Origin of the sequence: Rathayibacter sp. AY1A5 (genome assembly GCF_002930875.1) — a bacterium.
Lineage (GTDB): Bacteria > Actinomycetota > Actinomycetes > Actinomycetales > Microbacteriaceae > Rathayibacter.
The window spans coordinates 135,688-179,691 of the sequence record NZ_PSTM01000007.1 but is presented as its reverse complement, the minus strand read 5'-3'; the positions used below and the strand labels follow the sequence as shown (position 1 = coordinate 179,691).

Below are 44,004 nucleotides of genomic sequence, written 5' to 3'. Positions count from 1 at the left end.
CAGCTCGCGCTGGTCCTCGGCGGCCGGCAGATGCAGGGGCTCAACCTCTCCTCCTCGGTCTCGACCGACGAGCAGTACACGGTGCCTGCCCGCGGCGAGGCGCTGCAGCTCGGCGACCAGGTGCGCCCGGAGGGCGGGCTCGGCCACGCGGAGGTAGCTGTCGACGGTCTCGTCGCCGCGGGGCGACCAGGAGATCACGAGCAGGCCGCCCTCCTCGACGACGCGGTCGATCACGTAGCTGCCCTGGCCCGCTCCGCGCAGGAGGGAGGCCGGGATCACCGTCTCGCGCTCGCCGACGGGGGCGATCACGACGCCGCGCTCGTGGAGGCGCAGCACCGCGTTGCCGCGGAAGCCGAGCCCCGGCAGCACGACGCGCTCGAGCGGCTGCTCGAAGCGGGTCGTGGCCACGTACGGGAGGTCGACGCGCTCGACCTCGGCGCCCAGCGAGGACGCGGGCACGGGCTCCGGCGCGAGGGCGGCCGAGCGGCGGCGCCGCGCGCGCCAGGAGAGCAGCATGCCGACGAAGACGAGGACGACGACCGCGGCGATGACGATCGTGATCGCGGCCCTATCCACGGGAGGCCTTCGCGGAGGCGGCGACGACCGCCGCGTCGACGAGCTCGCCGTCCAGCACGGTCGGGAAGCCCCGGTGGAGGGTGGCGACGACGCGGCCCGGCAGCTCGCGACCGAGGTACGGGGAGTTGCCGCTGCGGCCGCGCAGGTCCTCGACGGAGAAGCGGCGTCGCGCCTCCGGGTCGTAGAGCACGACGTTCGCGGCGGCCCCGACGGCGAGGCCGCGGTCGTAGCCGTCGAGCCGGCCGATGCGGGCGGGGGCGGAGGAGAGCACGCGCGCGACGTCGGACCAGCTCATCCGCCCGTCCTCGACGACGGCGGCGTGCACCACGCTCAGCGCGCTCTCGAGGCCGACCATGCCGAACGCCGCGGCGTCCCACTCGCAGTCCTTCGCCTCGACCGGGTGCGGCGCGTGGTCGGTGGCGACGATGTCGATGGTGCCGTCGGCGAGGGCCTCGCGGAGGGCGAGCACGTCCTCGTCGCGGCGCAGCGGCGGGTTCACCTTGAAGCGGGCGTCGTAGCTCGGCCCGTCCTGGCCGGCGACGGCCTGCTCGGTGAGGAGCAGGTGGTGGGGGGTGACTTCGGCGGTCACGTCGATCCCCCGGGCCTTCGCCCAGCGGATGACGTCGACCGAGCCCGCGGTCGAGACGTGGCAGACGTGCAGGCGGGAGCCCACGTGCTCGGCGAGGAGCACGTCGCGGGCGATGATCGCCTCCTCGGCCACGGCGGGCCAGCCCTGCAGGCCGAGGGCGCTGGAGACGGCGCCCTCGTTCATCTGCGCGCCCACGGTGAGCCGCGGCTCCTGCGCGTGCTGGGCGACGACTCCGTCGAACGCCTTGACGTACTCGAGAGCGCGGCGCATCAGCAGCGCGTCCGAGACGCACTTCCCGTCGTCCGAGAAGACCCGCACGGCCGCGCGGCTGCGGGCCATCGCGCCGAGCTCGGCGAGCGACTCCCCCGCCAGACCCACGGTCACCGCGCCGATCGGGCGGACCGTCGCGTAGCCGGCGTCCTCGCCCAGGCTCTGCACCTGCTCGACCACGCCCGCGGTGTCCTGCACCGGCGAGGTGTTCGCCATCGCGAAGACGGCGGTGAAGCCTCCGGCGGCCGCAGCTCGCGTGCCGGTGAGGATCGTCTCGCTCTGCTCGAACCCCGGCTCGCGCAGGTGCGTGTGCAGGTCGACCAGGCCGGGCAGCGCCAGCAGGCCGTCGGCGTCGATCACGCGGGCCCCGCGCGAGTCGAGGTCGGCGCCGATCTCGACGATCACGCCCCCATCGATCAGCAGATCGGCGGTCGACTCGTCGGCGAGCGTCGCTCCCGAGATCAGGATCCGCTCCGGCGCCGTGCTCTGAAGCGGCTGGGCAGTGCTCATCAGTGGACCTCCCGTTCGCCGGACAGCAGCAGGTAGAGCGCGGCCATCCGGACGGACACTCCGTTCGTGACCTGTTCGAGCACCGTGGAGCGGCTCGAATCGGCGGCCGCCGAGGAGATCTCGACGCCCCTGTTCATGGGTCCGGGGTGCATGACGATGGTATCGGGACCCAGCCGGGCGAGCCGCTCGTCGTCGAGGCCCCAGATCCGCGCGTACTCCCGGCCGTTGGGGAAGAACCCGCTCGACATCCGCTCGAGCTGGATGCGCAGGAGCATCACGACGTCGGGGAGCCCGGTGTCGATCGCCTCGTCCAGATCGAAGCGGATGGTCGCGGGCCAGTCGCGCGTGTCGACCGGCACGAGGGTCGGCGGTGCGACCAGGGTCACCTCGGCGCCCAGCGCCGTCAGCAGCCAGACGTTCGAGCGCGCCACCCGCGAGTGCAGGACGTCGCCCACGATCGTGACCGCGACGCCGTCGAGGCTCTTGCCGCGGGACGCGGAGGCGCCGTGCAGGCGCCGGCGGATGGTGAACGCGTCCAGGAGCGCCTGGGTCGGGTGCTCGTGGGTCCCGTCACCGGCGTTGAGGATCGACGCATCGATCCAGCCGCTCGCCGCCAGAACCGCGGGGGCTCCGGAGGCGCTGTGGCGGATGACCACGCCGTCGGCGCCCATCGCGGCGAGCGTCTGCGCGGTGTCCTTCAGGCTCTCGCCCTTGGAGACGCTGGAGCCCTTCGCGCTGAAGTTGATGACGTCGGCCGAGAGCCGCTTCGCCGCCGCCTCGAACGAGATCCGCGTGCGGGTGGAGTCCTCGAAGAAGAGGTTGACCACGGTCTTCCCGCGCAGGGTCGGCAGCTTCTTGACCTCGCGGTTCTGCACGTCCGCCATGTCCTCGGCGATGTCGAGGAGTGCGATCGCGCTCGCGCGGTCGAGGTCGCGGGTCGAGAGCAGGTGCTTCACGGAGCCGTCTCCTCGCCGGTGGCCTGCGACTCGATCGCGACCAGGTCCTCGCCGTCCGTCTCGACGAGCCGGACGTTGATCCGCTCGCTCAGGCTGCTCGGCAGGTTCTTGCCGACGAAGTCCGCCCGGATCGGGAGCTCGCGGTGTCCGCGGTCGACCAGCGCGGCCAGCCGCACGGCTCGCGGACGGCCGATGTCGCTGAGGGCGTCCAGGGCGGCGCGGATGGTGCGGCCCGAGAAGAGGACGTCGTCGACGAGGACCACGGTCCGGCCGTCGATGCTCGCGGGGACGGCGGTGCGCGCGGGGGTGCGGACCGGGTGCCGGGAGAGGTCGTCGCGGTACATCGTCACGTCGAGGGAGCCGGCGAAGACGGGGGGCCCGTCCGGCTCGATCCGCGCGATCGTCTCGGCGATGCGCCTCGCGAGGGCGACGCCGCGCGTCGGGATGCCGAGGACGACCAGCGACTCGGGGCCGCGGTTCGACTCGAGGATCTCGTGGGCGATGCGCGTGAGCGCTCGCGTGATGTCAGCGCCGTTGAGCACGATTCGTGCCGTCACACCGACCTCCTTCCCCGCCTCACAGGACGGCTGTTAAAGGAAAAGCCGTGTCGAGTATAGGGGCCGTCGCGCGGCCCGCCGGACGGGCAGCCCGGGAACGACCGCGGCCCGCCCGATCACGGGGATCCGGCAGGCCGAGCAGGTCTCCGGGGCGGGTCAGGCCGTCGTGCGGGACTCCGCGACGGAGGCGAGGAGCCCGTTGATGAAGCCCGCCGAGTCGTCGGTCGACAGCGACGTGGCGGCCTCGACGGCCTCCGAGATGGCGACGCCGTCGGGCACCGCGTCGTTGTGCAGGATCTCCCACACCCCGATCCGGAGGATCGCGCGGTCGACCAGCGGCATGCGCGAGAGTGTCCAGCCCTGGGCGAGCCGGGCGATCAGCTCGTCGATCTCGTCGGCGTGGTCGATGACCCCGTCGACGATCTCACGGGCGTAGAGCCACGAGGCCTCACGGGCCGGCTCGTTCGCCGCCCGCTCGGCCTCGGCGCGCAGCGACTGGGCGAAGCTGATCTGCCGGACGTCGGCGTTGTAGAGGATGTCGAGGGCGCGCTTGCGCGCCTTCGTGCGAGCACTCACGGGAGGCCCGGCTCAGCTGACGCGGCCGAGGTAGTCGCCCGTGCGGGTGTCGACCTTGACCTTCGTGCCCTGCTCGAGGAACAGCGGGACCTGGATCTGGTAGCCGGTCTCGACCGTCGCGGGCTTGGTGCCGCCGGTCGAGCGGTCGCCCTGGAGGCCCGGCTCCGTGTACGTGATCTCGAGGACGACCGAGGCGGGGAGGTCGATGTAGAGCGGGTCGCCGTCGTGCAGGGCGAGGGTCACGTTCTGGTTCTCGAGCATGAAGTTCGCCGCGTCGCCGACGACCGCCTCGGGGACGGTGATCTGGTCGTAGTCGCTGGTGTCCATGAACACGAAGTCCGCGCCGTCGCGGTAGAGGTACTGGAAGTCGCGGCGGTCGACGTTGGCCGTGTCGATCTTGGCGCCCGCGTTGAAGGTCTTGTCGACGACCTTGCCCGTGAGGACGTTCTTCATCTTGGTGCGGACGAAGGCGCCGCCCTTGCCCGGCTTGACGTGCTGGAAGTCGATGACGTTCCAGAGCTGGCCGTCGATGCTGAGGACGGTGCCGTTCTTGATGTCGGTGGTAGAGGCCATGCGAAGGGGGATCCGTTTCGGTGGAAGTCTGCGCCGGCGAGCCCGGTACGCGGGCGCGGCGATATCGGCCGGTCCGGCTGACCCGTCGAGTGTAGTCGACGCGGCCCCGTCGGCAGAGGAGTCTGGACGCCGCGTGCGAATCGCCCCACCGGTCCGCGGGAGCGCGAGACGGTGGAGGACCGACCCCGAGGAGGAGCACAGGGACGCCGTTCCCGCCGACACCGTCGTGCCGCCCTGGTACTCGATCGCGTTCATCGCCGTGCCGATCGTCATCGCCGTCGTGATCGTGCTCGTCGTGGTGCTGATCGTCGTGAACGTGCGCCGGGCGCGCTCGCTCGGAGTGGATCCGCTGACCCTGCGGACCGACGTCGCGGCCCGCTTCGCGCGCGAGGGTCCCGGCTCCGCCCGCCCGCTGGCGGACCGGCTCGCCGAGCTGGAGGCGCTGCGAGCGGCGGGCACGATCACCGAGGCCGAGTACGCCCAGGCGCGGAGGGCCGCCCTGGGTGGAGGCTGACGGCGCCGCCCGGGCTCAGCCGAGCCGGACCTACGATCCGATCTCCTGATACGCCGCGAACAGCAGCGACGTCTCCGGCCCCTGCAGGATGCTCGGGCGGGCGATGTCGTCGAGGACCACGAAGCGGAGCATCCCCGCGCGGGTCTTCTTGTCGCGCTGCATCGCGGCGAGGAGCGTCTCCCATCGTCCGAGCGGGTAGCTCGTCGGCAGGGTCAGCGATTCGAGGACCCGGCGCTGGCGGTCCACGACCGCGTCGCTGAGCGATCCGGTCAGGCGCGAGAGCTCCGCCGCGAACATCATCCCGACGGAGACGGCCGCGCCGTGGCGCCACTGGTAGCGCTCGGCGTGCTCGACCGCGTGCCCGAGGGTGTGCCCGTAGTTCAGGATCTCGCGCAGGCCCTTCTCGGTGAAGTCCTCGCCGACGACCCGCGCCTTGATCCCGATCGACAGCTCGACCAGGCTGCGGAACTCCTCCGACGTCGGGTCGGTGGCCAGGTCGATGTCGGACTCGATGATGTCGAGGATGCGCGGCTCGGCGATCATCCCGTACTTCACGATCTCGCCGAAGCCGGCCAGGATCTCGTTGCGCGGGAGGCTGGTCAGCACGTCGAGGTCGGCGACGACCGCCCGCGGCGCGTGGAAGGCGCCGACGAGGTTCTTGCCCTCGGCCGTGTTGATGCCGGTCTTCCCCCCGACGGCCGCGTCGACCATCCCGAGCACGGTGGTCGGCACCTGCACCAGGTCGACCCCGCGGAGCCAGGTGGCGGCGACGAAGCCGGCCAGGTCGGTGATCGCGCCGCCGCCGAAGCCGACGACCGCGTCCGTGCGGGTGAAGTCCGACTGCCCCATCACCTGCCAGCAGAAGGCCGCCACCTCCACGCGCTTCGCGGCCTCGGCGTCCGGGACCTCGGCGAGCAGCACCTCGTAGCGCTCGAGCAGGCTCTCGCGGATCTCGGCGGCGAGGACCGCGAGGGTCGGCGGGTGCACGATGAGCACCTTCGCGGCCCGGGGGCCGATCGCGTCGGCGAGGCCGTCGAGGAGTCCGCGCCCGACGTGGATGTCGTAGCCGTTCTCTCCGGCGACGGGGATGGCGGTGGTGCCGTCGTTCATGACTGTCTTCCGCTCGGGCGGCTCGCGGCCGCCGGGTCCGATGGTGCAGGGGTGGCGGAGGGGCGCTGCGCGCGCACCCACTCCGCGATCTCGGCGGCGATCAGGGTGATCGGCCGCCGGGAGGTGTCGACCACGGTGTCCGCGAGGGACTCGTAGACCGGGCGCCGCTCGTCGAAGATGCGGACCCAGTCGCCGACCCCGCCGCGCACCAGCGGGCGGGAGCCGGAGCCGAGCCGGTCGCGGACGGCCTCGGCCGTGGTGGTGAGGAGCACGACGGGGACGTCCGCGAGGTCGGCGCGCGTCGCGGGATCGAGCACCGCTCCCCCGCCGAGGCTCAGCACCACGTCGCGGCGGACGGCGCGCTCGACGACGCGGCGCTCCTCCCGGCGGAAGGCCGGCTCGCCGTGGGCGTCGAAGTAGGGGGCGATCGGGCCGTGGGTGCGCACGAACTCCGCGTCGGAGTCGACGAACCCGGCGCTCAGCGCCTTCGCGACCCGCTTGCCGATCGTCGTCTTGCCGGCCCCCATCGGGCCGATCAGGACGAGGCGGGCGCGGGCCGCGCCGGTATCGTGACCCGCCATCAGCGGGCCGCCGAGGACGCGGCCATCAGGCGAGCCCGAGACCCGGGTCGCTCGCGGCGGCCGTGCGGAGCTCGTCGGGGATGGCGGCGAGGTAGCCCTGCAGGTTGCGGCGGGTCTCGGTGACGCTGTCGCCGCCGAACTTCTCGAGCACGGCGTTCGCGAGCACCAGGGCGACCATCGCCTCCGCGACGACACCGGACGCCGGCACCGCGCAGACGTCGGAGCGCTGGTGGTGAGCGCCGGCTGCCTCGCCGGTGGCGACGTCGACGGTGCGCAGCGCGTGCGGCACGGTCGCGATCGGCTTCATGCCGGCGCGGACCCGCAGCACGGTCCCCGTGCTCATCCCGCCCTCGGTGCCGCCGGCCCGGTCGCTGGACCGGGAGATTCCGGCGGCGGACTGGAAGAGCTCGTCGTGCGCCTCCGAGCCGCGGCGGGTGGTGGTGAGGAAGCCGTCGCCGACCTCGACGCCCTTGATCGCCTGGATCCCCATCAGGGCCGCCGCGAGCTGGGAGTCGAGACGACGGTCCCAGTGCACGTAGGACCCGAGTCCGGGCGGGAGACCGTACGCGAGGACCTCGACCACGCCGCCGAGGGTGTCGCCGTCGTCGTGGGCGCGGTCCACCTCGGCGACCATGAGGGCGCTGGTCGCGGCATCGTGGCAGCGCAGCGGATCCGCGTCCAGGGCGGCGACGTCGGCCGGGCCGGGCAGCGGCGAGCCCTCGGGCACGCGGACCGGCCCGATGGCGAGGGTGTGGCTGACGAGCGAGACGCCGAGCTCGCCGAGGAAGCGGCGGGCGACGGCGCCGAGGGCGACGCGGGCCGCGGTCTCGCGGGCGGAGGCGCGCTCGAGCACGTTGCGGGACTCGGGGAAGCCGTACTTCTGCATCCCGACGAGGTCGGCGTGGCCCGGGCGGGGCCGTGTGAGCGCGGCGCCGCGGCCCTTGGGCAGGCTCTCGGGGTCACGGGGCTCCGCCGACATGACGTCGACCCAGCGCGGCCACTCCGTGTTGCCGATGCGCAGGGCGATGGGGCTGCCCATCGTCGCTCCGTGCCGGACGCCGGAGGAGATCGTCAGCTCGTCCTGCTCGAAGTTCATCCGGGCTCCGCGGCCGTAGCCGAGCTTCCGGCGCGCCAGATCGGCGCGGATGTCGTCGAGGGAGACGGGGACGCCCGCCGGCAGTCCTTCGAGGACGGCGACGAGTTCGGGACCGTGGGATTCCCCGGCCGTGAGCCAACGGAGCATCCTCCGATTCTGGCACACGAGGTCAGTGCGCCGGACCCGCCGAGACGGCTCGGCGCATCGCCGCGAGCACCTCGTCCTCGCGATCGAGAGGCAGGACCGGGTCGCCGCCGACGAAGATCCGCACCTGCACGAGTGCCTGGTGGAGCAGCATCCCGAGCCCGGAGACGACCGGGGAGCCGCCCTGCTCCCAGCGCCGGGCGAGCGCGCTCGGCCACGGGGAGTACGCCACGTCGAACAGGGTCGAGCCCGCGACCGCCGCGTCGGGCACGTCGAGGCCGTCCGCCGCCCCGCCGGGGAGCGTCGAGATCACCAGTGGCGCTCCGGTGGACCAGTCGGCGAAGGAGCGGACCGAGAGCGGGACGCCGAGCGACTCCGCGAGCGGAGCGAGCTCGACGGCCCTCGACGCCGTCCGCAGGACGAGGTCGACCCGCGCCGCGCCGAGCTCGGCGGCGGCGGCCAGGGCGGAGGCGGCGGTCGCTCCCCCGCCGAGCACCTGGACGCGCTCCGCCGAGACGATGCCCGCCTCGGCGAGGGCGCGCACGATGCCCGCGACGTCGGTGTTGAACCCGCGGAGGCGGGGTGCCGGGCCGGAGCGGTCGACCAGCACGGTGTTGACCGCGCCGGTGACCCGGGCGACCGCGTCCTCCTCCGCCAGCAGCGGTCGCACCGCGTGCTTGAGCGGCATGGTCAGCGACAGTCCGTGCCAGGGCTCACCGGACACGACCTCGGAGAGGGTCGCCTCCGTCGTCTCGACGGCGCGGTAGCTCCAGTCGAGTCCGAGCACCCGGTAGGCGGCCGCGTGCAGCGCGGGCGACTTCGAGTGCGCGATCGGCGCGCCGAGGACCGCGAGGCGGTACCCGGCGGCCGTCACTGGTACTCCGGGTGGTCCCGCATCCAGGCCTGCCACTGGTCGACGGCCGCGTTGTGCTCGGCGTCGGTGGTGGAGTAGACCGTCTCGCCCGTCTCGAGGTTCACCGTGACGAAGTACATCCAGGTGCCGTCCGCGGGGTGCATGACCGCGTCGATCGCCACGTCGCCCGGGTTCGAGATCGGCGCGGGCGGCAGGCCGTCGCGCTGGTAGGTGTTGTAGACGTTGCCGGCGTCGTTCCGCTCGGCGTCCGTGGTCGAGACGCGGTCGGTCGCGCCGGTGCCGTACGCCACGGTCGCGTCCGACTGCAGGCGCCACCCCTGGTCGAGGCGATTCTGGAACACGCGCGCGACCTTGGGGAAGTCCTCGGCGACGCGGGCCTCGCGCTGCACGAGGGACGCGAACACCACGACGCGGTAGCGGTCGTCCGCCGGCACGCCGGCCTGGTCGAGCGACTGGTACATCCGGTCGACCAGCGTCTTCAGGATGTCGTGCGCCGGCGTCGACGGGTCGATGTCGTAGGTCGCGGGGAACAGGAACCCCTCGAGGCTCGTCGCCCCGGCCGGGAGCCCGAACGAGCCCCAGTCGGCGGCGGCCGCCTCGAGGTCCGTCAGCGCGACCCCGGTGCCGTCCGCGATGAGCGGCAGCGCCTCCTTGAGCGCCGTCCCCTCGGGGATGACGAAGGTGTTCGCGAGGCGCGTCGACTCGGAGTCGAGCAGCGCCGACAGTGCGGCCTTGGCGCTCATCTCGGCCTTGAGCGAGTACGCGCCGGGCTGGAAGACGGGCTCCGGGCTCTGGGCGAGGAGCAGGTCGTAGAAGGGGTCGTACGACTTGATGACCCCGTCCGAGACGAGGTTGTTGGCGATGTCGCTGCCGCCGTCGCCCTGGTGGATCGTGAACAGCACCTCGCTCGAGCCGGTGCCGGTGAAGTCGGTCGGTTCGGGCTCGGCGAATAGGCCGCGCACGGGCTCGAGGAAGATCGTCACCGCGATGGCGACGAGCGCGGCGAAGACGCCGAAGGCCAGAAGCCCGCCGATGAGCCCGCGGCGGCTGCGGCGCTTCTTCGCGCCACCCGTCGCGCGAGCCGCGCGGCGACGCTTCGGGCGCGCGTCCGGGTCGAACGCGGCCGCGTCGTCGCGGCCGCGGGGCTCGGGCACGTCGGGCCCGGTGAAGAGGCGGCCCAGAGGATCGTGCGCCTCAGTCGGCGCGGGCTGCTGCTCCGGAGTCGGGTCGGGCGGAGTCGGCTGCGCCTGCTCGGCGGCGCGGGCGTCGCGGCGGCTCGGGGGGACGTCGGTCACGAGGAGGTCCTTCGTTCGGTTCGAGCAGGACTCCGGCCGGGGTGCCGGCCGAGCGCTCGGAATCGATGGCGTGCTGCAGGATCACCACGGCGGCGACCTGGTCGATCACGGCTCGGGAGCCGCGGGTGGTGCGTCCGGAGCGGTGCAGGGCGCTCTGAGCGGTGACCGTCGACAGCCGCTCGTCGACGAGCCGCACCGGAGCGGTGGGCACCGCCTCGGCGAGCAGTCGAGCGAATCCGCGCGCGTCCTCCGTCGAGGCCGTCTCGGCCCCCGACAGCGACAACGGCAGTCCGACGATGATCGCCTGGGCATCGTACTCGGCGGCGAGGTGCGCGATCCGGGAGACGTCCGAGGATCCGCCGTCAGTGCCCGCCCGCGCGACCGTCTCGACGGGCACCGCGAGCAGGCCGTCGGCGTCGCAGCGGGCGACCCCGATGCGGGCACGGCCCACATCGATGCCGAGCCGGACGCCGAACCGGCTCATTCAGCTGGTCGCTTCCTGCACCACGGCCTCGAGCGCCGCGCCGATGGCGGAGACGTCGGAGCCGCCGCCCTGGGCGAGGTCGTCCTTGCCGCCTCCGCCGCCTCCGAGGATCCCGGCGGCGCGCCTGGCGAGCGCACCCGCGCGGCGGCCCTGGTCGCGGGCGGCCTGGTTGGTGGCGACGATCACCGCGGGCTTGCCCGAGACGTCGGCGGCGAGCGCGACGACGGCCGGCTCCTGGCCGAGCCGCTCACGGACGGAGGTCACGAGGGAGCGCAGCTCGTCGGTCGATCCCGCGGTGCCGATGCTCTCGGCGACGACGGTCGTACCGCCCACCGTGCGACGGGTCGCGGCGAGGGCGGGCACCCGGTCGGCGAGGGCCTTGGCCTCGAACGCGGCGATCCGCTTCTCGGCGGCCTTGAGGCTCGCGACGAGCTCGCCGATCCGCTCGGGGAGCTGCTCGCGCGGGGTCCTCAGCGAGGACGAGATCGTGCTGACGAGGGCGCGCTCGGCGGCGAGCTCCTGGAAGGCCTCGCGGCCCACCAGCGACTCGACTCGGCGGTTGGTCGATCCGACCGAGGACTCGCTGACCAGGCTGATCACGCCGACCTCGGACGAGCGCCCGACATGGGTGCCCGCGCAGAGCTCGCGCGACCAGGGCCCGCCGATGTCGACCACGCGGACGACGTCGCCGTACTTCTCGCCGAAGAGGGCCATCGCGCCGAGCGCCTTCGCCTCGTCGATCGGGAGCTCGCGCGTGACGACCTCGAGGTTGTCCCGGATCGCCGTGTTGGCGATCTCCTCGATCTCGCTGCGGGTCTCGAGCGAGAGGGCCTGGTTCCACGAGAAGTCCAGGCGCAGGTAGCCCGCCTTGTTGTAGGAGCCGGACTGGTGCGCCTGCGGGCCGAGCACCTGGCGCAGCGCGGCGTGGATGAGATGGGTGCCCGAGTGCGCCTGCGTGGCGCCCCGGCGCCAGTCGCGGTCGACGACGGAGGTGGCGGCGTCGCCCACTCCGACCTCGCCGCTGGCGACCTGGACCTTGTGGCTGATGAGACCCTTGACGGGCTTCTGCACGTCGAGGACCTCGAGATCGAAGCCGGAGCCGACGATGCGGCCGGCGTCGGCCTCCTGGCCGCCCGACTCCGCATAGAGGCTGGTCGCCTCGAGGATCACCTCGGCGATGTCGCCCGCGACCGCCTTCGTGACGGAGTGCCCGCCGACGATGAGGCCGAGGATGCGCGTCTCGGTGTCGAGCACGTCGTAGCCGGTGAACAGCGTCTCGCCGTGGGCGCGGAAGTCGGCGTAGACCGAGAGATCGGCCAGCGCCGACTTCTTCGACTTCGCGTCGGCCTTCGCACGCGTGCGCTGCGCGGTCATGAGGGAGTCGAACGCCTCGCGGTCGACCGTCAGACCCGACTCCTCGGCGATCTCGAGGGTGAGGTCGATCGGGAACCCGAAGGTGTCGTGCAGGAGGAACGCGGTGTCGCCCGGCAGCGTCGGCGACTCGGCCTTCTTCGTCTTCAGGACCGCGAGGTCGAGGATCTCGGTGCCGGCCGCGAGGGTGCGCAGGAACGCCTCCTCCTCGCCGTAGGCGCTGGTCGAGAGGCGCTCGAACTCCGTGGACACCTCGGGGTAGGCCGACGCCATCGCGTCGCGCGAGGCGGCGAAGAGCTCGGGGAACGTCGCGGTGTCCACTCCGAGCAGGCGCATGGCGCGCACCGTGCGGCGCATCAGGCGGCGGAGGATGTAGCCGCGCCCCTCGTTGGACGGCGTCACGCCGTCCGACAGCAGCATCAGCGAGGAGCGCACGTGGTCGGCGATGACGCGCATGCGGACGTCGTCCTCGTGGACGGCTCCGTAGCGGCGGCCCGAGAGCTCGGCGGCGCGATCGAGGACCGGACGGACCTGGTCGATCTCGTACATGTTCTCGACGCCCTGCTTGAGGAAGGCGACGCGCTCGAGGCCCATGCCGGTGTCGATGTTCTTGCGCGGCAGCTCGCCGAGGATGTCGAAGTCGACCTTGCTCGTGCCCTCGCCGCGGAGGTACTGCATGAAGACGAGGTTCCAGATCTCGACGTAGCGGTCGTCGTCCGTCGCCGGGCCGCCGTCGATCCCGTAGGCGGGGCCGCGGTCGAAGAAGATCTCGGAGCAGGGGCCCGCGGGGCCGGGCTGGCCGGTCGACCAGTAGTTGGTGTCCTTGTCCAGGCGCTGGATGCGCTCGTCCGGCAGTCCCGCGATCGTCTTCCAGAGCGCGATCGCCTCGTCGTCGTCCTTGTAGACGGTGACCCAGAGGTCCTTCTCGTCGAAGCCCAGTCCCCCGTCGCTCTCGGCGCCGGTGAGCAGCTCCCAGGCGTAGCCGATCGCCCCCTCCTTGAAGTAGTCGCCGAAGGAGAAGTTGCCGTTCATCTGGAAGAAGGTGCCGTGACGAGGCGTCTTGCCGACCTCCTCGATGTCGTTGGTGCGGATGCACTTCTGCACGCTGGTGGCACGCGGGTAGGGCGCGGGGACCACTCCGGTGAGGTAGGGCACGAACGGCACCATGCCGGCGACGGTGAAGAGGAGGCTCGGGTCCTCGCTCACGAGGGAGGCGGAGGGGACCACGGTGTGGCCGCGGCTCCCGAAGAAGTCGAGCCAGCGGTTGCGGATGTCTGCGGTCTGCATGGGTTCCGTTACGGTTCGGTCGGTGACGACGCGGATGTCGGGCGGCGGGGCGTCAGCCCTCGCCGATGGCGGCCTTCAGTTCGGCCTCGCGCTGGTGGTAGCCCTCGGAGACGGCCTCGCCGAGCTCCTTCGCGGTGCGGTTGATGTCGGCGAAGAGCCGGGCGCCCGCCTCGGTGCGCGAGACCTGGTGGGCGACCGCGAATCCGAGGCCGATCCCGATGACGATCAGGAGGATGTTCTTCACGGGGTGTCCTTCCACAGCGGCGGGGCGGGCGCGACGGCGCGACGACCCGTTCGATTCTAGGGCGCGGGCGCGGCGCTACTTCGAGCGCGGGCGCTTCGTGCGCTTCGCGGCGGAGCGGCCGACCGCGGCTCCGGCCTTGTCGGCCGTCCGTCCGGCGACGAGCACGGCGCGGACTCCGGCGGTGAAGCCGGCGAGCTTGATGAGCGGACCGCCGACGGTCGCGGCCGTGAGGGCGACGAGCGCGTTGACGTTGCCGGTGACCTCGGCGACGTCCTTGGTGATCGTGTCCACCCGCGCGAGCTGGTGGTTGGCCTCGCGGAGGGTGGAGGCCGACTCGTCGAGGATCGGCGTCAGTCCGTCGCTGGCCTGCTTGATGGCCTCGCTCGTGCTGTCGAAGACGCGTCCGAGCTTCCAGAGCGGGACGGCGGTGATCGCCACCAGGATCGCGAACACCCCCGCGGCGATGAGCCCTGCGATGTCTCCACCGGTCACGGTGACCTCCGTTCGATGCCACCCAGCGCGGCACTCCAGCCTACCGACGGGCCGCGAAAGGGTCGGACGCGGGGACGGTGCTCGGCTCGGGCGCGACGGCCGGATCGGGCGCAGCGCGGGACTCTCGGAGCGCGGCGGGCACTCCGGATCGCGACCCCGGGAACGGGAAAGGCCCCGGTGCGGACACCGGGGCCTTTCTCTGCGGGGCTGGACTCAGCGGGCCGCGTAGTACTCGACGACGAGCTGCACTTCGCAGGTCACGGGGACCTCGGCGCGCTTCGGGCGGCGCAGGAGCGTCGCCTGCAGCTTGTCGATCTCGACCTCGAGGTAGCCCGGGGTCTTGGGGAGGACGTCGACGTGTCCACCGGCGGCGGCGACCTGGAAGGGCTCGGTGCCCTCGGAGCGGGTCTTGACGTGGATGACCTGGCCCGGCTTCACGCGGAAGGAGGGGCGGTCGACCGTCTTGCCGTCCACCATGATGTGGCGGTGGGTGACGAACTGGCGGGCCTGCGCGGTGGTACGGGCGAAGCCCGAGCGCAGGACGAGGGCGTCGAGGCGCATCTCGAGGAGCTCGACCAGGTTCTCACCGGTCAGGCCCTGGGTGCGGCGCGCCTCCTGGAAGGCGATGCGGAGCTGCTTCTCGCGGATGCCGTACTGGGCGCGCAGACGCTGCTTCTCACGCAGGCGGACCGCGTAGTCGGAGTCGGCCTTGCGCTTCGAGCGGCCGTGCTCGCCGGGCGCGTAGGGACGCTTCTCGAGGTAGCGGGCGGCCTTCGGGGTCAGGGGGATGCCGAGGGCGCGCGAGAGGCGCGTCTTCGAGCGGGTACGGGACGTGGTCGACACAGTGGTCCTTCCAAGGTCTGAGAGGTTCGGTCGCAGCTCTCGACCGCCGGCTCCGGAAGGAGGGCGGACGCCGCGGTCGTGTCCTCCGCGGGTGCGGGGGAAGGGTGACCGCAGTGGCGGGCTGCGCGATTCAGAGGGATGCGCTGCTCCGCTCGGCTACAGAGCGGTGGGCAACCTCGCAAGACTATCAGGCCACGGCCTCCCGTGCGGGTCGCGCGAGCTCGCGGTCGGCGCGGTCAGCCCCGGTCGCCGCGGATGATGCGCAGGAGCTTCGCCAGTCGTGCGGAGACGTCGCGCTCGTTGCCGTGCTCGGTGGGCCGGTAGTACCGCGCGCCCTGGAGCGGGTCCGGGAGGTACTGCTGCTCGAGGACGCCGAGGTCGGCGTCGTGCGGGTACCGGTAGCCCTTCCCGTGGCCGAGCTTCTTGGCGCCGGGGTAGTGCGCGTCGCGCAGGTGCGCCGGCACCCGGCCCGCGCGGCCAGCGCGCACGTCCGCGATGGCCGCGTCGATGGCGGAGTAGGACGCGTTCGACTTCGGGGCGGTCGCCAGGTGCACGACCGCCTGGGCGAGCGGGATGCGCCCCTCCGGCATGCCGATGAACTGCACGGCGTCGGCCGCGGCGATCGCGACGACGAGCGCCTGCGGGTCGGCCATGCCGATGTCCTCGGACGCGGAGACGATGATGCGGCGGGCGATGAACCGCGGATCCTCCCCCGCCTCGATCATCCGGGCCAGGTAGTGCAGCGCCGCGTCGACGTCCGAGCCCCGGATGGACTTGATGAAGGCGCTGATGACGTCGTAGTGCTCGTCGCCGTTGCGGTCGTAGCGCAGCAGGGCTCGGTCGACGGCGCGCGCGACGACCTCGGTCGTGATCACGGGGAGCGCGGGCTCCTCGGCGGCGGCCTCGACGGGAGCGCCCTCGTCGTCCTCGTCCTCCTCGTCCGGGTCCTCCGCGGCGGCGGCGCGGGCGGCCCGGTCGGCCTCGCGGGCCTCCGAGCGGGCGGAGGTGGCGGCGGCCTCGAGCGCGGTCAGCGCCCGCCGGGCGTCTCCGGAGGCGAGCCGCACGATGCTCGCCCGGGCCTCCTCCTCCAGCGTCACCGAGTCGCGCAGACCCCGCTCGTCGTGCAGGGCGCGGTCGACCAGGACGCCCAGGTCGTCGTCGCTGAGCGGCTCGAGGGTCAGCAGGAGCGAGCGCGAGAGCAGCGGCGCGATCACCGAGAACGAGGGGTTCTCGGTCGTGGCCGCGATGAGGATGACCCACCCGTTCTCGACCCCGGGCAGCAGTGCGTCCTGCTGCGCCTTGGTGAAGCGGTGGATCTCGTCGAGGAAGAGCACGGTGGACGTGCCGTAGAGGTCGCGGGTGGAGAGCGCCTCCTCCATCACCTGCCGCACGTCCTTCACGCCCGCCGTGACGGCGGAGAGCTCGACGAAGCGGCGGCCGCTGGAGTGGGCCACCGCCTGCGCGAGCGTGGTCTTGCCCGTGCCGGGAGGGCCCCAGAGGATCACGGACACCGCTCCCCGCTCCCCCGTCGTGTCGGCGGCGAGGGCGACCAGGGGCGAGCCGGGCGTCAGGAGGTGGCGCTGGCCGGCGACCTCCTCGAGGCTGCGCGGCCGCATCCGCACGGCGAGCGGAGTCGCCCCGGAGCGGAGTCCGGCCTGCTGCATGGTCATGCCCCCAGCGTAACGACGGCCTCCGACAGAGCCCCGGCCCGACTGCCCGGCGCGACGGAGCGGCGTTTGTCGCGCCTCCGGCGGTTCTCGTAGGCTCGACGCGGCCTGCGTGCGCGGGCCGCCGCGCCGAAGCCGCGCGGACGAGGACGTCGGAGGAACACGTGGCCCAGGGCAAGTCGAACGACCGCGAGGCGCGCACCCGGCTCCGGGCCTACCAGGCCCGTCAGAGCCTCCACCGCTCGAGGCAGAAGCGGCGCGTGCGCGACAACGTGATCGCGGCGATCGCCGCCGTCGTCGTGATCGGGCTCGCGGTCTTCGCCCAGATCCTCTACTTCTCCGGCGGCCCCGGCACCCCGGTCGCCGAGCCGACCTCCTCCTCCTCCGCGACCCCGACGCCCGAGGCGACGGGGGCGAACACCGGCGACGTCCCCTCCTCCGACATCGCCGAGGGCCGCGACTGGACGGGCACGCTCACGATCGGCGAGGACCCGCTGGGCATCACGCTCGCCGGCGCCGCTGCCCCGCAGGCGGTGTCCTCCTTCATCTCGCTGACGCAGTCCGGCTTCTACGACGGCGTCTCCTGCCACCGCCTCACCACGGAGGGCCTCTACGTCCTCCAGTGCGGCGACCCGGACGGCGACGGCACCGGCGGCCCCGGCTACAGCTACGGTCCCGTCGAGAACGCGCCCGAGGACGGCGTCTACCCGGCCGGGACCATCGCGATGGCCCGCCAGGGCGGCAACGGCTACAGCCAGGGAAGCCAGTTCTTCGTCGTCTACCAGGACACGACCCTGCCCGCCGACGCGGCCGGCGGGTACACCGTGCTCGGGCAGGTCACCTCGGGACTCGACGCCCTCGTCAGCGACGTCGTGTCGAAGGGCACGGCCGACGGATCGGGTGACGGCGCCCCCGCCGAGCCCGTGACCATCACCTCCGTCTCCGTCCAGTAGCCGCACCCGCGGCGTCGTCACGGTCCGCCCGCGCGGGGAGTGCAATAGGCTTGTCGTCACTGCCCGTTCGCGGCCGAGCGCGGTCTTCGGCCCTCCGGCCGTCGAGCCCCACCGGCCGACGACGCGACGGGCACCGAGAAGCACGACATCGAACAGCAAGGTGAGGCTCCGAGCGATGAGTGACCAGCAGCCGTGGGGACGGGTCGGCGACGACGGGACGGTCTACGTCCGCGTCGGCGACGGGGAGCGAGAGGTCGGCCAGTACCCCGATGCGACTCCCGAGGAGGCGCTCGCCTACTACGAGCGCAAGTACACGGAGCTCGCCGGGCAGGTCTCCCTGCTCGAGCAGCGCGCCAAGCGGGGCGCGCCCGCCGGAGACGTCGCCCGCACGGTGCAGTCGCTGTCCGCGGCCATCGCGCAGGCGAACGCCGTCGGCGACCTCGAGTCGCTGCAGACCCGGGTCGACGCGCTGAGCGGCTCCGTCGAGGATCTGACCGAGCAGCAGGCGGCCGAGTCGAAGGCCGCGCTGTCCGAGGCCCTCGCCCACCGCGAGGCCATCGTCGCCGAGGCCGAGGCCCTGGCGGCGGTCGACCCGGCGAAGACGCAGTGGAAGCAGGCCAGCGCCGCGATCGACGACCTCTTCGCCCGCTGGCAGAACCACCAGCAGCAGGGCCCGCGCCTTCCCAAGAACGACGCGAACGAGCTGTGGCGCCGGTTCCGCGGAGCGCGCACCACGATCGAGCAGAACCGCAAGGCGTTCTTCGCCGACCTCGACTCCGCGCACCGCGAGGCCAAGCAGGCCAAGCAGGCGCTCATCGACCAGGCCGAGGCGCTGGTGCCGCAGGGCGCCGATGCCATCCCGGACTACCGCGCGCTCCTGGAGCGCTGGCGGGTCGCAGGCCGCGCAGGCAAGCGGTTCGACGACGCGCTCTGGGCGCGCTTCAAGGCCGCCGGCGACGCGATCTACGGCGCCAAGGCCGAGATCGTCGCGCAGGAGAGCGTCGAGTACACCGAGAACCTCGACCTCAAGCTCGCCCTCCTCGAGGAGGCGGAGCCGCTCCTGCAGGAGCAGGACCGCGAGAAGGCCAAGCGGGTGCTGCTCTCGATCCAGGAGCGCTGGGACGCCGTCGGCCGCGTGCCGCGCGAGCAGGTGCGCACCGTCGAGGACCGCCTCCGCAAGGTCGAGGCGCACGTCCGCAAGCTCGACGAGGAGCACTGGAACCGCAGCAACCCGGAGCGCAAGGCCCGCTCCGAGGGTCTCGCCTCGCAGCTGACCGCCGCGATCCAGAAGCTCCAGGACGAGCTCGACGAGGCGAAGGCGCGCGGCGACCGCGACGCGATCGCCCAGGCTCAGGAGGCGCTCGACGCCCGCAAGGTCTGGCTCGACGCGATCGGCTAGACCCGCGCCGGCGGATCCCTCCACAGATCCGCTCGCGACGCTCCGGAGGGGAGGCGCATCGGCCAGCATGGCCGGATGCGCCTCCCCTCCGTGCTCCTCCCCGGGCACCTCCCTCTCGCGGAGCTGTGCGCCGCCCGCCTCGACGGCGAGCTGGTCGCGCTCGACGAGGGCTTCCTCGTCGCGGACCTGCCCCTGGGGGCGTCCGAGCGGGCCGCCTCCCTGCGCTCGTTGCTCCCCCGCGGCGCCGTCGCCGATCGTCTTTCCGCGGCATGGGTGCACGGGGCGACGCACGGCCCGCCGCCGGTGCACAGCGCCTCGATCGACCGGCGGAAGCGCCGACAGGCGCCGTCGAACCCCCGCCTGCGCTGCCACGAGGTCCTGCTCGACGAGGACGACGTCGTCCTCCTCGGCGGCGCGCCGGTCACGTCGCCTGCTCGCACGCTGATCGACCTCGCCCGGACGGAGGACGCGGGCGCGATCCTCCGGGCGCTCTCTCGGAGCACCCGGACCGGCCTCGACGCCGTCCTCGCAAGGCTGGAGGAGGGCAGCGCCGTCGCCGGACGGAGGATCGTCGGACGACGGCTGCGGGCGGCGCTCGGCGAGGCGCCGCCCGGGGATCAGCCCGCGTTCACCCGGTAGACGTCGTAGACGGCGTCGATCCGGCGCACGGCGTTCAGCACGCGGTCCAGGTGGGTGGTGTCGCCCATCTCGAAGACGAACCGGCTGATCGCCAGCCGGTCGCTCGAGGTCGAGACCGTCGCCGAGAGGATGTTGACGTGGTGCTCCGAGAGCACGCGCGTCACGTCGCTCAGCAGGCCCGAGCGGTCCAGCGCCTCGACCTGGATCTGCACGAGGAAGATGCTCTTGGAGGACGGCGCCCACTCGACGTCGACGATCCGCTCCGGTTCCTTCAGCAGCTCCTGCACGTTGTGGCAGTTCGCCTGGTGCACGGAGACGCCGGCTCCCCGTGTCACGAATCCGACGATCTGATCGCCCGGAACCGGAGTGCAGCACTTCGCGAGCTTCACGAGGATGTCCGGCGCGCCCTTCACGAGGACGCCCGACTCGCTGCTCCGGCTCCGCGGCCGGGGCGAGCGCGGGAGGGTGACCTCGTTCTCGTCCGACTCCGGATCGCCCTGGATGGAGGAGACGACCTTCTCGAGCACCGACTGGGTCGAGACGTGGCCCTCGCCGACGGCCGCGTAGAGCGCCTCGACGTCGTTGTAGCGCAGCTGGCTGGCCACCTCGGTGAAGGTGTCCTGGCTCATCAGCTTCTGCAGCGGCAGGTTCTGCTTCCGCATCGCCCGGGCGATGGAGTCCTTGCCCTGCTCGATCGCCTCGTCGCGCCGCTCCTTGGTGAACCACTGCCGGATCTTGTTGCGGGCCCGGGGGCTCTGCACGAAGTGGAGCCAGTCCTGGCTCGGTCCCGAGTCGGGGTTCTTCGAGGTGAAGACCTCGACCACGTCGCCCGTCGTCAGAGCCGACTCCAGCGGCACGAGGCGCCCGTTGACCTTGGCGCCCATCGTCCTGTGCCCGACCTCGGTGTGCACCGCGTAGGCGAAGTCGACCGGGGTCGCACCGGTCGGCAGGCCGATCACGCGTCCCTTCGGGGTGAAGACGTAGACCTCCTTGGCGCCGATCTCGAAGCGGAGGGAGTCGAGGAACTCGTTCGGGTCGGTGGTCTCCGACTGCCAGTCCGAGAGGTGCGCGAGCCAGGCGAGGTCGGTGTCGTTCGATCCGGAGGTGGGCACCTTGCCGGTGGCCATCTGCTCCTTGTACTTCCAGTGCGCCGCGATGCCGAACTCCGCGTGCTGGTGCATCTCGTTGGTGCGGATCTGGATCTCGACCGCGCGGCCCTTCGGCCCGACGACCGTCGTGTGCAGCGACTGGTAGAGGTTGAACTTCGGAGTGGCGATGTAGTCCTTGAACCGGCCCGGCATCGGCGTCCAGCGGGCGTGGATCGAGCCGAGCACGGCGTAGCAGTCGCGCACCGAGTTCACGAGGACGCGGATGCCGACCAGGTCGTAGATCTCGTCGAACTCGCGACCGCGGACGACCATCTTCTGGTAGATCGAGTAGTACTGCTTCGGCCGGCCGACGACGCGACCGCGGATCCGCCCGGCCCGCAGGTCCTCGCTGATCAGGTCGATGACGTTCTGCACGAACTCCTCGCGCTGCGGCGTCCGCCGCTTCACCAGGCTCTCGATCTCGTTGTATATCTTGGGGTAGAGCACCGCGAAGGACAGGTCCTCGAGCTCCCACTTGATGGCCTGGATGCCGAGGCGGTGCGCCAGCGGCGCGTAGATCTCGAGGGTCTCGGTGGCCTTGCGGGCCGCGGACTCGGCGGGGACGAAGCCCCAGGTCCGCGCGTTGTGAAGGCGGTCGGCGAGCTTGATGATCAGGACGCGGATGTCCTTCGACATCGCCACGATCATCTTGCGGACGGTCTCGGCCTGCGCGCTGTCGCCGTACTTGACCTTGTCGAGCTTGGTGACGCCGTCGACGAGCATCGCGACCTCGTCGCCGAAGTCCGCGCGGAGCTCGTCGAGCTGGTAGTCGGTGTCCTCGACGGTGTCGTGCAGCAGCGCGGCGGCGATAGTCTTCGAGCCGATGCCGAGGTCGGCGAGGATCTGCGCGACGGCCAGCGGATGCGTGATGTAGGGCTCGCCGCTGCGGCGCTTCTGGTTCGCGTGCGCCCGCTCCGCGACCGAGTACGCGCGCTCGATGAGCGCGATGTCGCTCTTGGGGTGGTGCATCCGGACGGTGCGGACGAGGGTGTCGACAGCACCGGAGGGCTGCGCGCGCGAGAAGATCCGCGGGACCAGTCTGCGCAGGGCAGCGGTCGAGGACGTCGTCGTCGTTTCCGTCACGCGAGGATCTCCATCGCCCCATTATCGCCCGTGCGGACGGTGCCGATGACCGTTCCGCCCGGGGCGGACGGCGCCGGCGTCAGCCGATGCGTCCCGGGCGCCCCTCGCCGTCGACCACGTCGCCGCCCGCCGCGGCCCAGGCGGTCATGCCGGCGTCGACGTTGGCGACCTCGTAGCCGGCGCCGTCGAGGGCCTGCGTCACCATCGCGGAGCGGACTCCGGAGTGGCAGACCACCAGGATCGCCGTGTCGGCCGGGAGCTCGTCCTGCCGGGCGCCGATCTCCCCCATCGGGATGTGGTGGGCGGCCGGAGCATGCCCCGCAGCCCACTCGTGCGGCTCCCGGACATCGAGCAGCCAGACCTCGTCGCGCGCGACGAGCCCGACGGCGTCGGCCGCGGTGACCTGTGCATAGTCGGCCACGGCTCAGCCCTGCACGGCCGGCGCGGCCGGCGCGGTCGCCTTCGCCCGGGCCGACTCCACGCGCTTGTCGTGCTTGGATATCTCGGGCTCCCGGCTGCGCAGCTGGGCGTACAGCGGCGCCGCGACGAAGATCGTCGAGTACGTGCCGACGATGATGCCGATCAGCAGGGCGAGGGAGATGTCGCGGAGAGTGCCCGCGCCGAGGACGAACGCGCCGATCACGAGGATCGCGGCCACCGGGAGGGCGGCGACGATCGAGGTGTTGATGGAGCGCACGAGAGTCTGGTTCTCGGCCAGGTTCACCGTCTCGGAGAAGGTGCGGGTCGTGCTGCCGAGCGCCTCCACGGTGTTCTCGCGGATCTTGTCGAAGACCACGACCGTGTCGTAGAGCGAGTAGCCGAGGATCGTCAGCAGTCCGATCACCGCCGCCGGCGACACCTCGGTGCCGGTGATGCCGTAGACGCCCGCCACGATCACGAGGTCGTGCAGGAGCGCGACGATCGCCGCGAGCGACATCTTCCAGGTGCGGAAGTACGCCCACATGGCCAGGGCCGCGAGGACCACGAAGATCACCAGGCCGCGCAGGGCCTGCTGGGTCACGTCGTTGCCCCACGCCGCTCCGATGAAGGAGGAGGCGACCTGGTCGGTGGGCACGTCGTACGCCTCCGACAGGGCGTTCCGCACCGCGGTCGACTCGTCGGTCGAGAGCTGGCCGGTCTGCACGCGGATGGAGTCGTCGCCGACGACGGACACGCGCGGCACGGTCTCCGGAGCGACCGAGGTCACCGCGTCCGTCGCCGTCGCCTGCTCGAGACTCGACGGCGAGGACACCGTGAACTGCGAGCCGCCGGTGAACTCGATGCCGAAGTTGAAGCCGCCGCGGGCGACCGTCCCGAGCAGCGTGATCAGGATCAGGGCGAGCGAGACGAGGTACCACGTGCGGCGCCGGCCGACGAAGTCGATCGATCGCGCACCGGTGTAGAGGTCGTTTCCGAACTGCGAGAAGCTGGCCATCACGCGTCCTTCCCGTTCGAGTCGTTGGAGTCGCGCAGGCCGGCCGCCTCGGCGGCCTTCCGCTCGGCGATGGTCTGGCGCTTGGCCGCCTCACGGGACGCGGAGGCGCGCTTGCCGGCGACCACCTGGTCCTGCGGACGGAAGGCGGCACGGCCGCGGTAGACGGCCCCGAGCGCCCGGGGATCCAGGCCCGAGGCCTTGTGCCCCTCGGCGAAGAACGGTCTCGTGGCCATCAGCTGCAGGATCGGGTGGGTGAACAGCGCCACCACGATCAGGTCGATGATCGTCGTGATCCCGAGGGTGAGCGCGAAGCCGCGGACACTGCCGACGGCGAGGAGGAAGAGGACCACCGCGGCGAGCAGGTTCACCATGTCGGACGCGAAGATGGTGCGCAGCGCGCGCCGCCAGCCGGACTCGACGGCGGACTCGAGGCCGCGTCCGTCGCGCAGCTCGTCGCGGATGCGCTCGAAGTACACGATGAACGAGTCGGCCGTGATGCCGATCGCGACGATGAGACCCGCGACTCCTGCGAGCGAGAGGCGCAGTCCCTCCCGCCAGGACAGCAGCGTGACGACGAGGTAGGTGACGATCGCCGCGACGAGCAGCGAGGCGATCGTGACGGCTCCGAGCACGCGGTACTGCGCGATGGAGTAGACGATGACGAGGATCAGGCCGATGAGGCCGGCGAGCAGGCCGCTGGCGAGCTGGGCGGAGCCGAGCGTCGCCGAGATGCTGTCCGAGCTCTGGACCTGGAAGCCGATCGGCAGCGCGCCGTACTTGAGCTGGTCGGCGAGCGTCTTCGACGACTCCTGGGTGAAGGAGCCCGAGATCTGCGCGTTGCCGTCCGTGATGGCGGCGTTCGTCGACGGGGCCGAGATGACCCGGCCGTCGAGGACGATCGCGAACTGGTTCTGCGCACCCTGCAGCGCCACGAGGCGCGAGGTCACGTCGCCGAAGGCCTGCGTGCCCTGGTCGTCGAACGAGAGGTTGACGGCCCAGGTGCCGGTGCTGGCGCCGGAGGAGGTCGTCATCAGGCCGTTCGAGGCGTCCGAGATGTCCTCGCCGGTGATCTCCACCGGGCCGAGGACGTACTTCACCGTCCCGCTGTCGTCGCAGGTGATGAGCGGCTGGTCGGCCGGGGCGAGGTTCGGGTCCTGGCCGTTGAGGAACGCGCAGTCGAACGAGGTGTACTGGGCCTCGAGCGCCGGCGTGAGGTAGGCGAGGTCGCTCGCGTTCGTCGGCGAGGCGGTCGGCTCCGTCGAGAGCGACGGGTCGACGGGCGTCGGCGTGGGCGAGGACGTCGCGTCGCCGCCGACCGAGCTGTTGGTGGCCTGGCTCGCGACGAGGACCGGGCGGAAGTCGAGCTTCGCCGAGGCCTCGATGCGCTGGAGCGTCTCGTCGTCGGGCGTGCCCGGGATCGAGACGACGATGTTGCTCGAGCCCTGGGTCGTGATCTCGGCCTCGGAGACGCCGGACGCGTCGATGCGCTGGCGGATGATCGAGACGGCCTGCGTCAGCTGCTCCGACGAGACGGTGTCGCCGTCGTTCAGCTGCGGCTGCAGGACGATCTGCGTGCCGCCCTCGAGGTCGAGGGCGAGCTTCGGCGTCCAGGAGCCGCCGCCCCAGAGGACGGCCGCCGTATTGAGTCCGACGAGAGCGAGGATCAGGACACCGAGCCAGCTCAGGGAGCGGCGGGCCTTCCGGACGGGGGTTGATGCGGCCACCCAGGGCTCAGCTTTCTCTTCGGTCGACGGTGATCGGCCCGGGGACGCCCGGGCGTGGAGAAGGGCGGGCGGGCGCCGATGCGCCCGGCCCGCCCAGGAGACTACTGCGCGTCGGGGCGGCGGTCGCGCTCGACCGGGTCCACCAGCGGGTCGCGGTGCGCCGAGTCGCGCTCGCCGAACTCGGGCGAGCCGGTCGCGGTCAGCGGGTCGGCCTCGTCCTCGGTCTCGACGACGACGGCGTTCTCGCTCGGGTCGATGAGCCGGGCGATCGCCTGACGGTGGATGGTCAGCAGCGTGCCGGGGGTCGACTCGATGACGATCTTGTTCGCCTCGTCGTCGATCGACACGACGGTGCCGAAGAGGCCGGAGCCGGTCATGAGCTCCACCCCCGGCTGGAGGTTGTTCTTCATGCTCTCCGCGTCGCGCTGGCGCTTCTTGTTGTTGCGGAACATGAAGATGATCATCACGGCGAGCAGCAGGACGAGCAGGATGATCGTCGGATCCATGGGTGGGCCTTCCGGAGTGGATGGGCGATCCGCCGCGCGGCCTCAGGTCGAGGCGGAGCGGATCGAGCGGCCCGTCGGGCCTAGAGAATCATAGATCATCGGGGAACAGGGGCGGCTGAGCCGCCGTCCCCCGGGGGTCGATGCCGAAGTGGCGGTAGGCGGCGGGGGTCGCCACGCGGCCGCGCGGCGTCCGGGTCAGCAATCCGATCCGCACGAGGAACGGCTCGACGACGGCCTCGACCGTCTCCGCCTCCTCCCCCACCGACACGGCGAGGGTGTTCAGGCCGACCGGCCCGCCGTCGAAGCGGGTCAGCACGATCTCCATCACCGCGCGGTCGAGCCGGTCGAGTCCGAGCGCGTCGACGTCGTAGAGCTCCAGCGCCGCGCGGACGGCGGTCACGTCGGCCCGTCCGCCGTGGACCAGGGCGAAGTCCCGCACCCGCCGGAGCAGGCGGTTGGCGATGCGCGGGGTGCCGCGGCAGCGGCCGGCGATCTCGGCGATCGCGTCCGCGTCGATGTCGAGCTCGAGCAGCCGTGCCGCCCGGGCGAGCACCTGCCGCAGCTCGTCCTCCGCGTAGAACTCGAGGTGCGCGGTGAAGCCGAAGCGGTCGCGGAGCGGATTGGGCAGCAGGCCGGAGCGGGTCGTGGCGCCGACGAGCGTGAACGGGGCGAGATCCAGCGGGACGGACGTCGCTCCCGCCCCCTTGCCGACCATGATGTCGATCCGGAAGTCCTCCATCGCGAGGTAGAGCATCTCCTCCGCGGAGCGCGCCATGCGGTGGATCTCGTCGATGAAGAGGATCTCGCCGGGCAGCAGCGAGGAGAGGACGGCGGCGAGGTCGCCCGCGTGCTGGATCGCGGGGCCGCTGGAGAGCCGCAGGGGCGAGGAGCTCTCCTCCGCCACGATCATCGCGAGGGTCGTCTTGCCGAGCCCGGGCGGGCCCGCGAGCAGGATGTGGTCGGGGGTCCGGCCCTGCATGGCCGCGGCCTTGAGCAGCAGCTCGAGCTGGCCGCGCACCTTGCGCTGGCCGACGAACTCGCTGAGGTTCCTGGGGCGCAGTGCACCCTCGAAGGCGACCTCGGCCTCCGAGGCGACCTCGGCGCCCAGCACCTCGTCGCTCACGAGCGGGCCGCCGGACCGAGGCGGGCGAGGGCGAGCCGGAGCAGCGCCTGCACGTTCGCGGCGTCGGAGGCCTGCGCGTCGAGCAGGATCTCGTCGACCACATCGGCCGCGGTGCGCTCGGGCCACCCCAGGCCGACGAGCGCCGCGAGCACGTTCTGCGCGGCGGTGGCGGCGGGACCGGAGCCGCGGGCGGCGCGCGGACGGACGGTCACCTTGCCTGCGAGGGACAGGATGATCAGCTTGGCCGTCTTCGGGCCGATGCCGCTGACCTTCCGGAACACCCCGTCGTCCTCGTCGGCGACCGCCTGCGCGATCCGGTCCGGCTCGACCGCGCCGAGAACGCCGAGGGCGGACTTCGGGCCGACGCCGGTCACGCCGATCAGCAGCTCGAAGATCTCGAGCTGCTCCTCGTCGGGGAAGCCGTAGAGGGTGAGCGAGTCCTCGCGGACGACGAGCACGGTGCTGACCGTGGTCTCGTCACCGACGCGCATCTCGAGCGCGTGCTGCGGGGTCACGTTCACCGCGTAGCCGACGCCGTGGACGTCGAGGACGGCGAGGCTCCCGCGGGCGGAGAGGACGGTGCCGCGGAGGGAGGAGATCACCGCGTCAGTCTAGATGCTCGAACAGGCGTTCGACTCGCGGCCTCGGCGGCGCGCCACGCCCGCTGCGCTGCTGTGCCGCCCGCCGCTCCGTCGGCACCGGCTCCCGCCGACCCGGAGGACGGCGCGAGAGGCGCCCGCCAGGCGTGGCAGACGGCCAGGGCGAGGGCGTCGGCCGCGTCGGCCGGCCGCGGCGGGGCGTCGAGCCGGAGGACGCGCTGGATCATCGCGGTGACCTGGCGCTTGTCCGCGGCTCCGTAGCCGGTGACGGCGGCCTTCACCTCGCTCGGCGTGTGCATCCCGACCGGGAGCCCGCGCCGGGCCGCCGCGACGAGGGCGACGCCGCTGATCTGCGCGATGCCCATCACGGTGCTGACGTTGTTCTGCGCGAAGACCCGCTCGATCGCGACGGCGTCGGGGCGGTGCTCGTCGAGCAGCGCCTCGAGTCCGTCGCCCAGGGCCAGCAGGCGGCGCTCCAGCGCGTTGTCGGGCGGTGTCCGGAGGACCGTCACGTGCACGAGGGTCGCGCGGCGATCGCGCGAGACGTCGACGATGCCGACGCCGCAGCGGGTGAGCCCGGGGTCGATCCCGAGGACGCGCATCAGGCCGCCCTCCAGGATCGGGCCGAACTCACCGCGTCACTCCTCGTTCTCGAGCTCGGCGCGCACCTCTGCCGTGATGTCGAGGTTGGTGTAGACGTTCTGCACGTCGTCCGAGTCCTCGAGCGCGTCGATCAGGCGGAAGACCTTGCGAGCCGTCTCGGCGTCGGCCTCGACCTGGAGGGAGGCGACGAACTCGATGTCGGCGGAGTCGTAGTCGATGCCCGCCTCCTGCAGGGCCGAGCGGGCCGGGACGAGCTCGCTCGGCTCGACGCGGACCTCGAAGCTCTCGCCGTGGTCGAGCACGTCGTCGACACCGAAGTCGAGGACCGCGCCGAGCACGTCGTCCTCGGTGACGCTCTCTCCGTGGGGCACGGAGATGACGCCCTTGCGCGCGAAGTTGTAGGCGACGCTGCCCGGGTCGGCCATGGTGCCGCCGTTGCGGGTCATCGCGGTGCGGACGTCCGCCGCGGCGCGGTTCTTGTTGTCGGTGAGGCACTCGACGAGCAGGGCGATGCCGTTGGGGCCGTAGGCCTCGTACATGATCGTCGTGTAGTCGATGACCTCGCCGGTGAGGCCGGCGCCGCGCTTGATCGCGCGGTCGATGTTGTCGTTCGGCACCGAGGTCTTCTTCGCCTTCTGCACGGCGTCGACGAGCGTCGGGTTGCCGGAGAGGTCGGCGCCGCCGATCTTGGCGGCCACCTCGATGTTCTTGATCAGCTTGGCGAAGGACTTCGCGCGGCGCGAGTCCTTGATCGCCTTCTGGTGCTTGGTCGTGGCCCACTTGGAATGCCCGGACACGGTGCTCCCTCGGAAATCTCGTTGCGTGCGGCCCCCGAGGGCGCCGCTGATGGCAGGGGCCAGTCTATTCGAGAGCCGGTCCGCGCCCGTCTCGGCCCGAGCACCGAGCCTTCCGCGCCCGTCTCGCCACAAGCACAGCCGAACCAGTGATCCGCGTGCCAGCGGATCGCTGTAGGCGAACGCGACCCGCTCCACCCACCCCGCCAACTCCGAAAGCCGACCGCGGCGAGCCGGGCAGGGACCGGCTCGCCACAAGCACAGCCGAACCAGTGATCCGCGTGCCAGCGGATCGCTGTAGGCGGAAGCGACCCGCTCCACCCACCCCCGCCATCTCCGGAAGCCGACCGCGGCGAGCCGGGCAGGGACCGGCTCGCTATCTGATCAGCCGCGACAGCAGCCGGTCGGCGAGGATCCTGCCGTCGGTCTGGCAGGTGGGGCAGTACTGGAGCGTGGAGTCGTGGAAGACCACCTGGCGGATCGTGTCGCCGCAGACGGGGCACGCCTCTCCTGTGCGGCCGTGGACGCGCATGCCGAGCTTCTTCTCGCGCTTGAGGTCGGCCGCGTGCAGGCCCTCGGCGCGGGCGAGCGCCTCCTCGAGTGTGTAGCGGAGGGCCGCGTAGAGGCGGTCCAGCTCGTCGGCGGTGAGCGCGGCGGGCTTGAAGGGCGACATGCGCGCCACGTGGAGGATCTCGTCGGAGTAGGCGTTGCCGATGCCGGCGATGCGGGACTGGTCGCGGAGGACGCCCTTCACCTGCGCCCGGCCCGCCGTGGCGAGGATCGCGCCGAGGATCTCCTCGGTGAACTCCGGGTCCAGCGGATCGGGACCCAGCCGGGCGACGCCCGGGACGTCGAGCGGATCGGCGACGATCGAGAGCGCGAGGCTCTTCTTGGTGCCGGCCTCCGTCACGTCGAATCCCGACCCGTCGTCGAGGACCAGCCGGGCGGCGAGCGGGCCCCGGCCGGGCTTCGCCGGAGCCGTCGGCCGGTCGGGCCGCCAGCGGACCCAGCCGGCGCGGGCGAGGTGCAGGAGGACGTGGGCCTCGCCGACTGCGAGGTCGAGGAACTTGCCGTGCCGCGACACTCCGTGGACGGTCTCGCCGGAGAGAGCCGACGGCGGGATGGCCACGGTCTTGAGGGCGGAGATCGCGAACACGTCGAGCCGCTCGAGGACGCGTCCGCCCAGGCGCGCGTCGAGATCGAGAGCGAGGGCCTGGACCTCGGGGAGTTCGGGCATGCGACCACCCTGGCCCGCGGGTCCCGCACCGTCCACCCCTGGCGGAGGGGGCGGCAGCGGGTCAGTCGCCGAAGCGCGTCGCCGCGACCTTCCGCAGGAACAGCTCGTGGAACCGGTAGTCGCCGGTGATCTCGGGGTGGAACGCCGTACCGAGGAGGTTGCCCTGCTCGACCGCGACCACCCGCCCGTCGGCGACGCTGGCGAGCGCGGTCGCCCGCTCCCCCAGCTCCTCCACGACCGGTGCGCGGATGAAGACCGCGTGCACCGGCGGATCGCCGATGGCCGGCACGTCGAGATCGGTCTCGAAGGAGTCGAGCTGGTTGCCGAACGCGTTCCTCCGAACCGACACGTCCAGGCCGCCGAAGCTGCTCTGGCCGTCGATGCGGTCGAGGACCCGGTCGGCGAGCATGATCAGCCCGGCGCAGGTCCCGTAGACGGGCATCCCCGCCCCGATCGCCTCGACGACCGGCTCCGCGAGGCCGAAGAGGCGCGACAGCTTGTCCATCACCGTGGACTCGCCGCCCGGGATGACCAGCCCCGCGACGGCGGCCAGCTCCTCCGGGCGGCGCACCAGCACCACCTCGGCGCCCAGCTCGCGCAGGACGTGCGCGTGCTCGCGGAAGTCGCCCTGCAGCGCGAGGACGCCGACGCGGAGCCCCTCGAGGGACTCCCGCGTCGGTCCTGCGCCGGCGAGCGGCGCGTCGGCGCTACCAGCCACGCTCGGCGAGGCGGTGCGGCGCGGGCACGTCGGCCACGTTGATGCCGACCATCGCCTCACCCAGGCCGCGCGAGGCCTCCGCGACGACCTTCGCGTCGTCGAAGAAGGTGGTCGCCTTCACGATCGCGGCCGCGCGCTTGGCGGGCTCGCCCGACTTGAAGACGCCGGAGCCGACGAACACGCCGTCGGCGCCCAGCTGCATCATCAGCGCCGCGTCGGCCGGGGTCGCGACCCCGCCGGCGGTGAAGAGGACGACGGGGAGCTTGCCGGTCCGGGCGATCTCGACGACCAGGTCGTAGGGGGCCTGCAGATCCTTGGCGGCGACGTAGAGCTCGTCCTTGGTCATCGCCTTCAGGCGGTTGACCTCGCCGGAGATCGTGCGGATGTGCTTGGTCGCCTCGGAGACGTCGCCGGTGCCGGCCTCGCCCTTCGAGCGGATCATCGCTGCGCCCTCGGTGATGCGGCGCAGCGCCTCGCCCAGGTTGGTCGCTCCGCAGACGAAGGGGACGGTGAAGTTCCACTTGTCGATGTGGTTCACGTAGTCGGCGGGCGAGAGGACCTCGGACTCGTCGATGTAGTCGACGCCGAGCTCCTGCAGGATCTGCGCCTCGACGAAGTGGCCGATGCGCGCCTTCGCCATGACGGGGATCGACACGGCGGAGACGATGCCGTCGATCAGGTCGGGGTCGCTCATGCGTGCGACGCCGCCCTGCGAGCGGATGTCGGCGGGGACGCGCTCGAGCGCCATGACGGCGACCGCGCCGGCGTCCTCCGCGATGCGGGCCTGATCGGCGTCGACGACGTCCATGATGACGCCGCCCTTGAGCATCTCGGCGAGACCGCGCTTGACGCGGCTCGAGCCGAACTGCTCGGGAGCGGACGAGGACGGAGTGGTGGTGTCGGTCATGTTCGCGAGTCCTGTTCTGTGCGGCGACTTCCGCCGACGGCAGCTCCGAGTCTACGAGACGGCGCCCGCCGTCCGCGGCGCTGGACAGGGGGCCGGGCGGCGGTCTAGAGGCTCGGCCAGGCCGCCGCGAGGCTCGCCCGCACGTCGCCGAGCAGCTGCGGGAGCGCCTTCGTGCGGGCGATGATCGGGAAGAAGTTCGCGTCGGTCGCCCAGCGCGGAACCACGTGCTGGTGCAGGTGCGCGGCGATCCCCGCTCCCGCGACCGCGCCCTGGTTCATCCCGAGGTTGAAGCCGTCGTTGTTCGAGACCGAGCGGACGACGCGCATGGCCGTCTGCGTGAGCGCTCCGATCTCGGCCACTTCCTCGGGAGTGGCCTCGTCGTAGAGCGGGATGTGCCGGTACGGGCAGACCAGGAGGTGGCCGGAGTTGTACGGGAACAGGTTCAGCAGGACGTAGGCGTGCTCCCCGCGGGCGACGATGAGGGCCTCCTCGTCGCTCAGCGTCGGCGCCACGCAGAAGGGGCAGTCGTCGGCTCCGGGCTGCCCCTTCTGGATGTAGACCATCCGGTGCGGCGTCCACAGGCGCTGGAACTCGTCGGGAACCCCGGCGAGGTGCGCCGAGCCCTCCGCTCCCTCGGGCACGTAGCCGTCGCTCACGCTCAGACCTGCGCCTTCGAGGCGACGGCCTCGCGGATGCGCGCGACGGCGTCGGCGACCGGGATCCCGTTCTCCTGCGTGCCGTCGCGGAAGCGGAAGCTGACGGCTCCGGCGTCGCGGTCCTTCTCCCCCACGATCATCTGGAAGGGCACCTTCTGCAGCGTGGCGTTGCGGATCTTCTTCTGCATCCGGTCGCTGGAGTAGTCGATCTCGGCGCGGATGCCCGACCTCTTGAGCTCGCCGACGACCTCCTCGAGGTAGGTCAGGTACTCGTCGGCGATCGGGATGCCCACGACCTGGACCGGCGACAGCCAGACCGGGAACGCCCCGGCGTAGTGCTCGGTGAGGATCGCGAAGAAGCGCTCGATGGAGCCGAAGAGCGCGCGGTGGATCATCACGGGCCGCTTCTTCGAGCCGTCCGAGGCCGTGTACTCGAGCTCGAAGCGCTCGGGCTGGTTGAAGTCGAGCTGGATGGTCGACATCTGCCAGGTGCGGCCGATGGCGTCGCGCGCCTGCACCGAGATCTTCGGACCGTAGAACGCCGCTCCTCCCGGATCCGGCACCAGCTCGAGACCGGAGGCGACGGCGACCGCGCGCAGCGACTCGATCGCCTCCTCCCACTGCTCGGGCGCACCGACGAACTTCGGGTTGCCCTCCTCGTTCGTGGACAACTCGAGGTAGAAGTCGTCGAGGCCGTAGTCGCGCAGCACCTGCAGCACGAACTCGAGGTTGCGGGTCAGCTCGGCCGACACGTCCTCCTGCGCGACGTAGATGTGGGCGTCGTCCTGGGTCAGGCCGCGCACGCGGGTGAGGCCCTGCAGGGTGCCGCTCTTCTCGTAGCGGTACACGGTGCCGAACTCGGCCAGGCGCAGCGGGAGCTCGCGGTAGCTGCGGCCGCGCGAGCGGAAGATCAGGTTGTGGAACGGGCAGTTCATGGGCTTGAGGTAGTAGTCCTGGCCCTGGCGGGTGACGTTGCCGTCCTCGTCCTGCAGCTCGTCGAGGTGCATCGGGGGGAACATCCCCTCGGAGTACCACTGCAGGTGCCCGCTCGTGAGGAACAGGTCGCCCTTGGTGATGTGCGGCGTGTAGACGAGCTCGTAGTCGTGGGCGAGCAGCTGCTCGCGCATGTACTGCTCGATCTCGTAGCGGATGATCCCGCCCTTGGGGTGGAAGACCGCGAGGCCGGAGCCGATCTCGTCCGGGAAGGAGAACAGGTCGAGCTCGTGGCCGAGCTTGCGGTGGTCGCGGCGCGCCGCCTCCTCGAGGCGGGCCTGGTGCTCGCGCAGCTCGTCCTTCGTGGGCCACGCGGTGCCGTAGACGCGCTGCAGCTGCGGGTTCTTCTCCGAGCCGCGCCAGTAGGCGGCAGCGTTGCGGGTCAGGGCGTAGCCGTTGCCGATCATGCGGGTGTTGGGCAGGTGCGGGCCGCGGCAGAGGTCCTTCCAGACCGTCTCGCCGGAACGCGGGTCGACGTTGTCGTAGATGGTGAGCTCGGCGCCGCCGACCTCGACGCTCTCGTGCTCGGCTCCCCCGCCCTTGATCCCGATCAGCTCGAGCTTGTAGGGCTCGCCGGCGAGCTCGGCGCGCGCCTCCTCCTCGGAGACGACGCGGCGCACGAACCGCTGGCCCTGGCGGACGATGCGGTCCATCGCCTTCTCGAGCGCCTTCATCGCCTCGGGCGTGAAGGGCTCCTCGACGTCGAAGTCGTAGTAGAAGCCGTCGGTGACGGGCGGGCCGATGCCCAGCTTCGCCTCCGGGTTGATCTGCTGCACCGCCTGTGCAAGCACGTGGGCCGCGGAGTGGCGGAGGATGTTCAGCCCGTCCGGCGAGGAGATGAGCACCGGCTCGATGCGGTCGCCCGGCACGACGTCGGCGGCGAGGTCCTTGAGCTCCCCGTTGACGCGGATCGCGACCACGGCCCGGTCGGTGAAGTGCGTGAATCCCGTGCCCGCCTCGGTGACGACCGAGTGGGACTCGTTCTCTGCGGGATTCGACGGTTCGTTCGACACGTGCGGGTACTCCTCGGGCTCGGTTGACCCCTCGACTGTAGTCGGCGGCGGCCTCTACCCGAGCGCGTCGCGCACGCGGGCGTCGAGCGCGCGCAGAGCGGAGGCGAGCTCGTCCCAGTCGGCGCCGGGGAGCACGAGCGAGCTGCGCTCGAGCTGGTGCAGGAGGACCTCCTCCAGGCCGGGCGGCAGGGAGTCCACGGCGAGCGCCCCCTCGAGTGCGGCGAGCACGGCGACGACGGCCACCGCGTCGCGTGCCGCGAGTCTGCGTGCGCTGATCTCCATGTGTCTCCGTCCGTGTCGTCCGACCCCGTCATCCTGCCGACAGGACGTGCCCCGGAGAGGGGCGCGGGGGCGACCGGTGCGCAATCCGTCCAGGTGGCATCCTGGTCCGATGGGTGCCGGTCCTGCGCTGCAGCGCTTCACGCGCTCCGGGGCCGACCTGGAGGAGGCGCGGCGCTTCTACTCGGACGGCTACGGCGGGTCGGGATTCCGGACGGAACCGGTCGAGCGGCCCTTCTCCTTCCGCTACGACGTGTCCGGGAGCGAGGGCGTGAGCCTGCGGACGTCTGTGTTCCGGGGCTCCGTGTCCGGGGGGCTGCGTCCGGCGGGCGAGTACGTCGTCTCGTGGTTCCTCTCCGGCACGAGCGTGGTGGACCCGGAGGGCGATCGGATCGTCCACCTGCCGGGGCGGCCGGTCGTGTTCCCCAGCGCGCGTCCCTTCGAGTTCGTCAGCCGCGACTTCCAGCAGCGGCTCGTGCACGTGGCCGCCGGCCTCCTCGAGCAGGTCGCGTCCGAGGCCGGCGACGGCGTGCCGCTGCCGCTCGTCTTCGACCACCGCTCGATCGCCTCCGCGTCGGCACTCCCGGGCTGGTGGCGGGCGGTCGACGACTTCGCGGGCGTCCTCCGGTCGGGCCGCGAGGCGACAGCGCTGCAGCTCGTGGCGGCCGAGCGCGGCGTCGCTCTGCACCTGCTCGCGACCTTCGCGCACCGGCCGGTCGTCGTTCCGGCGCAGGTGCTGCGGCCGGGGCTCGAGCACCTGTTGCGTGCCGCCGAGTTCCTGCACGCGTTCGCCGCGTCGCCCGTCACCGTGTCCGACATCGCGACAGCGGCGGGGCTCACTCCGCGGGCGCTGCAGGCCGCGTTCCGGAGGCACTTCGGCGACACTCCGCTCGGCTACCTGCGCGGCGTGCGTCTCGACCGGGCGCGCGTCGAGCTGCGCGAGGGCGCTCCGGGCGAGGAGACCGTGCGCGCCGTCTCCGCGCGCTGGGGCTTCCTCAACCAGGGCCGCTTCTCGGGGGCGTACCACCGCCGCTTCGGCGAGTACCCGGTGGAGACTCTGCGCCGCTGACGCTCAGGCGCCGGGAGCGAGATCGCGGGCGTAGCAGACCGAGTGCTCGGACCCGATGTAGGCGCCGAACGGCGGGATGGCGTGGTAGCCCTCCCGGAGGTAGAACCGCATCGCGTCGGGCTGGAGCGTCCCGGTCTCCAGCACCAGGCGCGTCGTGCCCAGAGCGGCCGCCCGCGCCTCGAGCGCGCGCAGGACGGCCGTGGCCGCTCCGGTGCCGCGGGCGGCGCGGTCGGCGAACATCCGCTTCACCTCGATCGCCCCCGGTCCGAGGACGTCGTCGTCGAGAGGCCGCAGTCCGCCGCAGGCCACCGCCGTGCCGCTCGCGTCGCGGGCGACGAGGAAGACGGGCACGTCGTCGGCCGAGGGCGGCGTGCCGGGCTCGTGGTCGTCGTTGCCGTAGCGCTCGTCGAGCTCGCACCGCTGCGCGTCGCGCAGACGCTCGGCGTCCGGGTGGGTCCACGCCACCTCGTCGATGGTCCAGCTCATGAGGGCTCCTCCCGGCCGCGCGGCGGGCACGGCCGAGGCCATTCTGCCGCGCCCGACCCCCTCCGGCCCGCCCGGTGGCAACCCCTTCCGCGCCGGGCCGCAGCGGGCGTCGACTGGAGGCCCACCGACGAAAGGACTCACCGTGCTCTCAGACTCCCCCATCGGCCCCGTTCTGCTCTCCCGCGACCTCGCCGCCTCCCGCGCCTTCTACGCCGGCTCCCTGGGACTGGAGGTCCTCGAGGAGAGCGAGTCGGCGATCGCCTACTCCTGCGGCGGCACGCGGCTCACCGTCACCTCCAGCACCACGGGCTCGAAGGACGAGCAGACCAAGGCCGCCTGGCGGGTGGCCGACCTGCGCGCCGAGCTGGACGCGCTGGCGGCTCGGGGCGTGGCTCCGGAGGACTACGACAGCGACGAGCTGCGCACCGAGAACGGCGTGGCCGACCGCGGCAGCGTCTGGGCGGCCTGGATCCTCGATCCCGACGGGAACGCGCTCGGCATCGAGCAGCCGAAGAGCTGATCGGCGCCGCTCTAGACTCGCCCCATGCCCGACGACTCCGCTCCGCTGCCCGCGCCTGGGTGGTACCCGCACCCGGCCGACCTCGGCTCGGAGCTCTACTGGGACGGCGCGGCGTGGACGGACCGGTCCCGTCCGTCCTCCTCGGCGCCCGCTCCCGCCTACGGCACGCCCCCGGGCGCTCCGGAGCAGGAGCTGTACGCCTATCCGTCCGCCCCGTCCTCCGCGGCGGGCCGCAACCCCATGGCGATCGCGAGCCTCGTGCTCGGCGTCCTGAGCCTGCTGATCAATCCGCTGCTGATCCCCTCGATCCTCGCCATCGTCTTCTCGGCGAAGGGCCGGGCGGCCGCACCGCTCGTCGGAGGCGGTCGCGGGCTCGCGACGGCCGGACTCGTCACCGGGATCGTCGGTCTGGTGTCGGGCGTCTTCACCATCGTCGGCAACCTCTCGGCCGGGGTCCCCGGCCTGGCCGGCTGACCGGGGTGCCGCGGCCCTCGACGCCCCGATGACCGCGCGCCGGAGCGCTCCCTGGCTCCTCGTCGTGGCGGTCGCCCTGGTCGCGCTGGTCCTGCGCGGTCCGATCGTCGCCGTCGCGCCCATCATCGACGCGGTGCGCGAGGACCTCGCGCTGTCCGCGGGCCAGGCGGGGATCCTCACCAGCATCCCCGTGCTCTGCTTCGCCCTGGCGACTCCGCTCGCGCTCCTGGTGATCCGCCGCGCGGGACCCGACGCCGCCGTGACCGTCACGGTGATCGGCGTCGCGCTCGGCACGATCGTCCGATCGATCGGCGACGTGGGACCGGCCGTGGCGGGCACCGTCCTGATCGGCGTCTCCATCACGATCGGCAACGTCGTCCTCCCCGTCGTGATCCGGCGGGACGTCGCTCCCGAGCGCGTCGACCTCACGACGGGCGTCTACACCGCAGCCCTCAACGTCGGCTCGACGATCACCTCGCTCGGCACCGCTCCGCTCGCTCTGGCGCTCGGCTGGCGCGGCGCCCTGCTCGTCTGGCTCGCCCTCAACGCCCTCGCTCTGGCCGGCTGGCTCGTGGCCGTAGGGCCTCGGGCGGCCCTGCGTCCGACTCCCCGCCCGGCCCGCGCCGACCGCGCACCGGCCGCACCGGCTCCGCGGATCTTCCGCAGCGCGACCGTGCTGGCGCTCGCGCTCTGCTTCTCGAGCCAGGCGTTCTCCTACTACGGAGTGACGGCGTGGCTCCCCTCGCTGCTCGTCGACCGCAACGGCTTCTCGATCGCGACCGCGGGCGCGAGCGCCTCGGTGTTCCAGCTCGCCGCGGTCGCCGGCGCCCTCGGCGTCCCGCTCCTGGTCCGGAGGCTCGGACCCCTGGGGGGCATCGTGCTCGTCGGCCTCCTCTGGTGCACGGTGCCGGCGGGGCTGCTGCTCGCGCCGCAGCTCTGGGCGCTCTGGTGCGTGCTGGGCGGCGCGGCCCAGGGCGGAGGATTCACGGTGGTCTTCGTGCTCGTCGTGCGGCTCTCCCGCTCCGACGCCCACGCGTCGCGGCTCTCGGCCACGGTGCAGGGGATCGGCTACGCCGTGGCCGCCACCGCCCCGACCGTCATCGGCTTCGCGCACGACGCGAGCGGCGGCTGGGAGGCTCCCCTGCTGACCGTCCTCGCCGCGACCTGCTCCTTCCTCCTCTTCGGCACCCTCGCCGCTGCGCGCCAGCGCCGGGCCTGACCCGCGACACGACCGGCCGCGCCGTCAAGGGGGCCGTCCGACGACTGTCGGCCCCGTAGCGTGTCCGCATGGCCGAGCAGAGCACGACCCGCGAGAAGACAGCGCCCGATCCCGACGATTCCCGGAAGCCCGACGACGTCACCGACATCACCACGCGCTCCTGGTTCTACGTCCTCAAGAAGACGGCTCGCGAGTTCGGCGCGGACCAGTGCACCGACCTCGCCGCCGCGCTCACCTACTACGCCGTGCTCGCGCTCTTCCCCGCCCTGCTCGCGATCGTGTCGGTGCTGGGGCTCTTCGGCCAGGCACAGGCCACCACCGATCTGGTGCTCGACCTGATCGGGAACCTCGCGTCGAGCGAGGTCGTCGACCTGCTGCGCGACCCGATCCAGGCGCTGACCAGCTCCTCCGCCGCGGGTCTCGCCTTCGTGACCGGTGTCGTAGGAGCGATCTGGTCCGCCTCCGGCTACGTCGGCGCCTTCGGCCGCGCGATGAACCGCGTCTACCAGATCGACGAGGGGCGCCCCTTCTGGAAGCTCCGCCCGACGATGCTCGGCGTGACCGTGGTGACGGTCGTCCTGATCGTGATCGCGGCGCTCATCCTGGTGCTCAGCGGACCGGTCGCGACCGCCGTCGGCGACGTCGTGGGCCTCGGGCCCGCCGCCCTCACCGTGTGGAACATCGCGAAATGGCCGGTGCTCGTGGTCATCGCGATCGTGATCGTCGCGATCCTGTACTACTGGGCGCCCAACATCCGCCAGCCGAAGTTCCGCTGGATCAGCATCGGATCGATCGTCGCCCTGGCGATCTGGCTGATCGCCTCGACCGGCTTCGCGTTCTACGTGGCCAACTTCTCCAACTACAACAAGACCTACGGCTCGCTCGGCGCGGTGATCGTCTTCCTCCTCTGGATCTGGATCACCAACATCGCCCTGCTCTTCGGCGCGGAGTTCGACGCCGAGCTCGAGCGCGGACGCGAGCTGCAGGCGGGCATCGAGGCGGAGGAGACCATCCAGCTCCCCCCGCGCGACACCGCCGCGAGCGACAAGAAGGCGGCCGTGCACGAGAAGGACGTCCGCGACGGGCGCTGGCTGCGGCTGGCGAGCGAGAACCGCAGCGACCAGGGCACGGCCCAGGACGACGAGGCCGCGAAGAAGAAGTGACTCAGGACTCGGACGACCAGAGCGCGCGGTAGTAGGCCGCGCGCTCGTCGTCCGGATCCGCTCCGTACTCCGCGAGGAGCAGCGGGGTGTGGCCGGGGCCGTAGTTCCAGCCGAGGCTGACCGCGGCGACCGCCAGATCCGCCCAGCGGTCGCCCACGCCCAGGTCGCCGACGTCGACCGTGCCGCTCCAGCGTCCGTCGTCGTCGACGAGCGTGTTCGGAGCGCACGCGTCGCCGTGCACCACGACGGGGTCCACGAGCTCCGGAGCCGCGCCGAGCGCCGACGGCCGGCGCGCGAACCAGGAGTCGCCGCGCAGCTCTTCGGGCACCGCGTCGACGGGGAGCGCGTGGACCGCCCGCAGGCCGGCCGCGATCGCGCGGACGGCCTCCTCCGGCCGGGCTGTCCACTCCGGGTCGACGGCGCTCCGCCCGGGCAGCGGTGCGGTGAGGAGCCACTGCCCCTCCTCGTCCTCGCCCGCCTCCAGGATCCGGGGCGCGACGATCCGCCCCTCCAGCCAGCGCAGACGCGCGATCTCGCGACGGAGGTCGACGCCCGTGGACCGGGGATTCCACTTCAGGTACCCGGCGTATACGCGGAAGGTCAGCCCGTCGAGCTCGTTGCGCCAGACGAGCGCCGGATCGGTGCCGCCGTTCAGGCGCCTCGCCGGCGACGGGATCCGGACGCCGTCGAGCGAGAACTGCCGTGCGAGGTCCGGACCGCTCATGCCCCCAGGGTAGGCGCCCCGATCCTGAGAGGATCCGCATGCCGCGGACCGCGCCACCCGCCTCCTCCGAGCAGCGCGCCCTTACCCTGACGGGCGTGCCGGAGCAGCCGCCCGGCGCGATCCGGTGACGAGGGAGCCCCCGTGACGCAGAGCGACGACGACCGCGGGCCCGTGCAGCCCGACTTCTCGAAGGAGCAGGAGGGCTACCGTCCCGGTCTCAAGCCCCGGCAGCTGCAGATGATCGCCATCGGCGGCGCGATCGGCACCGGCCTCTTCCTCGGCGCCGGCGGCCGACTCGCCACCGCCGGTCCCTCGCTCGTCGTCGTGTACGCGGTCTGCGGCGTCTTCGCCTACCTGATCCTCCGCGCGCTCGGCGAGCTGGTCCTGCACCGGCCGAGCTCGGGCTCCTTCATCTCCTACGCCCGCGAGTTCCTGGGCGAGAAGGCCGCCTTCGTCGCCGGCTGGATGTACTTCCTGAACTGGGCGATGACCGCGATCGCCGACGTCACCGCGGTGGCCCTCTACGTGAAGTACTGGTCGCTCTTCTCCTCCGTGCCCCAGTGGCTCCTCGCACTCATCGCCCTGGTCGTCGTGCTCTCGCTGAACCTCGTCTCGGTCAAGGTCTTCGGGGAGCTGGAGTTCTGGTTCGCGCTGATCAAGGTCACGGCGCTGGTGGTCTTCCTGGTGATCGGCGTCGTCGTGCTCGCCGCGGGCTGGCCGCTGCAGTCCGGCGGCGTCGCCGTGGACCCCGGGATCAGCCTCTGGAACGACAACGGCGGCATCCTGCCCGGCGGCCTGATCGCCAGCGTCCTGGTCGTCCAGGGCGTGGTGTTCGCCTACTCCGGAGTCGAGCTTGTCGGCACGGCGGCGGGCGAGACCGCGGAGCCGGCGAAGGTCATCCCGCGCGCGATCAACTCGGTCATCCTGCGCATCGCCGTCTTCTACGTCGGCTCGGTGCTGCTGCTGACGCTGCTGCTGCCCTACACGGCCTACTCGAAGGGCGAGAGCCCGTTCGTCACGTTCTTCAGCTCGCTGGGCGACGGCTCCTCGGGCGAGATCGCCGGATCGATCATGAACTTCGTCGTGCTGACGGCCGCGCTCTCCAGCATCAACGCCGGGCTCTACTCGACCGGCCGCATCCTCCGCTCCATGGCGCTCAACGGCTCCGCCCCCGCCTTCACCGGCCGGATGAACAAGCAGGGCGTCCCCTACGGCGGCATCCTGCTCACGGCGAGCATCACCCTGATCGGGATCGTGCTGAACCTCTTCGTGCCGTCCGAGGCCTTCGAGATCGTCCTCAACGTCTCGGCGCTGGGCATCGTCACGGGCTGGGGCATGATCGTCCTCTGCCAGATGCAGCTGCAGCGCTGGGCGGCCCACGGGCGCCTGGAGCGCCCATCCTTCCGGATGCCCGGCGCCCCGGTGACCTCGTGGCTCACCCTGGCGTTCCTGGTGATCGTGGTGGTCCTCATCGCCGTCGACTTCCCGACCGGCACCTGGACCGTGGGGATCGTCGCGGTGGTCGGCGTGCCCGCCCTGATCGTGGGCTGGCACGTCGCGAAGCCGCGCATCCTGGCGATCGCGTCCGCCCGGGACGGCTTCACCGGCGCCCACCCCGTGATCGCCGCCCGTCCGGCCTCCGAGGCCAAGCGCGACGAGAACGAGCGGCGCCGCGAGTAGGGCGGGTCAGCACCGGCGGAGGTAGCGCAGGAGCAGCGTGTCGCCGGCGCTGAGCACGTGCGCCAGGTGCTGCGGGCGAGGTCCGGGGACGTCGCCGCGGGCGAGCCTCCCGGAGTCCCCCGCCTCGAGCGTCGGAGAGACGGTCAGGCAGAGCTCGTCGACGGCGTCCGCGGCGAGGAGGGTCCCGAGCAGCGACGGACCACCCTCGCAGTGGATCCTGCCGAGCCCCCGCTCTGCGAGCTGCGCCCGCATCCGCGTCGCTTCGAGCCGTGCGTCGCCGCAGACGAGCACGTCGGCGACCTCGGCGAGCTCCGCGCGGCGGCGGGCCGACGAGGAGCCGGTGGTTACGACGATCGGACGCACCGGCGCCTCGGTGAAGATCCGCGAAGCGGGATCGAGGTCGAGCGACCCCGAGACGATCGCGAAGACGGGCTGCGGGGCGAGCCCGGTGCCGAGCCGGGCCCGCACGGACTCGTCGCTCAGCACCATCGGGCCGTAGCCCTCGGTCCGCACCGTGCCGGCCGCGACGAGCACGACGTCGGCGAGCCGGCGGAGCAGGTCGAACACGCGCAGGTCCGCCGCGCCCCCGAGATCGCCCGAGACGCCGTCACGGGTGACCGCTCCGTCGACGCTCGCGACGAAGTTGACCCGGAGCCACTCCTCGCCCGCCCCGTCCGCGTAGAGGGCCAGCAGAGCCTCGTCGGACAGGTCCTGCCCGGCCGGCGACAGGCCGTCGATGCGGGCGCTCACGCCGCCGGCTCCACGTTGTGGCGGAGGAAGGCGGGCGCCCGCCAGCCCAGCACCGCCTCCGTCATCCGCACGGCGTCCACCGCCTGGCGCACGTCGTGCATGCGCACGATCCGCGCACCGTTCAGGATGCAGATCACCGCGGCGGCGAGGGAGCCCTCGAGGCGCTCCCCCTGCGGCCGGTCCAGCGCCTCGCCGATGAAGTCCTTGTTGGACACCGCGGCGAGCACCGGGAAGCCGAGCGCGGCCACCTCGCCCAGCCGGCGGGTGAGCTCGAGCGTGTGCAGGGTGTTCTTGTTCAGGTCGTGACCCGGATCGACGATGATCCTCCCGGCAGGCACTCCACCCGAGAGCGCGCGATCGACGCGGCTCCGCAGATGGTCGACCACGGTCGCCACGACGTCGTCGTACTCGGGTCTCTCCGGCTCGCTGCGGGGGGCGCCCACGCTGTGGGTGATGACGAGCTGGGCGGAGGAGGAGGCGACGACCTCGAGCATCCGGGGGTCGTGCAGCCCGCTCGTGTCGTTGACGACGGAGGCGCCCGCGGCGATGCTCGCGCGCGCGACCTCGGCGCTCGTCGTGTCCACCGAGACGACCACGTCGCTCCGCTCCGCGATGCCCGCCACGACGGGGACGACCCGGTCGAGCTCCTCCTGGAGCGTGACAGCGGGGCCGCGGCCGAACGGCACTCCGCCGATGTCGACCCAGTCGGCGCCGAGCTCCGCGGCGCGCACGGCGGCCGCGATGGCGCTGTCCAGGGCGAAGGTGGAGCCCTTGTCGTAGAAGGAGTCGGGTGTGCGGTTCACGACCGCCATCACGGCCACCTGCCGCTCGAAGTCGAACTCTCGTCCGCCGATGTGCCGCGTGGTCATGGGCGCGTCCCTCCCGCTCGGAGCGCCGGGAGAAGGCCGGCGCCGCTCACCCTAGACGAGCGGAGTCGGCGGAGGCTGGAGCGGGCCGCCCTCGAGCAGCGCCTGGAAGAGGACGTGGTCCTGCCACTCCCCGGCGATCCGCAGGTAGCGCCGCGCGACGCCGATCCGCTCGAAGCCGTTGCGCTGAAGCACGGTCTGCGATCCGACGTTGTGGAGGAGCGTCCCGGCCTGCACGCGGTGCAGCCCCAGATCCTCCCGCGCGGTGCGCAGGACGGCTCCGACCGCGCGGGTCATCACGCCGCGGCCTTGCAGACCGCTGTCGAGCCAGTAGCCGAGATCGCCGCTGTCGAAGGCGCCGCGGACGATGTTCGCGAGAGTCAGCCGACCGACGATCACGCCGCCCGCGTCGAGGACGAGCGGGAGGACGCTGCCGGCCCGGTGCGCGGCGAGTGCGTCAGCGACGGCGTCGGTCTGGCCCCCCGCCTCGAAGAAGCGGGTCGAGCGCGTCGGCTCCCAGGGCGCGAGGTGCCGGCGGTTGCGCCGGTACGCGGCGGCGAGGGCAGGTCCGTCGTCCCGCGAGACGAGCCGCAGGAGGGTGCCCTGGTCGTCGACGGGGATCGGGGCGGGCATCC

46 protein-coding genes and 1 pseudogene are annotated in these 44,004 nt (G+C 72.2%); 10 read left to right on the top strand and 37 right to left on the bottom strand.

The genetic code is table 11. From position 1 onward, the window contains the following. The 6 genes from C5B98_RS07205 to efp all read right to left on the bottom strand — a co-directional run. Positions 1–576: hypothetical protein (locus tag C5B98_RS07205; protein ID WP_104327535.1), on the bottom strand; the 576-nt coding region annotated here is incomplete at its 3' end. Beyond that, the gene (locus C5B98_RS07200; protein ID WP_104224748.1) at positions 569–1,945 is read right to left on the bottom strand and encodes a dihydroorotase; all 1,377 of its coding nucleotides are present in this window, start codon (positions 1,943–1,945) and stop codon (positions 569–571) included. The genes C5B98_RS07200 and C5B98_RS07205, both read right to left, overlap by 8 nt. Further along, complete coding sequence (locus tag C5B98_RS07195; protein WP_104224749.1) at positions 1,945–2,901, bottom strand: aspartate carbamoyltransferase catalytic subunit; 957 nt, start codon at positions 2,899–2,901, stop codon at positions 1,945–1,947. The genes C5B98_RS07200 and C5B98_RS07195 overlap by 1 nt, the downstream gene beginning before the upstream one ends. Continuing rightward, positions 2,898–3,458: a bifunctional pyr operon transcriptional regulator/uracil phosphoribosyltransferase PyrR gene (pyrR, locus tag C5B98_RS07190; protein WP_104224750.1), complete on the bottom strand. Its 561-nt coding sequence runs from the start codon at positions 3,456–3,458 to the stop codon at positions 2,898–2,900. The genes C5B98_RS07195 and pyrR overlap by 4 nt, the downstream gene beginning before the upstream one ends. Before the next feature lie 156 nt (positions 3,459–3,614). Beyond that, the gene (nusB, locus tag C5B98_RS07185; RefSeq protein WP_104224751.1) at positions 3,615–4,034 is read right to left on the bottom strand and encodes a transcription antitermination factor NusB; all 420 of its coding nucleotides are present in this window, start codon (positions 4,032–4,034) and stop codon (positions 3,615–3,617) included. Between the two features lie 12 nt (positions 4,035–4,046). Beyond that, complete coding sequence (gene efp, locus C5B98_RS07180; protein ID WP_068210208.1) at positions 4,047–4,607, bottom strand: elongation factor P; 561 nt, start codon at positions 4,605–4,607, stop codon at positions 4,047–4,049. 133 nt (positions 4,608–4,740) lie between these two features. On the opposite strand from efp, the gene C5B98_RS07175 reads away from it, so the two are divergent. After that, positions 4,741–5,121 (top strand): SHOCT domain-containing protein, encoded by a 381-nt coding sequence (locus C5B98_RS07175; RefSeq protein ID WP_146084415.1) that lies wholly within the window; start codon positions 4,741–4,743, stop codon positions 5,119–5,121. 30 nt (positions 5,122–5,151) lie between these two features. Here the strand turns inward: C5B98_RS07175 and aroB are convergent, their stop codons facing one another. From aroB to C5B98_RS07120, 11 genes and pseudogenes are all read right to left on the bottom strand, one after another. Continuing rightward, positions 5,152–6,231, bottom strand: coding sequence for a 3-dehydroquinate synthase (gene aroB, locus C5B98_RS07170; protein ID WP_104225324.1), 1,080 nt, complete (start codon positions 6,229–6,231; stop codon positions 5,152–5,154). Continuing rightward, positions 6,228–6,812, bottom strand: coding sequence for a shikimate kinase (locus C5B98_RS07165; protein WP_104327533.1), 585 nt, complete (start codon positions 6,810–6,812; stop codon positions 6,228–6,230). The genes aroB and C5B98_RS07165 overlap by 4 nt, the downstream gene beginning before the upstream one ends. Positions 6,813–6,837: 25 nt before the next feature. After that, positions 6,838–8,055 (bottom strand): chorismate synthase, encoded by a 1,218-nt coding sequence (gene aroC / locus C5B98_RS07160; RefSeq protein ID WP_104246778.1) that lies wholly within the window; start codon positions 8,053–8,055, stop codon positions 6,838–6,840. Between the two features lie 22 nt (positions 8,056–8,077). Continuing rightward, a complete protein-coding gene (locus C5B98_RS07155; RefSeq protein WP_258063458.1) occupies positions 8,078–8,926 on the bottom strand; it encodes a shikimate dehydrogenase in 849 nt (282 codons plus the stop codon). Next, positions 8,923–10,221, bottom strand: coding sequence for an endolytic transglycosylase MltG (gene mltG, locus C5B98_RS07150; RefSeq protein ID WP_181065474.1), 1,299 nt, complete (start codon positions 10,219–10,221; stop codon positions 8,923–8,925). The genes C5B98_RS07155 and mltG overlap by 4 nt, the downstream gene beginning before the upstream one ends. A 10-nt stretch (positions 10,222–10,231) precedes the next feature. Continuing rightward, positions 10,232–10,705: pseudogene (gene ruvX, locus C5B98_RS07145) on the bottom strand (Holliday junction resolvase RuvX); the annotation flags it as partial. Continuing rightward, the gene (gene alaS / locus C5B98_RS07140; protein WP_104327531.1) at positions 10,706–13,363 is read right to left on the bottom strand and encodes an alanine--tRNA ligase; all 2,658 of its coding nucleotides are present in this window, start codon (positions 13,361–13,363) and stop codon (positions 10,706–10,708) included. It abuts the pseudogene before it with no gap. A 52-nt stretch (positions 13,364–13,415) separates the two neighbouring features. Further along, positions 13,416–13,607, bottom strand: a complete 192-nt coding sequence (locus C5B98_RS07135; RefSeq protein WP_104225329.1) for a hypothetical protein — start codon at positions 13,605–13,607, stop codon at positions 13,416–13,418. A gap of 75 nt (positions 13,608–13,682) precedes the next feature. Further along, positions 13,683–14,099: a DUF948 domain-containing protein gene (locus C5B98_RS07130; protein WP_104224759.1), complete on the bottom strand. Its 417-nt coding sequence runs from the start codon at positions 14,097–14,099 to the stop codon at positions 13,683–13,685. A 213-nt stretch (positions 14,100–14,312) separates the two neighbouring features. After that, positions 14,313–14,942 (bottom strand): 30S ribosomal protein S4, encoded by a 630-nt coding sequence (gene rpsD / locus C5B98_RS07125; protein WP_068210518.1) that lies wholly within the window; start codon positions 14,940–14,942, stop codon positions 14,313–14,315. A 236-nt stretch (positions 14,943–15,178) separates the two neighbouring features. Further along, the gene (locus tag C5B98_RS07120) at positions 15,179–16,612 is read right to left on the bottom strand and encodes a replication-associated recombination protein A (protein ID WP_104246774.1); all 1,434 of its coding nucleotides are present in this window, start codon (positions 16,610–16,612) and stop codon (positions 15,179–15,181) included. Between the two features lie 161 nt (positions 16,613–16,773). Between C5B98_RS07120 and C5B98_RS07115 the strand changes: the two genes are divergently transcribed. From C5B98_RS07115 to C5B98_RS07105, 3 genes are all read left to right on the top strand, one after another. Further along, entirely contained in the window at positions 16,774–17,562 is a 789-nt protein-coding gene (locus C5B98_RS07115; protein WP_104327530.1) for a peptidylprolyl isomerase, read from the top strand. 175 nt (positions 17,563–17,737) lie between these two features. Continuing rightward, positions 17,738–18,961, top strand: coding sequence for a DUF349 domain-containing protein (locus C5B98_RS07110; RefSeq protein ID WP_104233314.1), 1,224 nt, complete (start codon positions 17,738–17,740; stop codon positions 18,959–18,961). 75 nt (positions 18,962–19,036) lie between these two features. Further along, positions 19,037–19,600: a type IV toxin-antitoxin system AbiEi family antitoxin gene (locus C5B98_RS07105; RefSeq protein ID WP_104225333.1), complete on the top strand. Its 564-nt coding sequence runs from the start codon at positions 19,037–19,039 to the stop codon at positions 19,598–19,600. Here C5B98_RS07105 and C5B98_RS07100 read toward each other — a convergent pair. The 15 genes from C5B98_RS07100 to C5B98_RS07030 form a co-directional block, all read right to left on the bottom strand. Then, positions 19,579–21,831: a bifunctional (p)ppGpp synthetase/guanosine-3',5'-bis(diphosphate) 3'-pyrophosphohydrolase gene (locus C5B98_RS07100; protein ID WP_104225334.1), complete on the bottom strand. Its 2,253-nt coding sequence runs from the start codon at positions 21,829–21,831 to the stop codon at positions 19,579–19,581. The two genes, C5B98_RS07105 and C5B98_RS07100, sit on opposite strands and share 22 nt — an antisense overlap. Before the next feature lie 79 nt (positions 21,832–21,910). Continuing rightward, the gene (locus tag C5B98_RS07095) at positions 21,911–22,252 is read right to left on the bottom strand and encodes a rhodanese-like domain-containing protein (RefSeq protein ID WP_104327529.1); all 342 of its coding nucleotides are present in this window, start codon (positions 22,250–22,252) and stop codon (positions 21,911–21,913) included. A 3-nt stretch (positions 22,253–22,255) separates the two neighbouring features. Continuing rightward, the gene (secF, locus tag C5B98_RS07090; RefSeq protein WP_104327528.1) at positions 22,256–23,266 is read right to left on the bottom strand and encodes a protein translocase subunit SecF; all 1,011 of its coding nucleotides are present in this window, start codon (positions 23,264–23,266) and stop codon (positions 22,256–22,258) included. Then, complete coding sequence (gene secD, locus C5B98_RS07085; RefSeq protein ID WP_104261519.1) at positions 23,266–24,990, bottom strand: protein translocase subunit SecD; 1,725 nt, start codon at positions 24,988–24,990, stop codon at positions 23,266–23,268. The genes secF and secD overlap by 1 nt, the downstream gene beginning before the upstream one ends. Positions 24,991–25,091: 101 nt before the next feature. Continuing rightward, complete coding sequence (gene yajC, locus C5B98_RS07080) at positions 25,092–25,496, bottom strand: preprotein translocase subunit YajC (protein ID WP_104233318.1); 405 nt, start codon at positions 25,494–25,496, stop codon at positions 25,092–25,094. Between the two features lie 88 nt (positions 25,497–25,584). Next, positions 25,585–26,619: a Holliday junction branch migration DNA helicase RuvB gene (gene ruvB, locus C5B98_RS07075; RefSeq protein WP_104224769.1), complete on the bottom strand. Its 1,035-nt coding sequence runs from the start codon at positions 26,617–26,619 to the stop codon at positions 25,585–25,587. Next, positions 26,616–27,221, bottom strand: a complete 606-nt coding sequence (gene ruvA / locus C5B98_RS07070) for a Holliday junction branch migration protein RuvA (RefSeq protein WP_104225337.1) — start codon at positions 27,219–27,221, stop codon at positions 26,616–26,618. The genes ruvB and ruvA overlap by 4 nt, the downstream gene beginning before the upstream one ends. Further along, on the bottom strand, positions 27,218–27,820 hold the full coding sequence (ruvC, locus tag C5B98_RS07065) for a crossover junction endodeoxyribonuclease RuvC (protein WP_104257325.1): 603 nt from the start codon (positions 27,818–27,820) through the stop codon (positions 27,218–27,220). The genes ruvA and ruvC overlap by 4 nt, the downstream gene beginning before the upstream one ends. A gap of 36 nt (positions 27,821–27,856) precedes the next feature. Next, a complete protein-coding gene (locus C5B98_RS07060; protein WP_104224772.1) occupies positions 27,857–28,618 on the bottom strand; it encodes a YebC/PmpR family DNA-binding transcriptional regulator in 762 nt (253 codons plus the stop codon). A 373-nt stretch (positions 28,619–28,991) separates the two neighbouring features. Then, positions 28,992–29,852, bottom strand: coding sequence for an Fpg/Nei family DNA glycosylase (locus C5B98_RS07055; protein ID WP_104327527.1), 861 nt, complete (start codon positions 29,850–29,852; stop codon positions 28,992–28,994). A 61-nt stretch (positions 29,853–29,913) separates the two neighbouring features. Continuing rightward, entirely contained in the window at positions 29,914–30,486 is a 573-nt protein-coding gene (pdxT, locus tag C5B98_RS07050; protein WP_374953051.1) for a pyridoxal 5'-phosphate synthase glutaminase subunit PdxT, read from the bottom strand. A 73-nt stretch (positions 30,487–30,559) separates the two neighbouring features. Further along, the gene (pdxS, locus tag C5B98_RS07045; RefSeq protein WP_104327526.1) at positions 30,560–31,477 is read right to left on the bottom strand and encodes a pyridoxal 5'-phosphate synthase lyase subunit PdxS; all 918 of its coding nucleotides are present in this window, start codon (positions 31,475–31,477) and stop codon (positions 30,560–30,562) included. 104 nt (positions 31,478–31,581) lie between these two features. Then, a complete protein-coding gene (locus C5B98_RS07040; RefSeq protein ID WP_258061501.1) occupies positions 31,582–32,133 on the bottom strand; it encodes an HIT domain-containing protein in 552 nt (183 codons plus the stop codon). Between the two features lie 2 nt (positions 32,134–32,135). After that, positions 32,136–34,046 (bottom strand): threonine--tRNA ligase, encoded by a 1,911-nt coding sequence (thrS, locus tag C5B98_RS07035; RefSeq protein ID WP_258063459.1) that lies wholly within the window; start codon positions 34,044–34,046, stop codon positions 32,136–32,138. 147 nt (positions 34,047–34,193) lie between these two features. After that, a complete protein-coding gene (locus tag C5B98_RS07030; RefSeq protein WP_104327524.1) occupies positions 34,194–34,421 on the bottom strand; it encodes a hypothetical protein in 228 nt (75 codons plus the stop codon). 109 nt (positions 34,422–34,530) lie between these two features. Here C5B98_RS07030 and C5B98_RS07025 point away from each other — a divergent pair, with 109 nt between their 5' ends. Then, the gene (locus C5B98_RS07025; protein ID WP_104327523.1) at positions 34,531–35,487 is read left to right on the top strand and encodes an AraC family transcriptional regulator; all 957 of its coding nucleotides are present in this window, start codon (positions 34,531–34,533) and stop codon (positions 35,485–35,487) included. Positions 35,488–35,490: 3 nt separating this feature from the next. Here the strand turns inward: C5B98_RS07025 and C5B98_RS07020 are convergent, their stop codons facing one another. Further along, a complete protein-coding gene (locus tag C5B98_RS07020) occupies positions 35,491–35,973 on the bottom strand; it encodes a GNAT family N-acetyltransferase (RefSeq protein WP_104225442.1) in 483 nt (160 codons plus the stop codon). Between the two features lie 142 nt (positions 35,974–36,115). Here C5B98_RS07020 and C5B98_RS07015 point away from each other — a divergent pair, with 142 nt between their 5' ends. The 4 genes from C5B98_RS07015 to C5B98_RS06995 all read left to right on the top strand — a co-directional run bounded on the left by C5B98_RS07015 (position 36,116) and on the right by C5B98_RS06995 (position 39,349). Further along, positions 36,116–36,493 carry a VOC family protein gene (locus C5B98_RS07015; protein WP_104251082.1) on the top strand — a complete coding sequence of 126 codons (378 nt, stop codon included), beginning with the start codon at positions 36,116–36,118 and terminating at the stop codon, positions 36,491–36,493. 24 nt (positions 36,494–36,517) lie between these two features. Beyond that, on the top strand, positions 36,518–36,967 hold the full coding sequence (locus C5B98_RS17120; protein WP_146076899.1) for a DUF2510 domain-containing protein: 450 nt from the start codon (positions 36,518–36,520) through the stop codon (positions 36,965–36,967). Positions 36,968–36,995: 28 nt separating this feature from the next. Beyond that, positions 36,996–38,186 (top strand): CynX/NimT family MFS transporter, encoded by a 1,191-nt coding sequence (locus C5B98_RS07000; RefSeq protein WP_104251080.1) that lies wholly within the window; start codon positions 36,996–36,998, stop codon positions 38,184–38,186. Between the two features lie 68 nt (positions 38,187–38,254). Further along, positions 38,255–39,349, top strand: coding sequence for a YihY/virulence factor BrkB family protein (locus tag C5B98_RS06995; RefSeq protein WP_104327522.1), 1,095 nt, complete (start codon positions 38,255–38,257; stop codon positions 39,347–39,349). A gap of 1 nt (position 39,350) precedes the next feature. Here the strand turns inward: C5B98_RS06995 and C5B98_RS06990 are convergent, their stop codons facing one another. Beyond that, positions 39,351–40,073, bottom strand: coding sequence for an aminoglycoside 3'-phosphotransferase (locus tag C5B98_RS06990; protein WP_104224636.1), 723 nt, complete (start codon positions 40,071–40,073; stop codon positions 39,351–39,353). A gap of 141 nt (positions 40,074–40,214) precedes the next feature. Between C5B98_RS06990 and C5B98_RS06985 the strand changes: the two genes are divergently transcribed. Next, positions 40,215–41,753 (top strand): amino acid permease, encoded by a 1,539-nt coding sequence (locus C5B98_RS06985; RefSeq protein ID WP_258063456.1) that lies wholly within the window; start codon positions 40,215–40,217, stop codon positions 41,751–41,753. Between the two features lie 6 nt (positions 41,754–41,759). Here C5B98_RS06985 and C5B98_RS06980 read toward each other — a convergent pair whose 3' ends face one another. From C5B98_RS06980 to C5B98_RS06970, 3 genes are read right to left on the bottom strand one after another with little or no spacing between them, the layout of a single operon-like run. Continuing rightward, on the bottom strand, positions 41,760–42,503 hold the full coding sequence (locus C5B98_RS06980; RefSeq protein ID WP_104327521.1) for a pyrimidine reductase family protein: 744 nt from the start codon (positions 42,501–42,503) through the stop codon (positions 41,760–41,762). Continuing rightward, positions 42,500–43,372, bottom strand: a complete 873-nt coding sequence (gene folP, locus C5B98_RS06975; RefSeq protein WP_104309106.1) for a dihydropteroate synthase — start codon at positions 43,370–43,372, stop codon at positions 42,500–42,502. Before folP ends, C5B98_RS06980 begins: the two co-directional genes overlap by 4 nt. A 51-nt stretch (positions 43,373–43,423) precedes the next feature. After that, positions 43,424–44,002: a GNAT family N-acetyltransferase gene (locus C5B98_RS06970; RefSeq protein ID WP_104225349.1), complete on the bottom strand. Its 579-nt coding sequence runs from the start codon at positions 44,000–44,002 to the stop codon at positions 43,424–43,426. Positions 44,003–44,004: the final 2 nt, after the last annotated feature.

What these genes read in the sequence shown, in the direction of transcription:
- C5B98_RS07200 (WP_104224748.1), bottom strand. Translation starts at nt 1,945, where the DNA reads ATGAGCACTGCCCAGCCGCTTCAGAGCACGGCGCCGGAGCGGATCCTG.
- efp (WP_068210208.1), bottom strand. Translation starts at nt 4,607, where the DNA reads ATGGCCTCTACCACCGACATCAAGAACGGCACCGTCCTCAGCATCGAC.
- aroB (WP_104225324.1), bottom strand. Translation starts at nt 6,231, where the DNA reads ATGAACGACGGCACCACCGCCATCCCCGTCGCCGGAGAGAACGGCTAC.
- C5B98_RS07165 (WP_104327533.1), bottom strand. Translation starts at nt 6,812, where the DNA reads ATGGCGGGTCACGATACCGGCGCGGCCCGCGCCCGCCTCGTCCTGATC.
- aroC (WP_104246778.1), bottom strand. Translation starts at nt 8,055, where the DNA reads ATGCTCCGTTGGCTCACGGCCGGGGAATCCCACGGTCCCGAACTCGTC.
- alaS (WP_104327531.1), bottom strand. Translation starts at nt 13,363, where the DNA reads ATGCAGACCGCAGACATCCGCAACCGCTGGCTCGACTTCTTCGGGAGC.
- C5B98_RS07120 (WP_104246774.1), bottom strand. Translation starts at nt 16,612, where the DNA reads ATGACCATGCAGCAGGCCGGACTCCGCTCCGGGGCGACTCCGCTCGCC.
- C5B98_RS07110 (WP_104233314.1), top strand. Translation starts at nt 17,738, where the DNA reads ATGAGTGACCAGCAGCCGTGGGGACGGGTCGGCGACGACGGGACGGTC.
- C5B98_RS07105 (WP_104225333.1), top strand. Translation starts at nt 19,037, where the DNA reads ATGCGCCTCCCCTCCGTGCTCCTCCCCGGGCACCTCCCTCTCGCGGAG.
- secF (WP_104327528.1), bottom strand. Translation starts at nt 23,266, where the DNA reads ATGGCCAGCTTCTCGCAGTTCGGAAACGACCTCTACACCGGTGCGCGA.
- yajC (WP_104233318.1), bottom strand. Translation starts at nt 25,496, where the DNA reads ATGGATCCGACGATCATCCTGCTCGTCCTGCTGCTCGCCGTGATGATC.
- ruvC (WP_104257325.1), bottom strand. Translation starts at nt 27,820, where the DNA reads ATGCGCGTCCTCGGGATCGACCCCGGGCTCACCCGCTGCGGCGTCGGC.
- C5B98_RS07055 (WP_104327527.1), bottom strand. Translation starts at nt 29,852, where the DNA reads ATGCCCGAACTCCCCGAGGTCCAGGCCCTCGCTCTCGATCTCGACGCG.
- pdxS (WP_104327526.1), bottom strand. Translation starts at nt 31,477, where the DNA reads ATGACCGACACCACCACTCCGTCCTCGTCCGCTCCCGAGCAGTTCGGC.
- C5B98_RS07030 (WP_104327524.1), bottom strand. Translation starts at nt 34,421, where the DNA reads ATGGAGATCAGCGCACGCAGACTCGCGGCACGCGACGCGGTGGCCGTC.
- C5B98_RS07025 (WP_104327523.1), top strand. Translation starts at nt 34,531, where the DNA reads ATGGGTGCCGGTCCTGCGCTGCAGCGCTTCACGCGCTCCGGGGCCGAC.
- C5B98_RS07020 (WP_104225442.1), bottom strand. Translation starts at nt 35,973, where the DNA reads ATGAGCTGGACCATCGACGAGGTGGCGTGGACCCACCCGGACGCCGAG.
- C5B98_RS17120 (WP_146076899.1), top strand. Translation starts at nt 36,518, where the DNA reads ATGCCCGACGACTCCGCTCCGCTGCCCGCGCCTGGGTGGTACCCGCAC.
- C5B98_RS07000 (WP_104251080.1), top strand. Translation starts at nt 36,996, where the DNA reads ATGACCGCGCGCCGGAGCGCTCCCTGGCTCCTCGTCGTGGCGGTCGCC.
- C5B98_RS06995 (WP_104327522.1), top strand. Translation starts at nt 38,255, where the DNA reads ATGGCCGAGCAGAGCACGACCCGCGAGAAGACAGCGCCCGATCCCGAC.
- C5B98_RS06990 (WP_104224636.1), bottom strand. Translation starts at nt 40,073, where the DNA reads ATGAGCGGTCCGGACCTCGCACGGCAGTTCTCGCTCGACGGCGTCCGG.
- folP (WP_104309106.1), bottom strand. Translation starts at nt 43,372, where the DNA reads ATGACCACGCGGCACATCGGCGGACGAGAGTTCGACTTCGAGCGGCAG.
- C5B98_RS06970 (WP_104225349.1), bottom strand. Translation starts at nt 44,002, where the DNA reads ATGCCCGCCCCGATCCCCGTCGACGACCAGGGCACCCTCCTGCGGCTC.